The following is a 57,671-nucleotide window of genomic DNA, read 5'->3' on the forward strand; positions in this document are numbered from 1 at the left end:
TGATTCCCGCCAGGGGAGGTCCCGCCGGCAGTAGTTCCCACTGGCAGGAGTCCTCTCGGCACGAGCCCGCCGGCGAAAGCCCACGGGCAGGAACCCGCGGGCGGGAGCCCGCCGGCGGCCTCAGTCGCTCATGCCGCAGGCCAGCGAGAGCGGAGCCCAGGGCTCGATCTCCACGGCCGGCTCGGCCAGCGCCGCCAGCGCCTTGTCGTCGAGGTAGTCCTTCTTGATGATGATCTCGTTGACGAACGAGTCGAACCAGTCGGCGGAGGCGACGTAGAAGCCCTTCTCGCCGTTGTCCTCGCCCCAGCTGTTCTCGATCTTCCAGCGCAACGGCTCGCCGTCGTCGCCAACCTCGACGCCGGTGATCGCCATCGCGTGGTTGCTCGGCGACTCGAAGTACTCGAGCGAATCGGCCTTGTCGAGCGCGAAGTCGGTGCCATACAGCTGGTCGACGCGCACGACGTCCTGGCTGAAGTAGCCTTCCTTGCGCAGCGCGAACTGGTGGCAGTCGCAGCAGAAGTACACCGGATGGCCGGCCTTGAGCTGGTCGACGGCGGCCTTGCGGAACACGTCGAGCGGCAGGTTGAGGAACGTGATGTCCTCGGCGTCGGCGATCGAGCGGCTGTACTTGATCGCGTAGCGCTTGTAGTACGGCGTCGATTCCATCGGGCAGTTGCACAGCTGCACGAAGTCGTGGATGTCGCACGGCACGTACTTCTTGACGAATTCCCGCGGCGCGATGCCGTGCTCGACGAGCTGCTTGCGCTCGTCGGTGCCGTTCTTCGGCGTGCCGAGCGCATCGGCCTCGTCGGCGGCCGCCTTCGCGTTGGCATCGGCACCGTCGGCAGTCGCGTCGGCGGCAGCGCTGGAGTTCGCGCCCGTCCTGGCGGACGAATCGTTCTTCTTGTCGTCGTCCGATCCGTCCTTCACGCGCAGCAGCACGTCGAACTTCTCCGGCGGAATGCCGAGATTGATCGCGACCATGCGCTGCACGACGGTCATGTCGTCGTCCTTCATGCCGCGCAGCACGTCGACGTCGGCGCCGGCGGCGCGCGCCTTGCGCAGCTCGGCCGCGAAGATGTGCAGCTTGCGGCCCAGGTACTGCTTGAACGCGCCCGAATCCATCGAGTTTGCGCACTCCGGGAACGCGTCCTTCGGCATCAGGCCGTACTTCGCAACGAGGTCGGCGAACAGCTGCCACCAGCCGCCGTCGGCGCCCGGCTCCTCGTTGATCGTCTGGAAGACGCGGCTGTCGGACGGTTCGTCGATCGTCTCGATGACATACTCGAGATACATGTTCGCCTTCTCGAGCGTCACCCAGTAGTACAGGTACGTTTCCGAGAACTCGAAGTTGTCGAGATTCCAGGCGTGCATGAGTTCGTAGCTGAGCATGTTCAGGCCGGCGAACATCCAGCAGCGGCCGGACTGCCGCTGGTTGGTGATCGACGCCATCTTCAGCTCGGTGTTGAACGTGCGCGGCAGCGCCCGCTCGCCGGCGAAGCTCGTCGCCGCCTTCAGGCTGCCGTTCGTCGTCGACGCGTTCGCCGCGACGACGTTCGCCCTGTCGTTGCCGAACTCGCCGCCGAGCTCCCTCATCCTCGCGACGTCCAGCGCCCCGGCCTTCCGGTCCGCCGGCTTCGTTTCTTCCGCCATCCGAAACCCCTTTCGCTCCGTCAATTTTTCGCGGTGTTCATACGATTCACACACTACACCGCGCCCGGATGGCGCTCCCCCTGCCGTCCTATCTCCAATCGCCCCCGCCAACTGGAAGGAAAGTCACGGCCACGACCCCTCGGGCGGCACCTCGCTTCCAGCTCACGCACGAAACTGGAAGAAAAGTCACGACCACGGCCCCTCGGACAGCACCTTGCTTCCAGCTCGCGCACGGAACTGGAAGAAAAGTCACGGCCACGGCCCCTCGGGCAGCACCTCGCTTCCAGTTCATGCACGGAACTGGAAGGAAGATACTGTCCGGCAGTCGTCGGGCGGCACCTTTCTTCCAGTTCCGTGCATGAACTGGAACCGACGAACCACGGGGACGCGGGTGCAGCCAAATTGTCATGGGGAGCCACCGGAGAAGCCACCGGAAAAGTCGCCGGAGAAGCCACCGGAAAAACCTCCGGAAGGAGAAGCCGCCGAAGAAAGAGAAAGCCGGCGGTAAGAGGCCGCCGGCTGAGAGAGAGAAGAGAGAAGAAGGGTTCAATTATGGGGTTCCGAAGGGGAACCTCGCCAGCCGTCCTTGAACTGCTGACATGTATTATGAAACTTCTTGACCCTGAAAAAGACGATACTCCTGTCTTAAAAAGCGCTGTTGAAGTTGTAAAGATTGCGTGATGACGGATTTTTTGGCGGTTTTTAGGAAAGAATTCGGCGCCGGAACCGTTGAAATTCAGCCATTTTCGCCGCAGTTTCTCTCTTTCGAACGATTCCCCCGTCCACACCCCCGCGAAATTTTTCATCCGCTACTTGTTATTCTTTGGGCGAAAACCCGCCAAAAAACGGGCAATAAAAACGCCTTCCCATGACATCGCAAACCCGGGCTGGCAGCCCGGGTTTGCGACATCGGAAAGCGGGAACCTGGCCGGTCTCGCCGCGGCCTCACTCGCTGGCGAGCTTGGCCTTTTCGCTGGCGAGTCGTTCGGCTTCGGCCTGCTGGCGGGCGGCGAGCTCGGACTCGAAGCGGGCGAGTTCCTCGTCGACGGCCTCGGCCGGGATCTTCGCGAAGATCGGCGACGGCTTGGCGACCGGCGCACCGACGACGATCGGCTCGCTCTTCCACGGATGGACGTTCTCGCCGAGGACGTAGTCGCCGGTGATGACCGGGTAGTGGAAGCCGGGCTTGTCGAGGTCCTCGACCTCCTCGATGTGCGGCAGCGGCGAGAACGTGCCGGTGCCGCCGAGCGCTTCCCAGACCTTCTGCGCCGAGTGCGGCAGGAACGGCGCGAGCAGGTGGTTGGCGTCGGAGACGGCCTGCGCGGCGACGTGCAGGACGGTGCCGAGGCGCGCCGGGTCGTCCTTGATCTTCCACGGTTCGGTGGCGGAGATGTACTTGTTGATGTCGCCGACAACCTTCATCGCCTCGTTGAGCGCGTTCTTCTGGCGGTGATGCTCGATGGAAGTACCGACGGCGTCGAACGCGGCGGCGGTCTCGGCGAGCAGCGCGCGGTCCTCGTCGGTCATCTTCGATTCGTCGAGCGCCGGGATCTCGCCGAAGTTCTTGTGGATGAGGTTGGCGACGCGGTTGACGAGGTTGCCCCACGACGACGCGAGCTCCTCGTTGTTGTGGCGCACGAACTCCGACCACGTGAAGTCGGAGTCGGAGCTTTCCGGACCGGCGACCGAGATGTAGTAGCGCACGGCGTCCACCGGGTAGCGGTCGAGGATGTCCTTGACGTAGATGACAATGCCGCGCGAGGAGCTGAACTTCTTGCCTTCCATCGTCATGAACTCGGAGGCGACGACCTGCTCCGGCAGGTTGAGCGGGCCGAGCTCGCCGGCCTTGCCGCCCTTCGAGCCGTCGCCGTTGTAGGCGATGATCTCGCTCGGCCAGATCTGGGAGTGGAACGTGATGTTGTCCTTGCCCATGAAGTAGTAGCCGGGGGTGGTCGGGTCGTTCCACCACTTGCGCCACGCATCCGGCTCGCCCTTGCGGCGCGCCCACTCGATCGACGCGGACAGGTAGCCGATGACGGCGTCGAACCAGACGTACAGTCGCTTGTTCGGGTTGTCGATCCAGCCCGGCTCCGGAACCGGAATGCCCCAGTCGATGTCGCGGGTGATCGCGCGCGGCTTGACGTCCTTGAACAGGCCGACGGAGAAGTTCATGACGTTCGTGCGCCAGCCCTCGCGGCTCTTGAGCATCGCGAGGTTCGCGTCGGCGAGCGCCGGCAGGTCGAGGAAGAAGTGTTCGGTCTCCTGGAAGATCGGCGTCTCGCCGTTGATCTTCGAGACGGGGTTGATCAGTTCGTCGGGGTCGAGTTCGTTGCCGCAGTTGTCGCACTGGTCGCCGCGGGCGCCGTCGGCGCCGCAGATCGGACAGGTGCCCTCGATATAACGATCCGGCAGCGTGCGGCCGGTCGACGGGGAGATGGCCACCTGCTGCGTGCCCTTGTAGATGTAGCCGTTCTCGAGGCACTGGCGGAACATCTCCTGGACGACGAGCTCGTGGTTCTTCGTCGTCGTGCGGGTGAACAGGTCGTAGCTCAGGCCGAGGTTGCACAGGTCGTTGGCGATGACGCGGTTGTAGCGGTCGGCGAGCTCCTGCGCGCTGACGCCTTCCTTGTCCGCCTCGACGAGGATCGGGGTGCCGTGCTCGTCGGTGCCGGACACCATCAGGACGTCGTTGCCCTTCATGCGTTCGTACCGCGCATAGACGTCCGACGGGACGCCGAAGCCGGCGACATGACCAATATGACGGGGACCGTTCGCGTACGGCCACGCAACATTCACCAAAACATGACTCATAATGCACGATTATCCGGTTGCATCCGGACTATTCGCCACGGCGTTCCCGTCCCGCCGCCCCGGTTCTTCCCCGCATGTCGCCAACCCGGGCCCCGGGTCCGGGTTGGCAACGCCTTCGCAATCCCCCGGAAGGGGCTCGCCGGGCGGCGCGTCCGCGAAGCGAGGGCCGGCTTGCGGAATGAACTGGCCGGGCTCCGCAAGTCGACCCTCAGCCACCTTCGCCGACAGCCCCCTTCCGGGGAACCTGGTGATGTGGAAAGCGGCACGATTTTCCACATTCCGGCCGCGAGTCTTCACATTGGGGCTGCGGATGCGGGCGAGGCGTCCACTTTTCCACATTCCGCCGGCGCATTCGTTGCCGGGGGCCGGATCGGGTCCTAGCGTGACCTGCCATGACCAAGCACAGGAACCTTCAAGGCGGCGGTCGCGGCAACGGCGCGCGTGGCGACCGCGGGGCGGCTCGCGCCGGCGGCGTCGAGCAGCCGGCGCTGTTCGAGCTGGAGCCGGATCGGGCACGGGCGACGACGTTTCCCGCGGAACTCCGGGCGCCGGATGCGAACGTCGTGCAATTCGGCGCGGCGTCCGGCGCGGGAATCGTGCCCGGTCCGGCGGCGTCCGACGGCGCCGACGGCTGGGCAATCGGCGACGAGCCGGCGGAGCCGAGCGTCGTCGCCGTCGACCGGCTGCCCGGCAAGCTGAGCTACGACTATCTGCGGCGGCACGGCGTGCTGACGCCGCTCGACGGGCACAGCGCGTACGTCGCCGACGACGGCGCGACGCTGTTCGGCCGCGCGGCGATCGTCGCCGACGTCATCGGCACGCGGACGCTGCGCGCCTGCGGCCGGACGGCGGCGTGGGTCTGGAACGGCGGCGAGTTTCCCGACGATCTCGACCTGTGGTCGAACAGCCGGTTTCACGGGTCGATTCACGGCCGGCGGGTTCACTGCACGGAGCGCAGGATTCCCGACGGGCAGTTCGTCGCCATCGGCCGGCTGGTACTGACGTCGCCGGCGCGCACCGTCTGCGACCTCGCGCTGCTGCCGCTCGACGGCGCCGAGGCGGCGTCGGTCGGGCCGGTGCTGTCGGCGCTGATGCGACGGTTCGACGTCGCCGTCGACGAATGCCTGGCGATGCTGCACGCGAACCCGAACGTCCGGCAGGCCGAGCACGCCCGTTCGCTGATCGGCCTCGCCGACGAGGCTCGCCGCGCCGACTTCGCGGAAGGAGCGTGAATGGACGGCGACGATTCCCGCGACCAGTCGCCCGCCGCGGACCGTCACGGCGACCGCGACGGCCTTCGCTGCTCCGGACGCCCGCACGCACGGCGCAGCCGGCGCGGCGGCCGCGGCCGTCACGCCGCCGGCAATCCGGAGGTGGAGGCGCGGCTCAGGGAGGGCCGGCTGACGTCCGGCCACCTCGGCCGGCCATGCGGCGGCGACTTCGACGACGGCCCCGGCGGCACGTCGCCGGCGGCCCGACGGCTCGCCGCCGGACGGCGCGAACTGTCGCCGCCGGCGCCCCCGCTCGTGCCGACGCCGCTGATGGCCTGCGATCCGGCGACCGATCCGTCGCTGCTGTGGCAACTGGCGAGGGACGAGCCGGAACTGCGCCGCTGGATCGTCGCCAATCCGGCCGCGAGCGCCTCGCTGCTCGAGTTCATCTCCCAGGCCGGCGGCCCCGGTGTCAGGGAAGCCCTGACGCTCCTGCTCGACTCGCTTGAGGAGCGGGCGGACTTACTGTCTGGAAAATATACTGGTGAGCATGACTGAGGCGGACATCAACGAACAGAATGACCAGGAACGCGACAGCCGGCAGCAGGGCGCACTCGACGCCACGGCGCAGGGCCGCGCCGACATGGTCGCGATTCCCCGCGGCACGGTGGTGCTCGCGGCGACGCCGATCGGCAACACCGGGGACGCCTCGGCGCGGCTCGTCGCGCTGCTCGAGCACGCGGACATCGTCGCGGCCGAGGACACGCGCCGGCTCTACGCGCTGGCGAACCGGCTCGGCGTGCATGTCGGCGGACGGGTCGTCGCCAATCATGACCACAACGAACGCGAGAAGGCCGACCGGCTGCTCGACGACGTCGCCGCCGGCGCGACGGTGCTCGTCGTCTCCGACGCCGGCATGCCGACGATCAACGATCCCGGCGTCGCGATCGTGCGCCGCGCGATCGAGCGCGACCTGCCGGTCACCTGCGCGCCGGGACCGTCCGCCGTCCTCGACGCCCTCGCGCTGTCCGGCCTGCCGACCGACCGCTTCTGCTACGAGGGGTTCCTGCCGCGCAAGCATTCCGACCGGATCGCCCACCTGCGCTCGTTGCGCGCCGAGCGCCGCACGATGGTGTTCTACGAGACGGTCCACCGCATCGACGACTCGATGGCCGCGCTGCTGGAAGTCTTCGGCCCCGACCGGCCGATGGCGCTGTGCCGCGAGCTGACGAAGGATTACGAGCAGGTGCGCCGCGGCACCGTCGGCAGCGTCGCCGACTCGGTGCGCACCGACCCGCCGCGCGGCGAGATGGTGCTCGTCGTCGCCGGCATCTCCGACGAGGAGCTCGCCGCCGGCACGGCCGCCGCCGGTCTCGACGACGACTGGCAGCCGATCGGCGTCGACGACCTCGCGCACCTCGCCCAGCAGCGCGCGACCGACCGCGGCCTGCGCATCAAGGACGCGATCGCCGAAGTCGTCAGGGAACACCCGCTGCCCGACGGCTCGCTGCACAATAAAAAGGAAATCTACGCCGCCGTGCTGGCGATGAAGTAGGACGATTCGTCCCAGGATTGCGCAGTGCGCGGCAAGGACCCTGGCGCCCTGAAAGGGAGCCCCGATTCGATGCCACGCACCCCGAATGGTCATTCCCCCGCCCTTTTCGGAAATTCCGAGCTTCGGAATAGTATCGTGGTCTTCACGACGACGAGAGGGGTTTCAGCATGCAGCAGAGTACTGCGGCCGGCGGGCGCGTCATGCACGGACAGCACGAGGGCGCACACGAGCGCCACGGCCGTCACGAAGTCCGATCGCACGACTGTTCGCGGGACCACGACATCACCGGCGTCATCGGCGTCGCCGGCCGCCAGCGCGGCGACCGGCACGACGACGAGCCCGATCCGCACCTGACGCAGCCCGGTTTCCGCGGCGCGCTCGCGCGCTTCCATGCGCACTGGGCCGCCCCCTGCCGTTTCCGCTCGAAGTACTCGAACGCGATGGTCTGGCTGTTCACGTTGCTCGTCACGCTCGGCGGCGGTCTGCTGCGCTGGTTCCGGCTCGGCGAGCCGAAGGCCGTCGTCTTCGATGAGACGTACTACGTCAAGGACGCATGGACGATGCTGATGACCGGCGAGGCCCGCAACTGGCCGGACACCGTCTTCCTCAACGGCGCCGAATACAGTGTCAACGACCTGTTCGCGTCCGGCAACACCGACAACTGGCTGCCGAGCGCCGAGTACGTCGTCCATCCGCCGGTCGGCAAGTGGCTGATCGCGCTCGGCCTCAAGCTGTTCGGCGGCGCCGGCAGCACCGTCGCGTGGCGCGCAAGCTGCGCGATCGCCGGCACCGTCGCCATCCTGCTGCTCATCCGCGTCGTGCTGCGGCTGTTCCACAATGTCTCGGTCGCCATGCTCGCCGGCATCCTGATGTCGATCGACGGCGTCGGCATTGTCATGAGCCGCACCGGCATTCTCGATATCTTCATCATGGTGCTGGCGCTCGGCGCGTTCCAGCTGCTGCTGATGCACCGCGACTGGGCGGTGCGCCGCCTGCGGGAACAGTACGCGATCGACAGCCGTCGTCGCGACGCCGAGTGGGTGCCGAATCGTGCGAATCGTTCAAAAAAGAAGAACAGGAAGAACGATTCCCCCCGTCCCTTCCTGCTCCGGGCGAAGGGCCCGCGGCTCTTCTTCTCCTGGTACCGGCTCGCGGCGACGTTCCTGCTCGGCATGGCCACCGGCGTCAAGTGGTCGGGCATCTACTTCTTCGCGGCGTTCGCCGTGCTGTCGGTGCTGTGGGACGCGTGGAACCGCCGCGAGGCCGGCTACTATTCGTGGTTCGGCGCCGGCCTGAAGGAGGGGCTGCTCGCCGCCTGCTACATGCTGCCGCTGTACGTCGCGACCTACGTCGCCGGCTGGGCGAACTGGTTCATGCATTCGGATTCCTATTTGCACGATTGGGCCGCCAAGAACCCGGGCGAGGGCATCACGTGGCTGCCGGAAGGCCTGCGCTCGTTCGTCGAATACCACCGCGAGATGTGGATCTTCCACACGCACCTCGACGTCTACCACGCCTACCGCGCCAACCCGCTGACGTGGCCGCTGCAGATCCGCCCGACCAGCTTCTACTGGGAGAAGGTCCCGACGCAGGGCCTGTGCACGCTGTCGCCGAACACGCAGTGCGTGGCCGCCGTCACGTCGCTCGGCAACCCGATCATCTGGTGGCTCGGCTCGCTGTGCGCGATCATCGCGATCGTCATCGCCATCGTCAAGCGCGGCGACTGGAAGATCTGGGCCGTGCTGATCGGCTTCATCGGCGGCTGGCTGCCGTGGGCGCAGTACCTGAACCGCACGACGTTCACGTTCTACTCGATCGTCATCCTGCCGTGGATGATCCTCTCGATCTGCTACGTCTTCAACGAAATCCGCAAGGCCGCCGACGCCACGCTCTGGAAGTGGGTCTGGGGCATCACCGTCGGCATCTGCGGCCTCGTCTCGCTGTTCTTCTACCCCATCTGGACCGCGATGCCCGTCCCCTACGACTTCTGGCTCGCCCACATGTGGCTCCAGAGCTGGATCTAGCGGCCCTTTTCTTCCAGTTTGTCCCGGCAGCTGGAAGAAAAGTCCTGGCAGCTGGAAGAAAAGTACCGTCAGAACCGGCCAACCCATGACCTTTTTTCCAGCTCACTCGAGGAACTGGAAGGAAAATACCGCCCGTCTCCCAAAACATGACCTCTGTTCCAGCTGGGCTTGGGAACTGGAAGGAAAGTCACGGCCAGGGACCTCCAGCCAGCACCTTCCTTCCAGCTGGCCTCGGGAACTGGAAGAAAAGTCACGGCCAGGAACCTTCGGCCAGCACCTTTCTTCCAGTTCGTGCGCGGAACTGGAAGGAAAGTCACGGTCAGGGACTTCCAGCCAGCACCTTTCTTCCAGCTGGGCTTGGGAACTGGAAGAAAAATACCGCCCGGCATCTGTCAGCCGGCACCTTTCTTCCAGTTGCAATGGGGGACAGCGACCTATAGTTCGTTGTTGGGTCCCGGTGCGAGAATCGTACAAAATTGTACAAATTCAATCGTTGAACAAAGACGTGACGAAAAGGAGCGACGATGCTGTATTTCGAGGAACCGGTCAAGGGCATCGACCATACCGAAGCGACGCTGTTCGGCTACGTGCCGTCGAACAGTCCGGAGATCGACGTCAAGCGCACGCGGCCGACGGTGCTGATCCTGCCCGGCGGCGGCTACGAAATGACGAGCGACCGCGAGGCCGAGCCGATCGCCATCCAGTACCTCGCCGCCGGCTTCAACGCGTTCGTGCTGCACTACTCCTGCAGCCCGTCGACGTACCCGACGCAGCTGCTGGAAGTCGCCGCGGCGATGCGGCTGCTGCACGACAACGCCGTCGAGTGGCACGTCGACGCCGACAGGATCGCCGTCGTCGGCTTCTCCGCCGGCGGCCACCTCGCCGCGAACTTCGCAACGAGCGCCGGCGACGACGTCGAGCGGCAGTACGGCTACGATCCCGACGAACTGCGTCCGGCCGCGTTGCTGCTCGCGTATCCGGTCGTCACGGCCGGCGAGTTCGCGCATCGTGGCAGCTTCGACGCGCTGCTCGGCGACAAGAACAAGAACGATTCGTCCGCCCTCGACGCCGTCTCGATCGAGAAGCACATCGACGCGAAGACGCCGCCGGTCTTCGTCTGGCATACCGTCACCGACGACACGGTGCCGGTCGAGAACACGCTCCAGCTGATCGCCGCCTGCCACGCCGCCGACGTCCCGGTCGAGGCGCACCTCTATCCGCACGGCGGCCACGGCCTGTCCCTCGGCACGATCGAGACCGCCTGGCAAGGCAACCCCGAAGCCGTCGAGCCCTGTGTCCAGAGCTGGTTCTCCCTGAGCATCGACTGGCTGCACCGCACGCTGGACTGACCGGCCTAGTCTACGGGAGAATCGTTCAGGATTTCCGACGGGTCGCGGAAGCCGGCCCACGTGTCTTCCGGGAAGATGAGGTCGGAGAAGTTGAGCCATTCCTCGACCGGGTTGATGCCGTCGTCGGCGAGCCAGCGGGACTGCAGGCCGTCGGCGGCGCTGGTGACGAGCGTGTACAGGTCGTAGAGCCGATCCTCGTCGACCGACGGCGGCAGCAGCCAGTTGATCGAGCCGACGAGCTCCCAGTTGCGGATGTGCCGCGCCGTGAAGAACTGGTGCGCCGGATGCTCCGGATTGAGCGCCTCGCCACTGAGCACGCAGTACAGCTGCGCCATCTCCGGCCGCTGCACGTTGTACAGCAAGGTGTTCAGGCAGTAGCGCGGGAAGAAGTAGATGCGCTGGCCGTCGGGGCCGAGCGTCGACGCGTTGAGCGCGCTGAACTGCGTCGCCTCGGTCGTGTCGTAGTTTTCCGAGAGGACCAGGTTCAGCAGGTCCTCCTTCGAGTCGATGTAGTGGTACAGCGCCGCCTCGCTGATGCCGATCTCGTCGGCGATGTCCTGCAGGCTCAGGCCCCAGTAGCCCTTGACGGAGATGATCTTCGCCGCCGTGCGCAGGATCTGCAGGTGCCGCTCCTCGGTGCTCATCCGCTTGCGTTTCGCCGGCTCGTCGCCGCCGGACGGCCGCGTGCCGTTGAGCACCTGATCGGCCGCCGGACTCGTCGCCGTCAGGAAAGGCTCCCAAGATGCCAACGTCATGCCGAACGATTCCTCCGTTCCTGTCTTGCTACTTCCCCAGCACTTCCGTCGCGAACGCGTAGTAGGCGCCGATCAGGCCGGCGTTGCCGGAGTGACGGCAGCGCTTGACCGACGTGCGGAAGTCCTTCCAGTCCTTGTTCTTCGCGAGCGCCGTCTCGATCATCGGGATCAGCGCCGGCTCGCGGGCGATCGAGCCGCCGATCAGCACGACTTCCGGGTCGACGGTGACGACGACGTTGAAGATGCCGACGGCGATGTAGTCGACCCACCGCTCGACGATGCCCTTCACGACGGGATCGTCCAGGTGCTTGAACAGCGTGCTCGGCAGCACGTTGCCGGACGGCTCGTCGAACGCCTCCGCGTAGTCTTCCGACAGCCGCAGCGTCGAGACGAAGTCGTGCAGCGGCAGCATGCCGGCGACGCCGTAGTTCGTGACCATCATGCCGAATTCGCCGGCGCGCCAGTCCTTGCCGCGGCGGATCTTGCCGTCGAGGAACAGCGCGCCGCCGAGACCGGTGTCGACGGTGAGCAGCACGAAATCGTCGAGTTTCTGCGCGTTGCCGGACATTTTCTCGGCCATCGCCGCGCAGTTCGCGTCGTTCTCGATCCACGACGGAATCTGCTCGTCGTCGGGGCCGCCGGTCACGCCGATCGCCTCGAGCCGCTCGGCGAGCTCCTCGCCGATCCGGTGGCGATACAGCATCGCGAGCGCGCCGGCCGTCACGGCTTCCTGCTTCTTCGTGTCGATGAAGCCCGGCATGCTGAACGTGATGCCGTCGATCTTGCCGCCGGTGCGCGCGAGCGTCGCCGCCTGCTTCTTCGCGACGTCGACGAGCGCGTCGTAGAACGAGTCGACGCTGTCGGTCGGCGTCGCGATCGTCCCGGGGATGCCGATCCTGCCGTTCGTGAACAGCGCGTATCTCGTGAAATTCATGCCGACTTCGAACGCCAGCACATGCTCGCTCGCCGTCGATCCGCCCGTCGCCTTCCTGACCGCCGCCATCGCCGCCCCTTCCGTCAACGAAAATTATCCTTATTGATAACTATATAAATAACTATACCCAGACGATCCCCGCGCCACACCACTCACGCCGTTATATACCCTCTTCCCAACATGCGTCTACTGATATGTCAGAAAGGAGTCCCCGGAGGGGAATTATATGTCCGGATGCCACAAACCCGAGCTGCCAGCTCGGGTTTGCTACATCCGTGAGATCCGGGAGAGAAGCTCTCTGGAAGGGAGCTGTCGGCGAAGCCGACTGAGGGTCGACCGCACGACCGCCGAAGGCGGAGTGCGCGCCGGAACGCGAGGTTGCGTTCCGTAGGTCGATCCCTCGCTTCGCGGCCATGCCGCTCGGCGATCCCCTTCCAGGGGATTTCCGCGTGGCATCCGGGAGAAATTACTCCAGCGACGTTCTCACTTCGAACGGCGCGAAGTCGCCCACCGGCTGGTCGGTGACGTTGATGGCGAACGTGGCCGTGCGACCGTCGGGCAGGTGGCGGCAGCTCACCTCGACGCCGTCGGGAGCCGCTTCGCCGTCGGAGGTTGCCGTGCCGGTGACGCCGGCGTCGGCCATGACCGAGTCGAGGACGGCCTGCATGCCGTCGGCGGCGAGCGCGGTGCCGACGAACGTCACGGCACCGTCGCCAACGACGTTCCTCGTGACGGCCGGCGTGCCGGCATAGAACCGGTCGCCGCCGTAGACGGCCAGCGTCGCCGCGCCTTCGGGCTCGATGATCGACGCGACGATGCCGCCGCTCGTCGCCGGCACGTCGCCGGTCGTCGCCGCGCCGGAGGCATCGTTCGCATGGCACGATTCGCCCGGGCCGACCGGCACCACCGGGATCGCCTCGTCGGGCGCCAGCGCGTCGATTTCCTCCACCCATGCGCCGACGAGCGGACGCAGTTCGCCCGGATAGCCGCCGGGAACGATCAGGTCGTGCTCGTCGTGCAGCCCGGCCATGTAGCCGGTGACGAACCGGCCGCCGCCGCGAACATACTCGCCCAGCGCGGACGCCACTCCCGGCTTGACGACGATCATCGCCGGCGCGACAACAACCCGATATCGAGCCAGCTCGCTCGCCGGCGTCGTGCTCGGGATGAAGTCGACGGCGACGTGGCGCTCCCAGAACGGCTCGTAGAACCGGTGGACTTCGTCGGGATAGCGCAGGCCCTGCGTCGGGCCGACGCAGCCCTCGAGCGACCAGTAGCTGTCCCAGTCGAACATCATCGCGACGTCGGCATGGACGCCGGCGCTCGCGGCGCCAATGTCGGACAGCGCGGCCGCGACGGGGCTATCGGCGAGCGCCGCGCCGAGCTTCGCGACTTCGCGGTACGTCCTCGAGCGGGACGAGTCGTCATGGCCGATGACGGCGCCGTGGAACCGCTCGCAACCGCCGCGCGACTGCCTGAGCTGGAAGAACTGCACCGTCGACGCGCCGTGGGCGACGGCCTGCCAGCTGAGCTTGGCGACCTCGCCCGGCTCCTTGACCTTGCAGTACGGGAACCAGTTCTGCTGGTTCGGCGTCTGCTCCATCAGCATGAACGGCTTGCCGCCGCCGACGCCGCGCATCAGGTCGTGCACCATCGCCGTGAAGCTCGGCGGCGTCGTCATGCCGGGATAGTTGTCCCAGCTCACGACGTCCATTTCGCGACCCCACTGGAAATAGTCGAAATCCTTGAACGTGCCCATCAGGTTCGTCGTGATCGGCCTGGGCTGGCGGGTGGCGACATCGGAGGAAGAATCGTGCACGATTCCTCCGTCGCTGTCGACTACCGGATCGAACCGGCGGATGGCGTCGCGCTCGAGCCGGAAGCAGTCGAGGAACTGGTCGCCCTGGAAGCGGCGATAGTCCATCTGCAGGCCGGAGATCACGCACTTGTCGGGGCCCATCGCGTCGCCGGCGAGGACCGGCGGGACGACGTCGTCCCAATCGTGCAGCGTGTGGCTCCAGAAGTTCATACACCATGCCTCGTTGAGCCGGTCGATCGTGCCGTACTTCTTGCGCAGCCACTCGCGGAACTCGACGGCGCAGCGCTCGCAGTAGCAGTAGCCGCCGCCGTTGCCGTACTCGTTGTTGACATGCCAGGCAACGACGTGCTCGTCGCCGACGTACCGTTCGGCGACGAGCGACGCGAGCCCGGCCGCGAACCGGCGGTAGTCCGGCGACGACGGGCAGAAGTTGTGCCGGCCGCCGAACAGCTGGCGGCGGCCGTCGATGCCGGTGCGCATGACGCCGGGATACTGCCGGGCCATCCATGCCGGGATGGCGGCGGTGCCGGTCGCCATGACGATCGAGAAGCCGTGGCGGTCGAGCAGTTCGACGATCCGGTCGAGCATCGAGAAGTCATACGTCTCCTCGTCCGGCTGCAGCAGCCCCCACGAGAACACGTTGATTGTCGCCTCGTTGACGCCGGCCTGCTCGAGCAGCTCGAGATCATGCTCCCACGTCTCCTCCGGCCACTGCTCCGGATTCCAGTCACCGCCATACAGCATGGTGTTGCTTCCTTTCTATTCTTCGTGCACCAGCGTCACGTTGCCGCCGCTGATGGTGATGGTCATGTCCATCGTGTCCTGATAGCTGTCGGCGGCGTCGACGACCTGGCACAGCACCTTGAACGAGTAGGTGCCGTCGCCGAGGCTGCCGAGGAACGACGGCGTCAGCGTGATCGTGCCGGTCAGCCGGTCGGCCGAGTCGTACCGGACGGCGAACGATTCGCCGTTCTGCAGCCACGGCCACCAGCCCGAATTCGGTCCGACAGTGTTTCCCGAGGAGTCCGTCGCCTGCACGCTCTTGACTTCGTTGCCGCTGAACATCACCGGGATCTCGATGCCGCCGCCGGTCGTGCCGCTCACGCCGCGCCACGACTCGGCATACGCCCAGTCCCAGCGCACGAGGTACTGGTGCCAGTCGGCGCCGTCACTGAACTGGAACGTCAGGTCGGCCAGCCGTCCGGCCTCTCCCTTCGCGTCGTACAGTCCGGCGACGTACGACTTGGCGAGCGTCACGGTGGACGACGCGGCATCGTACGAGTACTCCTTGCCTTCCGTCAGCCCGGCGATGCCGGCGAATTCGTTGCCGTTGAGCGTCAGCGGGATCGCGACGTCGGCGGTCGGCCCGGCATGCCAGTAGACGGTGTCGAGGCCCGTCGCGGTCGAAGAGCGCCCGGTAATCGAGGCTTCCAGCACCGCGCCGACGAGCGGATTGTTCCACGTGAACGACGTGCGGTCGATGCCGGAGCCGTTGTCCCAGAACACGTACGAGTAGCCGCGCTCCCGCATCATGGCGCCGGCGTATTCGTAGTACTTCATCTCCTCGCCGGCCTGCAGCGCGCCGGCGCAATCGTCGGCGTCGAGCGCGTCGTAGGCGGAGGAATCGTACGCGAGCAGGCCGTACTCGCCGACGACGACGCCAATTCCATTGGCCGTGAAGTAGCGGTCCATACGCTCGCAGAACTCGTCGATGCGCGTGCGCGGCGTGGCGCCGTCATGCTCGCCGTTCGCCGTGCCGTCGGCGCTGTCGAACAGCACCTCGTCGAACCCGGTGCGCCCGAGGTTCGCACTGTACACCCAGTCGCCGTAGTAGTGCGTCGACGCGAGGATATTGTTGTCGCCGGCGAGCGCGCCGTCGCCGGTCAGCAGGTCGCGCAGGCCCTCGAGCTTCCACGCCGTCTCGGTGTCGGCGTCGAGCGTCTGCAGGATGATCTTCCGCGTCTCGTTGCCGGCCGTGCCCCGGATGATGTTCACCGCGGCGACGTTGAGTTCGTCCAGCCACGCCTGCTTGTCGGCGTCGCTGCCGCCGTCGAACTGCGGCTCGTTGATTGTCTCGAAGCTCACCCGCTCCGGCTCGTCGGCGAACGTCGCCGCGAGCTGCGTCCAGTAATCGCCGAATCGGCGGTACGATTCGTCCGTCACGTCGCCGTTCCACGCGTTGAGCCAGGCCTTCGAGTCGTGATGGAGGTTGACGATGACGTACAGGCCCTCGTCGACGCACCAGTCGACGACTTCCCTGTAGCGCGCCAGCCAGTCGGCCTCGATAACATGTTTCACGTCGTCATCGCCGGCATTCTCGTTCACGGTCTCGCGATTGGCCACCGTGAACGGCACGCGGATCGTCGTGTATCCCTTCTCGGCCACGGCGCGAATGAGCTCCCGCGTCACTTTCGGATTGCTCCACGATTCCTCGTACAGGTCGGCATTGCCGTCGGTGAAGTAGGCATCGAGCGAATTGCCGAGATTCCAGCCCGCGCCCATGGCCTTCGCGTATTCGACCGAGTCCGTGGGCGTGCTCTCGTCGGACGAATCGTCGCCGTCCTTGTCGACGTCGTCGATCTCCTCCCCGACCGCGACGTCGTCCACCGCCGCTTCCGACGCGTCCGTCGTGCCGCAGCCCGTCAGCGCGCTCATGGCCAGGCAAATCATGACCGCCCCCACGGCCATCGCTATCCGTCGTCCAACCCGAAGTTTCCGTTCCTGCACGTCATTGTGTGGAAAGTTGTCGTTCATGGTCACTCTCTTCCTTGAGGGTTACTGAATGGACATCCCTCCATCATTCCAGATTGCGCCTTCCCGCTTGCCACAATCCTGTGATCCGGTCACCATATGTCAGAAATAGTTGACGGGTGGGAGAGAGAAGGGGGAAGTCGTGCCCGGGACACTCGAGGCCGTTCGGCCAAGCTGACGCCCGGTCACGACTTCCCCCTTCCCTCTCAGGTTTCGTAGTTCTCTTGCGTTTGCTGGTGACATTACAAGAAAAAGAATCATCCGAAAACGCAAGAAAATTACGAGAACTGGAGGGGGAAGGGGACGTCGTACTCGGGCGTAGGCTTGGCCGAACGGCCTCGAGTGTCCCGAGTACGACGTCCCCTTCCCCCTCCCCAACCGCCGAACAGTTTCCCATCCGGCAGGCAGAACTCACTTCACGTTGAGCGGATCGGTTCCCGGACGGACCAGGACGGGCAGCGCGTGGTAGTCGTACTGCTCGGTGTACCAGTGGCCGGGCTCGTATTCGGTGCCGGTGATCAGGTTGCGCCACGTGGAGGTCGGCGCGGCCGGGTCGGCCGGAACGTAGAAGCGGGCGACGCCGTCCTCGCGGAAGATCGGCGCGACGAGGATGTCGGAGCCGAGCATGTACTGCGTGTCCAGGTCCTCGCAGGTCGGATCGTCCTGGAACTCGAGCACCATCGAGCGCATCATCGGCAGGCCGGTCTCGTGCGTCTCGACGGCCATCGACTTGAGGTACGGGACCAGCTTCGCCTTCAGCTCGACGAACTCGCGGCAGACGTCGACGGCCTCGTCGCCGTACAGCCACGGCACCTTGTAGGCCGTGGAGCCGTGGTAGCGGGAGTGCGAGGAGAGCAGGCCGAACTGCGTCCAGCGCTTGTACAGGTCCGGGGTGGCCTCGTCCTCGAAGCCGGCGATGTCGTGGCTCCAGTAGCCGAAGCCGGACATGCCGAACGACAGGCCGGCGCGCAGCGACTCCGCCATCGACGGATAGTTGCTCGAGCAGTCGCCGCCCCAGTGCACCGGGTACTGCTGGCCGCCGACGGTCGCCGAACGGGCGAACAGGATCGCCTCGTCCTCGCCCTTCGTCTCGACGAGCACGTCGTAGACGGCCTTGTTGTACAGCAGCGTGTAGTAGTTGTGCATCAGCTCGGGATCGGAGCCGTCGTAGTAGACGACGTCCTCGGTCGGGATGCGCTCGCCGAAGTCGGTCTTGAAGCAGTCGACGCCCATCGCCACGAGCTTCTTCAGGTAGCCCTGGTACCACTTGACGGCGTCGGGGTTGGTGAAGTCGACGATCGCCATGCCGGCCTGCCACTTGTCCCACTGCCACACCGAGCCGTCGGTGCGCTTGATGAAGTAGCCGTTCTTCGCGCCTTCCTCGAACAGCGGCGACTTCTGACCGACATACGAGTTGATCCACACGCAGTTCTTCAGTCCGCGGTCATGCAGCTTCTTCAGCAGGCCTTCGGGGTCGGGGAACTTGTTCTCGTCCCACGCGAAGTTGCACCACTCGAGTTCCTTCATCCAGCGGCAGTCGAAGTGGAAGACCGACAGCGGAATGTTGCGCTCGGCCATGCCGTCGACGAAGTCGAGGACGGTCTGCTCGTCATAGTCGGTCGTGAACGACGTCGACAGCCACAGGCCGTAGCTCCAGTCCGGCACGAGCGGCGCGCGGCCGGTCAGCGCCGTGTAGGTGCCGAGGATCTCCTTCATCGAGCCGCCGCCGATGACGGAGTACGTCATCTCCTCGCCGGCGACCGAGAACTGCACGCGGCTGACCTTCTCGGAGCCGATCTCGAACTCGACCTTCGCCGGGGTGTCGACGAACAGGCCGTAGTTGCGGTTCGACATGTAGAACGGCACGTTCTTGTACGCCTGCTCGGTGCCGGTGCCGCCGTCCTCGTTGTAGATTTCGACGGACTGGCCGTTCTTCACGAAGTTCGTGAACCGCTCGCCCAGGCCGTAGATCTTCTCGCCGACGCCGAGGTCGAGCTGTTCGGTGACATGCAGCCTGCCGGACGGATCGTTCACCAGTCCCTTCGCCCGCCAGCCGGAGTGGGCGATCTCGGTGCCGTCGAAGAAATACTTGAAGTCGATCGTCTCGTCCTTCGCGATTTCCAGCGTCGTCTTGCCGCTCGTGAACGTCCACTTCTCGTCGTCCTCGGCGATCTCGACGGCCGGGTTCGTCTCGTTGAGCTGGAACTTCGGGCAGTGCGAACGATCCTTCCGGAAGTTGATGAGTCGCGTCGTGATGACGTTCTCGCGCGGCGACGTCACCTCGATCGTCAGGATGCCACCGTCAAGCGTCATGCCGGCGTTGTAGATCGGCGAGCCGAACGGGCAGTACAGCGTCAGCTTGCCGCCGTCGCGGTCGATGTCGGCGTCATAGATGTTCGCCGCGTACTTCACCGAGTAGCCGTCGCGGACAAGCCACCCGCCGTTGAGAAACTTCATGAGATGCTCCTTTGCATGTCCTGGAATTGGACCTTTGTTCCAACAATTGTCATTATTTCGAACGATTCGCCCCTCTTCGAGCCCTTTCGAAGAATTTCGAACCCTTCGATTCCGTTTCGACACTTCTACAAAGCTCCCTGGAAGGGAGCTGCCGAGCGAAGCGAGGCTGAGGGTCGACCGCAGGACGCCGAAGGCGGCCGCGCGCCGGAATGCAGGGATACGCTCCGCAAGTCGACCCCTCGCTTCGCGCTATCGCGCTCAGCGATCCCCTTCCAGGGGATTTATTGGGTGTTGCCTACCGTTCCACCCTCCCCTCGAGACGGATGTCCTGCACCGATTCGCCGACGTGGACGCGGGCGGACGGGGCGAGGGCGAACCAGCCGGCGTCGACGTTCCAGTAACCGAAGGCCTGCTCGTCGGTGACGTCGAGATGGACTTCGCGGCGCTCTCCAGGCTCGAGCCACACCTTCGCGAACGCCTTGAGTTCCTTCGCTGGCCGGTCGGTGCGCCAGGTCGCGTCGTCGAGTTCGCCGTCGCGGGCCGGGTTGCCGCCGCAGTCCTCGAGGCCAAGGTAGAGCTGCGGGACGGCGGCACCGACGACGGCACCGGTATTCTCCACGTGGAACAGGAACCGCAGCCGTCCGTCGGACAGCCGGCGGACGCGCAGGTCCGAATAGTCGAACGTCGTGTAGGACAGGCCGTGACCGAAGCAGAAGGCGACCGGCACGTCGAACGATTCGTAGTAGCGGTAGCCGACGAAGATGTCCTCGTCGTACGAGACATGGCCGGCCTGGCCGAATGTTCCACGTGAGATAGCCGGGCAGTCGGAAAGTTTCACGGGGAACGTTTCCGGCAGGTGGCCGCTCGGCGTCACGCGGCCGAACAATGTCTCGGCGAGCGCGCGGCCGCCTTCGCAGCCGTCGTACCAGTTCCACACCAGCGTCCGGACCCGCGGGCCCCACGGCATCTCGACCGGCGAGCCGGCGACGATGACGACGATCATGTCCGGCGCGATGTCGAGCAGCTCGGCGATCAGGTCGTCCTGTCCGTACGGCAGCGCCATCGACTCGCGGTCGCGCCCCTCGATGTCGAAATCGTGGTCGAGTCCGCCAATGAAGACGATCGGGTCGCCGCTCGCCGCGTAGTCGCGGGCGAGCGCGACAGCCTCGTCGTGCAGCCGCTTCGCCTCGCGCTCGGCGTCGACGACTTCCAGCGCGGAATTCTCGAGGCTCTCCTCCTGCCACGCCGCGTCCTGCTCGACCTGCTTGGCGTAGTATCCCGGCGCGTAGTCGATGTGCACGTTGCCGCCGAGCATGCCGTTGAGCCCGAGGATCGGCGTGATCTCGTGGACGGCCTTGACGACGGCCGAGCCGCCGCCGTTCGAATGCGTCCGGTCGGCATTGGCGCCGACGACGAGCAGCCGCTTCGTGGCCGTTTCGTTCAGCGGCAGCAGATGGTCGTCGTTCTTGAGCAGCACGATCGACTCGCGCGCGACATCGAGCGCCGTCTTCGCGTGCTCGAGCGTCGCGTAGGATCCCGGCTTGCGGGGAGGATACTGGAACGATTCGTCCGTTGGCTCCCGGTCGGGCAGCATGTGCAGCGCGTCCATGACGGCGAGGATGTGCTCGACCTTCGCCGTGACGTCGGCTTCGGGAATCGTGCCGTCCAGCACCGCTTCCCTGAGCGGCCGCGCAAAGTAGTAGTCGTCGAAGTTGTTCGTGACGCCCATGTCGCAGTCGAGACCCACGCGGGCGGATCGTTCCGTATTCTTGACGGCCGACCAGTCCGAAACGACGAAGCCGCGGAAGCCCCACTCGTCGCGCAGGATGTCGTCGAGCAGCTTCGACGACTCGCAGCACTGCGTGCCGTTGACGAGGTTGTAGGCGCCCATGACCGACAGCGTGCCGCCGTCCTCGACGACGGCACGGAACGCCGGCAGGTAGAGTTCCCGCAGCGCGCGTTCGGAGATCGATTCGTCGACGTCGAGCCGGTCCGTTTCCTGGCTGTTCGCCGCGAAGTGCTTCGGGCAGGCGGAGACGTCGGAAGCCTGGACGCCGTCGACGAACGGCACGGCGATCGCGGCCGTCAGCATCGGGTCCTCGCTCATGTATTCGAAGTTGCGGCCGCACAGCGGGGCGCGCTTGATGTTGATCGACGGGCCGAGGATCATGTCCTTGCCGCGTCCGCGCGCTTCCTCGCCGAGCGCCTTGCCTGTTTCACGTGCTAGTTCAGTGTTCCACGTGGAAGCCACCGCCGATCCGCTCGGCAGGTACGTCACGTAGTCGCGGGTGTTGTACAGCGGCGCCCAGTTGTCATTCTCGAGTTCCGCGCGCACGCCCATCGGGCCGTCGTCGAACCGGAACGGCGGAATGCCGAGCCTCGGCACTCCCTCGGTCCTGAAGAGACCGGCGCCGTGGATCATGCCGATTTTCTCGTCGAGCGTCAGCTTCGCCGCAAGCTCCCTCGCCCTGCGCACATTCGCGTCGCTAATCTCAGTCATGTCTTCTCTCCAAGAATCAAGTAGTAGCCAAAAGTGGTGAAGACTCCCTCTTCAGAGGGAGTCAAAAATCGCAAGGCGATTTTTGGTGGGAGTCACACTCCCTCTTCAGGGGGAGTCGAAAATCGCAAGGCGATTTTCAGTGGGAGTAACCAGCTCCCCGTGGTGCTGTTCAGTTCCCGGACTGCCTTGTGGCATCACTGCAGCCGGATCCTGAATCCGACCGGATAGTCGTCCGGCAGGCCGGTCGGCAGCGGGCGGACATGCAGCCCATCGGGATCGCGCGTCCACTCGACGGACGCCGACCGCCCATCAGCTGCCGCGCCGAGCTGCTCGACGGCGATGATCGGCGCGTTGAACGCCGGCTCGTGCTCGCCGTCGAACGCGGCGAACGTCGTGATCGTCAGTTCGCCGCCGTCCGCCATCGCCGGCCCCATGCAGTAGGCGAACAGGTCGCCGTCGCGGCTCGTGAAGCGCCAGTCGCCGGCGGTCCAGGTCGCGCCGCCGAACGGCGTCTGGTCGCTGAACGCGCCGCCCGGCATCGCCGTCGGCCCCTCGCCCGTCATGCGCCACGGGCGCGAGCCGTAGATGCCGTCGCCGTTTGCCGCCAGCCACCGGCCGATGCCATCGAGCACCGCTAGGTCGTCGGAAGCAATCGAGCCGTCCGCGCGGGGCCCGACGTTGAGCAGCAGGTTGCCGTTCTTCGCGACGGCATCGATCAGCGCGATCAGCAGCTCGGGCACCGTCTTGTACTCGAGCGAGTCGGTGTAGCACCACGAGTTGCGCGCGATCGCCGTGTCGGTCTGCCACGGGAACGGCGTCGCCGCCGGGAACCCGCCGCGCTCGACGTCGACGAGGCCGGAGCCCCACGCGCACGCATCGTACTTGTAGCAGACGGACACTTCCCTGCCCCAGCCGGCCGCCTTGTTGTAGTAGAAGGCCAGCAGCTTCCTCAGGTAGGGCTTGAACGCGCGGTGCTGAATCCACCAGTCGAAATACAGCAGGCTCGGGTGGTATTTCTCCACGATCTCGGCGTTGCGCAGCAGCCAGTCGGTCAGGAATTCCTCCGTCGGCGACGGCTCGCTCGCGATGTCGAATTCGTTCGGCTCGGGGGAAATGCTCGGCCAGTACATGCTGGAACGATTCGCGCTTTCGGACCGCACGTCGGAGTCGAACTGCTGCCCGTGGCCGAGGAACCACCAGTGCTCGGCGCGGTGGTTCGACGCGCAGAACGTCAGGCCATCGCGGCCGGCGGCCGCCTCGAGCTCGCCAAGGATGTCCCGGTGCGGGCCGGTCTCGGCGGCGTTCCAGTGCGACAGCTCGCTGGCGTACATCTGGTAGCCGTCGTGGTGTTCCGCCACCGGCATGACATAGCGGGCTCCGGCCCGGCGGAACGTCGCCATCCATTCGTCGGCGTCGAACCTGTCCGCCGTGAACAGCGGGATCAGGTCCTGATAGCCGCGGATGACATCGCCCGCCGGGTTGGTCTTGCCGGCGTACTGCTCGTGGAAGTACTCGTACTCCGGCTTGCCCTGGATGTGCATGTTGCGCGGGAACCACTCGTTGCGGTACTCCGGCACGGTGAACAGTCCCCAGTGCACGAAGATGCCGAACTTGGCGTCCCGGAACCACTCCGGCACCGGATGCTGCGCCAGCGATTCCCAGGAATCGTCATAGGGCCCCTCCGCCACCACGCGGTCGATATCGTCAATGTTCGGCATCGTCGTTCACTTCCTTGGTTCAACCTCCCTCTTCAGAGGGAGTCGGCAAGCGCGAAGCGCGAGCCGGTGGGAGTCAAAAATCGCGAAGCGATTTTTGGTGGGGATCAGCTCGCGGACGAGGAGCTGTCGGAGCTGCTGGAGCTGCTATCGGACGAGGAAGAGCTGCTCGACGAGCTGCTCGAGCTGTCCTTGTTCTTGTACTCCTCAACGATCTCCTCGCGGGCCTTGATCAGCGCGTCGGCGTTATCGGTATCGACCTTGAGGACCTGGTCGTAGCCGAGGCCGTCGAGCTGGTTCTGCATGTCCTTCCAGATCGACTGGAAGTCGGAGTCGCTCGTGGCCACCAGCGCCTGCCAGGAGGCGTTGACGATTTCGGTCTTGATCGAGGAGCGCAGCGTCGAGATCGTCGAGTCCTCCTCGGGCACCGTGTAGGTGGCGCCGGCCGCGACAGCCAGCTGCTTGTTGTTCTCGAGGTACTCGATATCGGTCTTCGCGCCGCCCATGTGCTCGGACCAGTCCTTCTGCAGGGCGGTCTGCTTGTCGAGCTGCGTGGTCCACAACTGCGGGTTGAACGCGGACTTCGTGTTCGGATCGATGTCGTTCTGGTTGACGGACTTGAAGTTCAGGGCCGAGATGCCGTCATTGTAGGAACCGCCGCCCCAGTCATCGGGAACGGTCAGGCCGTCGGAGTCGAACATGGCCTTCTCGCCGAAGTCGGTGAGCTGCGGTTCGTTGTCGTCATTCATCGTCCAGCAGAGCGTCTCCGGGCAGGCGGCGCCGCCGGAGTTCGAGGCGGACGCGTAGATGCCTTCCGGCGAGTACAGCCAGTCGATGAACTTGGCGAGGCGTTCCTTGTTCTTGGCCTTCGAGCCGATCGCGATGATCGTCGAGCCGTCACCATCCGGCGTGAAGCCTTCGGAGTAGACATTCATCGTCTTGAGCGGGGCGAGCATGAAGCCGACCGTCTTCTCGGCGTTCTCGTCGGAGTTCATGCGCGGCTTGCCCAGCCAGGACCAGATCGACATGAGGACCTTGCCGTTGGTGACCTTCGTCGACAGCGAATCCCAGTCCTGCGTGGTGGATTCCGGATCGACGAGGCCCATCTGGTCGGCCTTGTTGAGGAACTCGAGGACCTGCTCGTACTCGGAGTTGGTGTCGGAGGCCGCGACGACATCGGAGCCGTCGGCCTGGACCAGCACAGAGTTCTGCGTCGACCAGCCGAACCACTGGACCATCGCCTGGGCGTTCTGCATCAGGTCGCCGTCCCAGTCCTTGAACAGCGAGATCGCGTAGATGTCGTTCTGGCCGGTGTCCTTGCGGGCCTGGGCCTGCATCTCGGAGAGCACGTTGAGGAAGTCGTCGGTGTCGTTGATCTCCGGGTAGCCGATCTCCTTGTAGTAATCCCAGCGGATGTACGGGGCGGCCTGCGGCTCGATGCCGTCGGAGGTCTCGGTCGGCGACTGCGAGGAGACGTCCTGCGGAATGCCCCAGACACCGTCGGTGCCGGCTTCCTTCGTGACATAGTCGACGGCGGACTGGTAGTTGTCCTTGATCGTCGTCATGTCCTTGTCGTAGTACTCGCTCATGTCGGTGATCAGGCCGGCCTTGACGAGCTTCTGCAGGCGGCCATTGCCGGTCGACGTGATGATCAGGTCGCCGAGGTTGCCGGCGGCGGAACGGGTATCGAAGAGCGTATCGCCACCGCCCGCGACGTTCGGGGCGATGATGTTGAGCTCGATGTTGAACTTGTCCTTGACGATCTTGGCGAACCAGCCCTTCTGAACGCCCTGGTAGTTCGCCAGCGAGTCGAAAACGTCGACGGTCATCAGGCTGCCGTCGTCGGCTTCGTCGCCGGCCGAGTCGCTGCCGCAGGCGGCGACTGACAACATCGTCCCGGCGGCCAGCAGCGCTGCCAGCCCGGTGACGATCTTCTTCTTGATTCCCATCGCGGAAACCTCCTTGTTTCTTGTTCTCTTGCTCCTGTTGAGCAAAAAATCTGTTGTTGGGAACGATTCTTGCGTTTCCCGGTCTCAGCCCTTGACGGCGCCGAGCATCATGCCCTTGACGAAGAAGCGCTGGAAGAACGGGTAGATGAACATGATCGGCAGCACGACGATGACGGAGACCGTCATGCGGATGGCGGTCGGCGTGGCCGTCGAGGCGAGCGCCGTGACGGAGCCGCCGGCCTTGACCGAGTTCGCGATCGAGCTGGCCTGGTTGATGTAGGTGTAGAGCAGGTACTGCAGCGAGTACAGCTTCGAGTCGGTCATGTAGATCAGCGTGTCCTGGAACGAATTCCACTGGTTGACGGCCGAGAAGATCGCGACGGTCGCGAGGATCGGCGTGCACATCGGCAGCACGATCCGCCAGAACACCGTGAACGTGCCGGCGCCGTCGACCTCGGCGGCTTCCTGCAGCGAGGCCGGGATGGACTCGATGTAGGTCTTGACGAGGATGATGTTGAACGGCTGGACGATGGCCGGCAGGATGTAGACCCAGAAGTTGTTGGTCAGGCCGAGGTTCTTCATCGTGATGAACATCGGGATCAGGCCGGCGTTGAAGTACATCGTGATGACGACGAAGCGGTACCAGAACGAGCGGTGCCACATCTTCTGCTGCGTGAACATGAAGCCGAGGTAGGCCGAGGCGAGCACGGTGAGCACGGTGCCGATGACGGTACGGGCGACCGAGATCCACGCGGCCTGTGCCAAACCGTCGAGGCCGAGCACCGTCTTGTAGTTCTCGAGGTGGAAGCCCTGGATCCACCAGTTGACGTCGCCGGCCGCCGACAGCGAGTTGTTCGACAGCGAGTTGATGATGAGGTAGTAGAACGGGTAGGTGCAGATGAAGGCGAACACCGACAGCAGGATGATGTTGACGACGTTGTAGACCTTCTCGCCCCTCGTGCGGCGCATTGCCGGCGGGACGCTCTTCTTGTTCTTGCGTGCCCGGCGCGTCCGGGGTTCCGCGGTTGCTGTGGTCATGGTGGTTGCTCCTGAAAGTCGAAATTCAAACGGTGATCATGTGGTTCGTGACGGGATAAGGACGTGCGAATCGTTCGAGGGAAACCGGAAAGCCGGCCGGTTGCGAAGCCGGCTTGCCGGTCAGACGATGCCGACGCCGCGCGTGCGTTTCGACAGCCAGTTGACGATCAGCAACAGCGCCACCGAGACGAGCGACTTCAGCATCGAGATTGCGGTGCCGAGCGACAGGCTGTTCTGGGCGAGGCCGACGTTGTAGACGTAGAGGTCGAGCACCTGGATGTACTTCATGTTGAAGGCGTTCTGGAAGACGAAGTACTGGTCCATGCCGTTGTTGAGGAAGTTCGAGATGTTGAGCATCAGCAGCACGAAGTAGGTCGGCATCAGCTGCGGGATGGTGACGTGGATGATCTGCTGGAAGCGGTTCGCGCCGTCGACCTGTGCCGCCTCGTAGAGTTCGGGGTCGATGCCGGCGATGCCCGCAAGGTACATGATCGAGCCCCAGCCGAGGCCCTTCCACAGGTTCCACAGCAGCATCTTGAGCCAGACCTGGTCGGGAGAATCGAGGAACTTGATCGGCGTGCTGATGATGTGGAGGTTCATGAGCAGCTCGTTGACCATGCCGGAGGAGGAGAACATGGCGAACGCGATCGAGTAGACGAGGACCCACGAGATGAAGTTCGGCAGCGTCGTCAGCGTCTGGATGAGGTTCTTGAACCACTTCGCGCGGATCTCGTTGAGCATGATGGCGAAGATGACCGGCAGGAACGACGTCAGGATGTTCAGCATCGACATCGCGAACGTGTTCATCAGGACCTGGCCGATCTGCTGGAGCTGGGCCGGGTTCTGCACGAGCATCTCGAACCACTGCAGGCCGACGAACTTGCTCTGCGAGAGCGGGATCGGCGGCTCGTAATCGAAGAACGCGTAGGACCAGCCGAACAGCGGCAGGTAGCTGAACAGGACGACGAGGACCAGCAGCGGCGCGACCATCAGGAACAGCCGGACGGCATGCTTCTTGTCAATCGTGTGGGCGGCGAGCTCCTTGGCCGCCTGCTTGCGGGCGCGCTTCTCGGCGCGCGTCAGGCGGTGCTTCCTATGGCCACTGCCGCCTTCCTCGGTGAGCTCGGCGGCGACGGTCTCGCGGCCGATGACCGCTTCGGCGCCACCGGTCATGCCGATGGTCTCGTCGGTCTCCGTACTCGTTGACGTCTGCATGTCCTTCTCCTTTGAGTACTGCAGGTGAGTGGGGCAGCCGGGAAGCTGCCGGCGAGCGATTCCGCACCGTGGCGGAGTGAAGTCCGTGCCGCGCTGCGCTGCGCGGGCTTCGGTTGAGTCTCTCGCTCTCGTTATTTAGAAGTTTATAAATAGTACCTACTTTTGTCAAATCAACTTACTTTTGTACTAACTCCCCCGTTTTTCTGTTGAAATCGCTTGGTTTTCGACGAATTTCGCTTCATTGCGACACGCCGAGCCGTTATGTTCTTGCGCCCATTTTCCAACAGAAACGCCGATCGTGACAATTTCCGCCCGCTAGACGGAACGCACTGTTATTTATATACTTATTAATTAGTTCAGTCCAATTCACTGGCGGGTCGAAACGCGACCGGGTGGCGAGGCGGAAACGAAAGGCTTCGCTCCTCCGCCGGCGACGACACCGGTCCGCTCCTCCCCCGCGCACGACCGTGCGCACGGCTTCGGACACGGACTGCGACTGGACGGAAGAATCGTTCGGCAGCACACGAGGAAGTGGCAGGATGAAATTCAATATCGACGGCCCGTTCTGGCGATTCATGGGCACGCTGGTGCGATTCGTCGCGCTCAACATCGTCTACCTGATCACGCTGATTCCGATCGTGACGTACGGGCCGGCGCAGGCGGCGCTGTACGGCACGCTGTTCGCCTACGACCAGCACGACGACGTGCGGCTGGTGCGCGAATACCTGCGCCGGTTCAAGCGCGAATTCAAGCAGGGCATCGTCTCCGGACTCTTGCTGCTCGTGCTGATCCTCGCCGTCATCTTCGGCCTGAGCTTCTGGAACGCCTGGGACGCCGATTCGGCGTACGTGCCGCTCGTGCTGATGCTGTGCGGCGCCGTCGTCACCGTGATGATCTACGAATTCCTGTTCCCGATCCAGGCCCGCTTCGTCAACCCGATCCGCCGCCAGTGGGTTCTCGCCGCGACGTTCCCGTGGCGCGCCTTCCCGTGCGCGCTGCTGCTCGTCGGCATCGACGTCGTCGCGCTGGCCCTGACCTACTTCGTCCCGTTCGTCCGCGTGATGATGCTGCTGTTCGGCTTCTGCTGGGTCGCCTACGCCAAGTCCCTGCTTCTCCTCTGGGGCTTCAGGAAGTATGGTGGCTACGGCGAAATCGAACACCCCACCTACGTCAACGCCAACTCGGGACTCTAAGGAGGCGGCCTTTTCACATACAGCGTGCCCGCGAGACTCCTTGCTCGCGAGCCCCATTCACTTCATATTCTTTCCTTTTCCTCAAACCCAAAAGCCGCGGCTCACCCCCGCGGCTTTTCTTGTCCCGGATGTCACGAACCCGGGCTGTCGTCCGGGTTTGCGCCATGAAGGCAGAAGCTCCCTGGAAGGGAGCTGCCGAGCGTAGCGAGGCTGAGGGTCGACCGCCGATGCCGCTGAAGGCGGCGAGAGCGCGCTGGAACGAAACCTTCCCCGCCCACCCCTTGGATGACAAACCCGAGCTCGCAGCCCGGGTTCGTGACATCCAGAAGGCAGCAGGAAGAATCAGTCGTCGACGGGTTCGCGGAGGGTTAGGGACTCCTCCAGTTCCTTGAGTTCGGCGACTTCTTCCTTGAGGACGCCGCTCGAGTGGCGGACCTGGCCGTCACGATGGATGGTCGCGGCCGGCTTGCTGGCGGCGGAATCGGCATCGGCGGAGGAATCGTTCATGACGGCAGAATCGTTCGAAATTTCCGACGATTCCGCCGGCTTCTTCTTGCCGAATTTCGCCTTGAACAGGCCGACGCCGGTCGGAATGAACGAGATGACGAGAATGCCGACGATGACGAGCTCGAAGTTGTCCTGGACGACGGGAATGTTGCCGAAGAAGTAGCCGAGCAGCGTGAACAGGCTCGACCAGCAGACGCCGCCGAGGACCGAGAACGGCGTGAAGCGCGACCAGCGCATGCCCGAGATGCCGGAAATGAACGGCATGAAGGTGCGAATGAACGGGAAGAAGCGGCCGAGGAAGACGGCCAGCGGACCCCACTTGTCGATCATGCCTTCCGTCTTCGCCATGCGTTCCGGTGTCAGCGCCTTGACCTTGCCGCTCTCGATGATCTTGCGGCCGAAGAAGTGGCCGATGAAGTAGTTGCACTGGTCGCCGACGACCGGCGCGAGCCAGACGACCGGCAGCAGCGCGGCGAGCGGCAGCGCCGACTGGCCGGTGACGCTGTCCGGCGCGGCGAAGAAGCCGGCCGCGAACAGCAGCGAGTCGCCGGGCAGGAACGGGAAGAAGACGACGCCGGTCTCGATGAAGACGATCAGGAAGATGAACCCGAGCGTCGGCGCCACGCCCATCGCGATCCAGCTGGCGATGGCGGTGCGCGGATCCTGCAGAAGCTTGACGAAGAAGTTGACGATGCCCATAGGTTCCCGAATAGTCCTTAGTCCCGATTCGTCACGATATTCGGAAGAAAATCGTACCAGCAGGGGGTAGATGAACGAAAAGAGCCGCCCCGGGTGCGGGACGGCTCTCCTGGTTGCATGAGGAAAGGATCGAAAACGATTCGTAACGTCTCTAGGCGGCTCCTTCCCCGACTTACTTGACCGCGCCGGCGGTCACGCCGCGGGACAGCGTGCGCTGGAAGATCAGGTAGAAGACCAGCGTCGGCAGGATGGAGATCAGCGAGGCCGCGGCCGTCGTCGTGACGTCCATCAGGCGGTCGCCGGACAGCGAGCTGACGGCGATCGGGATCGTCTGCGACGAGTTGTCGACGAGGAAGGCCAGCGGGATCATGTACTCGTTCCAGGTCCAGATGAAGAAGAAGACCATCAGGACGCTCAGCGTCGGCTTCGAGATCGGGAAGACGATGTCCTTGAAGATCTTCCAGCGGCTCGCGCCGTCGATCGTCGCGGCCTCGAGGATCGACTTCGGGAACGTGTCGAGGACCGACGACAGCAGATAGGTGCCGAACGCGCTCTGGATGACGGTGAAGATGATGACGATGGCCCACGGATTGTTGTACAGGCCGATCGCCTTGAACATCGTGTACAGCGGGTACAGCAGCGCTTCCTGCGGCAGCATGTTGGCGAGCATGATCAGCAGGATGATCCAGCGGCGACCCTTGACGCGGCCGATGCCGAGCGCGAACGCGTTGAACATCGACAGGATCACGGCGAACAGCGCCACGAGGCCCGACGTCCAGACGCTGTTCCACAGCTTCTGCGGGAAGTTGACGCGGTTCCAGAACGTCTCGAGGCCGGAGAAGCTCAGCGAGCTCGGCCAGGACAGCGGGCCAGTCGAGTTGTAGTCGGCCGTCGTCTTGAACGCGTTGAGCAGCAGGACAATGAACGGGAACAGCATGATCAGGCCGCCGAGAATCAGCAGCGCGATGATGACCCAGTCGCCGACCGTGCGGTTCTTCTTGACGTGGGCGATCTTCTTGTATTCGTCGGGAGTCATCGAGTAGCCGGCGTCCTTGCGCGGCGTCGTGGAGTTTCCTTCGGGCAGGGCGATTCCCCCGCCGGTGACGCCACCCGCGACGTCGGGGACATCCATCGAATTGACGATTGCTGTGCTCATGGTCTCACTCCTCGTTGTCCACGGCGATGCGTTCCTGCGCGTGCGTGAACAGGATCGCGACGATGATGATGACGACGGTCAGGGCCGTGGCGATCGCGGCGCCGTAGCCGACCTGCTGCGACTGGAAGAACTGCTGGTACGAGTAGTACGACGGCACGATCGTGCTGGTGCCCGGACCGCCCCTGGTCAGCATCTGGACCGGCGCGAAGACCTTGAGCGCGGCGATCGTGCAGGTCAGCGCGACGACGAAGATTTCCGGCTTGATGCTCGGCAGCGTGATCGCCTTGAAGCGCTGCCACCAGTTGGCGCCGTCAAGACTCGCGGCTTCGTAGAGCTCGGGATCCACGCGCTGCAGTCCGGACATGAAGATGACCAGCGGATAGCCGACCTGGATCCAGATCATGATGAGCATCAGGAAGATCAGCGCGGTGTCCGGCTTGCCGAGCCAGTCGTGCTGCAGCGAGCCGAGGCCGATGTCGGCGAGCAGCGTGTTGAGCGCGCCGTTGTCGGAGCGGAAGATCCAGCCCATGACGAGCGAGCCGACGGCAATCGGGATCAGCTGCGGGAAGTAGTAGATCGCGCGCATCGTCGACGCGGTCTTCGCGCCGAACTTCTTCTGGACGACGTCGAAGATCAGCGACGAGAGGACCAGGCCGATCAGGATCGGGATGACGACCATGGCGATGATCATCCAGATCGAGTTGCGGAAGCTCATCCAGAACGTCGAGTCCTGCATCAGTTTCGCCCAGTTCTTCAGGCCCACCCACGTCGGCGGCTTGATGCCGCGGTAGCTCGTGAAGCTCAGGTAGATGTTCCAGACGGCCGGCACGACGATGATCCACAGCAGCAACAGGATGCCGGGGATCAGGTACAGCCAGTACCTGATGGACGGATCTCCCGGAATGCGCGACATCGCGCGCTTCTTGCGCTTGCGTCCGTCGGCGACGCTGCCGTCGGCATTGATCCTCACGACGGTGCCGTCGGCTGTCACGTCGGTGACGATATGCTTGGTTTTCGCTCCCATGATTGCCTCTCCTCAAGCGGAATTCAGGATCGAACTGAATGCCGGAACCGGATTCCGGCGGGAGAATCGTTCCGTCAGAACAAACTTGAACGATTCTTCCGAAAAGAATTGAATGCGCGAGTGGCGCCTGCCGCCCGCGCCGCCCGGCGGCGGCGTGGCGGGAAGGGCGCCGGCGGGCGAAACCGCCTGCCCGCCGGCGGTGCGGAGCCGGTCACGACCCGGGAGATTCCCGGCGATACCGTGACTCCTGATTACCTGACAGTTCCCGCGGAACCGTCAATCCTTGTAGCCGGAGTCCTCGACTCCCTTGTTGTAGTTGTCCTGAAGTTCGGTGATGACCTGATCGACGCTCGAGGTGCCGTTGACGAGTTCCTGCAGCGAGGCGTTGAGCTCGTCGTAGAAGGTCGACGTCGGCCAGTCGGGATAGAAGCCGAGCATGTTGTTCTTGAGGACGTTGTCGAACGACTCGATGAACTCCTTGTCGGAGGCGTTCGTGATCTTGTCGGCGTCCGCGGCGATCGGCAGGCCGCCGTCGTTGCCCATCGTGTCCTGGACTTCCTGGCTGAGCGTGATGTTGATGAACTTGGCGGCAAGATCCTTCTTCTTCGAGTTCTCCGGGATGACCCAGATGTTACCCGAGGAACCGACGACCTTGTCCGCATCCGGGAACGTCGAGAACGTGACGTTCGTGCCCTCCATCTCGGAGGTGAAGCGGCTCCACCACCAGCTGCCGGAGAAGAACATCGGATAGGTGCCGTTGATGAAGTTCTGGCCCGCATCCTCGGCCTTCAGACCGGTCGAATCCTTGGAAATGTAGCCCTTGTCGACCCAGTCCTTGATCGTCTTCGTGGCGTACTCGATCGGCTCGCTCGTCCAGTCGACGTCGCCGTCGTACATCTCGTAGGCCTTGATGAAGTCGTCATCGGCCTTCATCAGCACCAGCTGCCACCACAGGTGCTGCAGCGGGTATTCGGCGACGCCCTCGGACAGCGGCGTGACGCCGGCGGCGACGAACTTGCCCATCGCGTCGGTCAGTTCGTCGAGCGTGGTCGGGATGGCGATGCCGTACTTGTCGAACATGTCCTTGTTGTAGTACATCACGCAGTCTTCGCCATAGTTCGTGATGCCGTACCAGCTGCCGGAGCCCATGACGCCCTTGTCGTTGTACTTGCCGGTGTCGGCAAGCGTGCCGGTGATGATCTTGTCCCAGCCGTACTGGCTGACGTAGTCGTCGAGGTTCGTCAGCAGGCCCTGGCTGGCGAGCAGGCCGGCCGTCGCGTTGCCCTTGTTGTACTCCATGACGTCGGGCGCCTCGTCGGAGTTGAGGATCTGCGACGCGTTCTGGCGGATCTGCTCGAACGACTTCTGTTCGAACTCCACCTTGACGCCCGTCTCCTTCTCGAACGTGTCGATGGCCTGGCTCCAGGCCTTGCCGAGGGCGCTGTCGTTCTCCTCGTAGTACCAGATCTTGATCGAACTCGGGTTCTCTTCCTGATCGGAGCTGCTGCTGCCGCATCCGGCGAGACCGATCGTTCCCAGCAGCGTCGCGGCCGTGAGGCCGGCTGCGACGAGTTTGCGAATTGCCATATTCTTCTCCTTAACCGCACCGGCATCGTTGCCGGGTTTTCCTCGGTGTCGCGGTGGTCGGTTCGCACTGTTGAGCCGTACCGCTATCGACTACGGTAAATCATTTAACAAAGTGACCAAAAATCGTTTCGAAGGATTTCGACGACGCTTCGACCAAATGCTTACACTTTCACATGTGAACATTTCGGGGGCACCCCTTTCCTGCATGTCACCAACCCGAGCTGCCAACTCGAGCTGGTGACACGAGGGAAGAAAAAAGGCTTTCACGCTTCCCGCTTGACCATCGTGCCGTGGGCGCGATAGTCGAACGGCAGCAGCTCCACCGAGCCGACATTGCGACGCTTGCCCTCGACGACCTGCATCATCGTCTCGACGGCGCGACGGCACACGGCGTTCGGATTCATCGGCAGCTCGTCAATGGCGTGCGCCATCTGCGACGCACTGCCGGCCGCGCCCATCGCCAGCAGCATCGACATGTCCCCCGGCACGGACAGGCCCCGCCGGCTCAACGCCACGTACAGCGCCCCGGCGAACGGCGGACAGGCCGCACAGACGATGGCGCTGATGTCGGGATCTTCCGCGAGCGCCGTGTCCAGCGTCAGTACCGCGTCGTCGACGCCCTGGCCGGCAGTCATGATCTCGGTGACGGCCAGCCCGAGTTCGTCGGCCCGCTTGTGAAAGCCGTCGACAAACCGGCTCAGGAAGTTCGATCCTTCCCTCAATGCCTGTTCGACAGCCCCGGTCAGCAGCACGTGATCGCGGCCGAGCATCTTCGCCTTCTCCGCAGCTTCGCGGCCCATTCCGCCGAAGTCGCTGTCGACGGCGTAGACGGCGTCGCCGTTGCCGGGCCATCCGACGCTGACGACCGGCACCGAGAGTCGGGCGGCGGTTTCGGCGCGAGAATCGTTCATCTCGACATCGAGCAGGAAGATGCCGTCGACCATGCCCTCGCGCACGACGCGCACGAGTTCCTGGTCGGCGTCCTCGTCCATGAGCAGCAGGATGTCGTAGCCGTGTTTCTTGGCGGCCGTGGCGAGCGCGAAGAAGAAGACCGCGTAATTCGAGACGTCGGTATGGTTGCGCACCGGCGCGCTGATCGCGAAGACATTCGTCTTGGCGCTGCGGCGCCCGCTCGGCGTGACCGACTTCGGAATGTAGCCGAGCTCGTCGGCGACTTTCTTGACCCGCTCCTGCGTCGCCGGCGCAATGCTGCGCTTGCCGCTCATCACGTACGACACCGTGCTGATGGACACGCCGGCTTCCCGCGCGACATCCTTGATTCCCGCCGCCATAACGATCCTCCACGCCTGCTTTCACGGTCTGCTTCAGGGGCTCGTTATCGAGGCCTTCTTCATGACCGTTTCATGACCTGTTCATGACCTGCTTATCGGTACCGACCGCCCCGCCGGACCATCCGGCAACGGCGCCGGCCCGGCCGAACCACGCTGTTCGCGCGATCAAGACCCATATTCACGCGTCATTATCATTCTGCCCGCACTTTTTCGTCAACCATTGTCGAAATTTCGACTAACGGTCGAAACCTCTCCACCGCAAAAACGGGACTCCGGAGGGCGAAACCATCCCTACCACCGCAAGCACGTATTTACCATCGGGAAACGGAAACCACGGGTCATCAGAAAACCACGGGCTTATGGAGGCCACCCCAGTCCCAACCACTACAACCCCGCGCCAGCCGCACTTCTCCGGCGCAACACGCCGTGGACGAAACGCCGGACGGCTCAAATTGCATTTTTCGGATCGTCGCACTACACTCGGTTGAGTTGCCGTGCACACGGCTTGGCTGTGGCAAGACAACGTCCAAGGGGCTGTAGCTCAGTTGGTAGAGCGCTTCGTTCGCATCGAAGAGGTCGTGGTTTCGATTACCATCAGCTCCACTTGGGCCCGCTGCATTCATTCCACCGCGGCGGGCCCTTTTCTTTTGCTTCCGGCTGGCTTCCGCACGGCTTCCGACCGGCTTCCTCCAGCCATATCTTTCTGGATCTTTCTGACCGCCAGTCGCCCATGATTCCCGCCATTCGGTCACGCCAACCCCTTTTGGTCTGTTTTTTGGTCTGAAAAGCCACCGGGTAATTCGACGGTCATGCGCCGGTAACAAACAATTCTTAGCTTGCCTTCCAACACCCCCGATCACGGTTGCCGCGCATTCGCCCTGCGCAGCACCCGGGCAACCATCACCCATGAATATCACCGGGAGGCAAGATGTCGGCCAAGACCACCATTCTCGACATGAATCGATTCGACCCGTCGACAGCATCCTCGCTCGACGAGCACAAGCGCGACATGGTCCGCCGCCGCGCGGCTCTCGGCAACGGCTACCGCCTGTTCTACCGCGATCCCGTCGAGATCGTCCGCGGCACCGGCTCGCACGTCTTCGACGAGCAGGGCAACGACTATCTGGATGCCTATAACAATGTCGTCTCGGTCGGCCACTGCCATCCGCACGTCGTCGAGGCCATCAGCCGTCAGGCGGCCCTGCTCAACACCCACACACGCTACCTGCACGAGACCATCCTCGACTACTCGGAACGCCTGCTCGCCAAGCTCCCCGAGGACATCGACCGCATCACCTACCAGTGCACCGGCTCCGAAGCGAATGATCTCGCCATCCGCATCGCGCGCAACTACACCGGTGGCCGCGGCATCATCGTGACGAACGAGGCTTATCACGGCAACACCGATCTCGTTTCCGGTTTCTCCCCTTCCATCGGCATGGGCCAGGAACTCTCGCCGGACTGCGGCCTGCTGCCCACGCCGGACACTCACCTGCACGGCGACGAGGCGATCGGCGACTACATGGCGGCGAAGCTGAACGAGCAGATCGCGCTGATGGAAGCACGCGGCGTCAAGTTCGCCGGTCTGCTCGTCGATTCGATCTTCTCGTCGGACGGCATCTTCCCCGGCAAGCCCGGCTGGCTGAAGAAAGTCGCCGACGCCGCGCACGCGGCCGGCGGCCTGTACATCGCCGACGAAGTACAGCCCGGCTTCTGCCGCACCGGCGATGCCTTCTGGGGTTTCGAACGTCACGGTTTCGTTCCCGACATCGTGACAATGGGCAAGCCGATGGCCAACGGCATCGCCTGCTCGGCGACCGCGGTCCGTCACGACATTCTCGACGCGTTCACCGCCCGGATTCCGTATTTCAACACGTTCGCCGGCAATCCGGTGGCGATGGCGGCGGCGAGCGCCACGCTCGACGTCATGGAGAACGAGGATCTTATGGGTAACGCCCGCCGGATCGGCGCGATGTTCGTCTCGCAGCTCGAGGGACTCGCCGTCGAGCATCCGTGCATCGCCGACATCCGCGGCGCGGGCCTGTACATCGGCGTCGATTTCGACGACCCGGCGACCGGCGACCCGATGAGCGTCGAAACGCTCGAGCTCATCGAGCACATGCGCCGCCGCCGCGTGCTCACGTCGAACTGCGGATCGTTCGGCAACATTCTCAAGATCCGCACGCCGCTCGTCTTCAGCGCCGCCGACGTCGACCGGTACATGACGGCACTGGCAGACTCGCTCGACGCACTCGGCCTGTGAAATTGGCACGATTCTTCCGTTTTCATCCCCATCCCGCTTCATGACAAGGAACTTCCCATGACCACTCTCAACAACAAGGTCGCCGTCGTCACCGGCGCCTCGAAGGGCATCGGCGCGGGCATCGCACGCGTCTTCGCGCGACAGGGAGCGAGCGTCGTGCTCGCGGCGCGGGGCGCCGACGTGCTCGACCTCGCCGCCGAGCTGCGCGCCGAGGGTTGCGAGGCGACCGGCGTGCAGTGCGACGTCACGGACCCGCGAGACTGCAAGCGCCTGGCGCGCACCGCCGTCGAATCGTACGGCCGCATCGACATTCTCGACTGCAACGCCGGGATCTGCCGGCTCGGCAATTTTCTCGACGAGAACGATTCGTGGCGAGATGCCCACGTCAACGTCAATATCAATGGCGTGTGGAACGCCTGCAAGAGCGTCATTCCCGAGATTGTCCGCGCCGGCGGCGGCGCCGTCGTCATCACGTCGTCGGTGACCGGCGACTTGGTCGCCGATCCGGGCGAGGCGGCCTACGCGATGACGAAGGCCGCGCTGGTCGGCCTGACGAAGGCGCTGGCCCGCGAGTTTGCCGACCGGAACGTGCGCGTTAACTGCATCTGTCCCGGCTACATCCGCACGCCGCTCGTGGAGGGCATGGCGGAGCAGTCCGATCCGGACAACCCCGAGCGAGCCATTGACGAGATCGCCCGCGCCGTGCCGCTCGGCCGGCTGGGCACGCCGGAGGAATGCGGCCAGCTGTGCGCGTTCCTCGCCTCGGATGACGCCAGCTATATCACCGGCGCGCAGGTCGTCATCGACGGCGGCTCCACGCTTCCCGAGACCACATCGATGGGCCAGTAGTCCCGCCACAAGGAAGAGAGGATGACATGTCTGTTTTCGAGGACACGAGCATTTTCGACGATGTCGCCAACGAGGCCATCCGCGCCTATCCGCTGGGTGACCAGGCCCATGCGCGGCTGCTGCAACTGTCGGAAAACGCCACCTACCTGGTGGAGGACGCCGACGGACTGCCCGAGGGCATCCTGCGCGTCGGCCGCCCCGGCTATCACACACTCGAGGAGTACCGCAGCGAAATGGCGTGGCTGCGCCAGATCAACGACTACACGCCGCTTGTCGTCGCCAATCCGCTGCCCGCCAGCGACGGCACCGACATCCAGGTCGTGCGGGCGAGCGACGGCAACGAGTATTTCTGCGTCATGACCGAGTTCCTCGAGGGCACCGCGCCGGACGAGAACGACGAGGCGGCCGCGGTCCGTCAGTTCCGCGCACTGGGCAAGACGACTGCCTATCTGCACCGGCAGACGGAAATCTGGAACGGCACGACCAGCCTCGACCGCTGGCACTGGACCTACGAGACGATTCTCGGCGACAGTGCCATCTGGGGCGACTGGCGGGCAATGCCGGGCCTGAGTGCCGCGAACGTCGAGCAGTTCTCGCGCTGCTGCGACGTCATTCGCCGGCGTCTGGAACGCTACGGCCGCAACGAGCACAACTACGGGCTCATTCACGCCGACCTGCGCGTGGCCAACCTGCTCGTCGAGGGCGAGCAAATCAAGGTCATCGACTTCGACGACTGCGGCTTCGGCTGGTACCTGCACGACCTGGCGAGCGCGCTGTCGTTCATCGAGACGAAACCGGTCGTGCCCGATCTCGTCAACGCGTGGCTTGACGGCTACCGCGAGGTCATGCCGTTCACCGACACCGACTTCATGGAAATCGACACGTTCATCATGATGCGCCGGCTGCAACTGATGGCCTGGATTGGCAGTCATCTCGACTCCGACCCGGTCAGGGAGCTCGCCGACGGCTTCATCGACGGCACCGTCGAGCTGGCCGACCGCTATCTCAAGCTGTTCGGCTAGGTTCCGGTACCACGCCACTCCGGACGAATCGTTCATCACTATTCATTTCGACCACTACAGACTTCCAATTCCATGACCTGACCATTTGAATCACCCAAGCCACCCCACAGCGGGTGCGGAAGGAGAGACCATGTCCGCGACCAAATCCTCCACGCCGGTTCCGGCAAGCGCCACCGGCGGCAATGTCCCCGCGAGCGGCCTCAAGAAAAGCCTGCGACTGCTGTTCGTCTACACGCTGGCCACCGGCGCCATCTTCACGTTCGTCTGCTACTGGGACGGCATTTTCCTGTCCTACTGCGGCCCGGGCACCTGCCTCGGCTTCATGCTGATGACGGCCATGGTGCTGCCGATCGGCTTTGTCTACGCCGAGCTGTCCTCGATGCTGCCGAGTACCGGATCGTGTCTGGTGTTCAACACCGTCGGCATGAACAAGCATGCGGGATTCTGGTCAGCATGGCTCATCATGTGCGCGTGGCTTGCCGTGCCGGCGGCCGGCGTGCTCGGCATTCTCGAATGGCTCAACTACCAGTTCCTCGGCAATAGTCTCAACGGCACGCATGCCGTGATCATCGGCGCCGCCATGCTGTGCGTGTGGTGCGTGATCAGCCTGTGCAAGAACGTCGTCGCCGGCAGCCTGCAGACCGCCATGCTGTTCATCGCCATCGGTGGCCTGCTGGTCACGGCCGCGATGTTCTTCTTCTCCGGTCACTGGAGCATCTCCAACTTCGCGTCGTTCTTCGCGAACGCCAACGCCGGCGACTACGGCATCGGACTGGGCTGGATCATCGGCTGCGCGTTCCTGATCACGCCGTACTTCGGTTTCGAGACGGTGCCGGCGATGGTCGAGGAGGGCACGTTCCCGATCAAGGACCAGAAGAAGGCCATCCTCGGATCCGTGCTTACCTGCGGCATCATCTATGCAATCTTCTACTTCGCCGAGGCCGGCTGCATTGACTGGAACGCCTACGCCTTCGACGGTTCCCCGTTCGTCACGTTCGAGACGCTCAAGCTCGTGTTCGGCGGCGCCGGCTGGATGAGCTGGTTCGTCATCGCGCTCGGCATCTTCGGCGTCGTCTTCCCGATCGGCACGTCGGTGCTCGGCTTCTGGTACTCGGCGGTGCGCATGCTCTTCGCAATGGGTCGCCAGAACTTCCTGCCGAAGTCGTTCGCCAAGTGCAACCGCTACGGCCAGCCGATCGTGCCGAACCTGCTCATCCTCGTCATCAGCATCGGCTTCCTGGCCATGCAGTCCATCACGGCATTCTTCGACCTGATGGCCTTCGCCTGCGCCATCTGCTACGCGATGAGCAGCATCTCCGCCATCCTGCTCGACATCCGTCATCCCGAGTGGGAACGACCCTACCGCGCTCCCGGCGGCATGGCCATGAAGATCGCCTCCCTGGTCATCTCGGTGACGGTCGCCTTCTTCTGCTGCATTGGCATCGGCGTGGAAACGTGGGTCGGCTTCGCCGGCTACATGGGCGTCGGTCTGGTGCTGTGGGCGAGCATGCTCGTCAAGTGGCGCGTCAAGGGCGAGAACTCCACCGTCTGGATGCGCACGCCGGCCGGCGTCCTCGAATACTGAGCTTCGGTGTCCACCTCCGCAAAACCGAACACACTGACCCCCGAATAATGACCGGGCGCCGAGGACCTGCCCTGAGCCTTCGGCGCCCACTTACGCTTTTCATTCACCACAGGAGCGATCATGAAGGAATTGGAATTCATCATCAACGGCGAAAAGCTCGAGGCGCTCAAGAACGTACTCGACCAGTTCAGCAACCGCGGCATCACGCTCACGTCGGCCATGGGCTACGGCCACCAGCACGGGCTGCGGCAGGTGTATACGCGCGACGACCGGCAGGGCGTGGCATTGCTGCCGAAGATCAGCGTGCGCACCGTCGTTCCGGATGACGAGGTCGACAGTCTCGTCGATGCCGTCGTCAACCGGCTGGGCACGTCGAGCTTCGGCGATGGCAAGATCTTCGTGCGCAACATCGAACAGGCCATCCGCATCCGCACCAACGAACGCGACGACGACGCACTATAGGTCGCTTCTCCGCGCCGTCCAGTCACACTCCATCCCCGTCCCGCACTTCCTCTTGTGGGATCGTGAGTCCAAGAAAAGCGAACGACATCAGGCAGCTCAGGTTTGTGACATCCACAGGACACATTGTCCCGTTACGATACCGGATAATCCAACCCACCCTTCATCTGGAAACGGGACACGGCAACAGGAGGGCGGCAATCATGGCGACGGAAACGGGAGCGCGATCGGCGGCAGCGGCGCGCGCGGTGCATGACATTCACGTGCTCGCGGACGTCGATGGCCTCGGCATCGGCAGCCGGCTGCCGTCGGAACGCGAGCTCGCCGAGCGTCTCCACGTCTCGCGATCCACGGTCCGGCTCGCGCTCGACATCATGCGCGCGCACGGGGAAATCGTCACGAGGGCCGGCCGCGCCGGCACCGTCATCGCCAGCGACATCGCCCATCACGCTGCGCCGTCCCGCATCGACATCAACGCGAAATCGGCAAGAATCATCGACCGACGCACGGCGAGCACGTCCGGCATTCCGCACATGCTCGCCTCCCAGGGCATGGACTGCGCGACGACGGTGATCGACGCGGCCGTGCGCGAGTGTCCGCCGGAAATCTGCCGCGCGTTTCAGGTTCCCGCGTTGCAGCAGCTCATCTGCGTCGAACGCGTCCGGTCCGTCGACGGCCAGCCCTTCTCCCACGAACGCACTTACCTGCATCCGCACGACTATCCCGATTTCCTCGAGTGCGACCTGACGCAGTCGATCTACCAGACCTTGCAATTCCAGTACGGCACCGTGCTGCGCGCCGTCGACGAGACGATCGAGATGGTGCCGGCATTCGGCAGCATCGCGCGCCAGCTTCGCGTGCCTAGTGGCACCCCGCTGCTGGCCGCCTGTTCGCGCGCCACCGACACGCTCGGCCACACCGTCGTCGTCTCCATCGACGCCTACGTCGCCGCCCAGGTCCGCCTGACCACCTCCCGCACGTTGGAGTGAGCCCCTCGGCTCCCGGCCCTTCGGCATTTGATGTCACCAAGACGGCACCGGCAACAAGCCCCTCATGCTCGCATGACGTTGTACGTCCGGTGCAGGAATGCGGCCATGTCCTGACGGATCACCTCGTTCATGCCGCGAAACGTGCGCGTGCCATTCTTCTCCTCCCAGCCGGTCGTGATTCCTACCGATGCGCACCACCAGATTTCCCTGGCATGGTCCGTATTGTCGTCAACGTCAGCGAAGTATGCCTCGTCCGCGGCACTTGGCGTGTACGCCGGCGATCCCGCCAGCCGGTACAGGAATGCCGCCATGTCCTGTCGCACGATGGCATTGCCGGGCCGGAACTCGCGCACGCTGACAGTCTGCGTCCCGGAACCGTAGACCTCATTCTCGGTACTGTCCGTGGCGGAAGAATCGTTCCCATTACCAATATCGCCAACGGTTGCCTTGACAAGCCAGCCCTCGGTGATGCCGGTCGCCTCGGCCGGCTGCTTCTCCCCACCCGCAGCCAACACCGCCGACCCCATTGTCGGCGTTCTCTTCCAACCGTGTCGCCATTGTATGCGGTCGCTTCATGGCCAAGTTCGAATTTCCCATATCAGGGCCCCATGAGGCATCCGCCAGATCAAAATTGTCAGCCGCCTCACGCCTGCAACCGGCTTTCATGTCCCTCTCGCCAGAAGGCACACGAAATTGTCAGGCACCTCACGCTTATGACTACGTAGCGTGTATCTGCCGCCAGACAGCCTCCAGAATTGGCAGACACCTCACGCTTCGTTCCCCTGCGCATGAGCCCGCCGTCAGAACGGCCAGAAAATTGGCAGACGCCTCATGCTTCGCCTTCCCGCCCATGAGTCTGCCGCCAGAGTGACCGGAAAATTGGCACTCGCCTCATCCTTGCCACACCCCACGCGTGAGCTTGTTGCCAAATTGCCCGGCATGGTGTCGGGCGCCTCACGCTGGGCGGCCCAAGCATGAGGCGGCCGCCATATCCGCCAGCATTTTGTCCTCGCAACAACGCAGAAACCCGCGCCCCAAGTCGTTTCGTGTCGGGAAACGGATGAGGTCGCGGGTTCCGCGGTATATGGTCGCGCCGGTCGCGCCGGTCGCGCTGGTCGCGCTGTTCGCGCAAGTCATGGGTGCTGCACCAGCCAATCGGACGAGCCGGTCGGCAGCGCAGGCCGGTACAGTTGCAGCCGGCGCAGAAACAAGCTCAGCTCTCGAGCACCATCTGCTCGGCGTGCTTCCAGCGGGAAATGCAGCGCTCGACGCGCTTGTAGCCGATGATCTTCGGGTCGAGGCCGGCCTCGCGGAAGATGACGGCCGGGGATTCGCCGGCATTGTACCGGCGCATGCATTCGTCACGGAAAGCCGACGAGTAGGAAATGCGAGTCTGCGTCACGGAATCGACGGCGTCAAGAGACCACAGGTACTTGCGGGTCTTGGCGGTAAAGGCACCACCAGCCACTTTTGCGCTCCTTGGGTTGGGTCTGCACGGCCGGCAGCCCGGGGCGAATCGGGCACGACGGCGGTCAGACAGAATCGGTTGTTTTGTTCTTTCGTGTATTGGGGTAGCGAAAAGACACGGAGCCGCCGTGGCGCTCTCCGCAGGGTCTCTCGTCTCTCAAACCAGATATAGAAATGTACCACCAGGGGCTGAATTTTCTCTCTCGGCGCAATTCGGGGGTGTCTGTACGGGGGCATGACTGAATCGCTTCATTTATTGAAAAATAATAGGAACGATTCGCCCGTGTTCAGCCCGAACGCTACCGTGGAGGGAAGTACACAGCACAACAGCGCCAGTGACCTGGCGGGAGGATCGTGGCCATGACCAACGAACACAATTCCGGGCAATCTGTCGAACAGCCGGCGAGCGCCGCCGCGGCCGCGAACGCCGCCGTCAGCGCCAACCTGCGCGCCGTGTTCTGGGACATGGACGGCACGCTGATCGATTCGGAGCCGCTGTGGCATGCCGGCGAGCTGGAAATCGCCCGCGAGCACGGCGGCTACTGGGATCTCGAGCTCGCGCGCGCCGGCAGCGGCACGCCGGTCCCCGATGTCGCCCGGCGCATGCAGGAGCGCGGCTGCCCGCTGTCCATCGAGGAAATCGGCGAGGCGATGATCAACTACGTGACCGAGAAGGAGCTCGAATCGTTGCCGTGGATGCCCGGCGTGACGGAAGTGCTCGCGGCACTGCGCGACGCCGGCGTCCCGTCGATCCTCGTGACGACGTCGCCGCGGCACATGGCCGAGAACCTAATCGCGCAGGCGCCGGCCAACAGCTTCGCCGGCTACGTCTGCGGCGACGACAGCGTCGAGAAGAAGCCGAGCCCCGAACCGTACCTGCGCGCGATGGAGCTCGTCGGCATCGACGGTCTCGCCCATCCGGTCGCCGCCGCTCACTGCGTCGCGATCGAGGATTCGGAAAGCGGCCTGACCGCCGCGACGGCCTCCGGCGCGACGACGCTGTGCCAGGCCGGTTTCCTGCCCGACGGCAAGCCCGTCCCCTCCCCCGAATTCGGCTGCCTGTACGGCTACGATTCCTCCACCCTCGCCACGATCGGCGACTTCGTCGACCGGCGCCTCGCCGACCTCAAGTCGGTCTGACGGTGCGCATGCAAAGGGCATGCATACGAAAGATGTCACGACCCCGGACCCGGGTTCGTGACATCAACATGACGGGCCAGATCACGCCGCGCGAATCGTCCTACTTCTTGGCGTCCATCACGGCGTCGACGGCCTTCTTCAGGCTCGCGTAGTGGGTGTTGTACCAGTCGGTGTTCTCGTTGAGCTGCGACGTCTCGCTTTCGTAACCGGACGTCGAGTCGGCCTTGCAGACGACGTTCGCCGGCGTCTCGGCATCCATTGCGTCGCTGAGCGCGGTCAGCACGGCCGGATCGCTGACGTCGTCGCTGCCGATCTGGGCGGCCGTCGTCGCGTCGCCGACGTAGAGGCTGTTGTACTGGTTCGCGGCCACGCGCGCGGCGTCGGCGGCCTCCAGGCACGTCGACTTCGCTTCGGCGACCTGATCGGAGTTGTCGCTCGCCTCGTAAATCCCCCAGGACATGACGAGCACGACGGCGACGGCGGCGCCGGCAATCGCCAGCCGCCGCTGCGTCCACCAGCGCTTCCGCTCGCCCTGTTCCTTCTCGCCGGCCATTTCCGGCCCCCTTTCAACCTTGTACGATTCCTCCATCATAGGTTCCGCGCCGCCAAGTTCTTCCGCCCGGAAAACCATTTCCCCGAAGGGGGTACCCCGAAACTGCCGGATTCATGAAAAAATGTCACAAGCCCGGGCCGGGAGCCCGGGCTTGTGACATCAAGGAGTACGCCGGAAGAGAGAGCGGCCTTACCGATCCATCCGGTCGAGGCCACCGCCCTCGACGCCGTCACGGGTGTCGCGCCACAGGACGACGGCGCGGGAGGCGGCGTCGGCCGGCGGCGTCTGCTCGTGGCTGCTGCCCGCCGGCAGGGCGCGCCGGTTAACGCGGATCTGGTGTCGCCACTGGCGCATGTGCTGCGAACGGCGCACCTCGACGATGTCGCCGCCGGCGTCGGCCGTGAAGACGCTCGCGCCGGACGGCTTGCGCAGCCGATCGTTCTGGCGGCGCAGTTCGCGGTTTTCCTCCTCGAGCCGCAGGATGCGCGTGATGCCGCTCAAGTTGATGCCCTCGTCCTGGCTGAGTCGCTGGGCCTGGGCCAGCCGGTCGATGTCGCGCAGCGAGTAGCGCCGGGCGCCGCCTCCGGTGCGCTGCGGCACGACGATCCCCAACCTGTCGTACTGCCGCAGCGTCTGCGGATGGACACCGGCCAGTTCCGCCGCGCGGCCGACCGTGAAGATCGGCAGCTCGACGTCGAAGCCGGCGCCGGCGGCCCCGTCGAGGTCGCCGCGTCCGGACACGATGGCCATGGCGCACATCTCATACAGCTTCTTCATCTGCTGTGCCATGCGCGCCATGATTCCTACGCCTCCCCGCCGGCGCTACCGGAGCCGGCCGAACCGGAACCGGCCGAACCGGAGCCGCCCTGCGACTCGGCGAGCTGCGTGGCGAACGCCGTGCCGCACTCCTCGTCGAAGGCCTTCGCGGCCTTCTTGACGGCGCCAGACGGCTTCTTCGGCACGCGGATCTCGACGATGCCGACGAGATCGCCCTTCTTGTGCTTCGTGTGGACGCCCTTGCCGTGCACGTGGACGCGTTCGCCGCTCGACGTGCCGGCCGGGACCTTGAACGTGACGGGTTCGCCGTCAAGATCGCGCGAATCGATCTTCGCCCCGTCGACGGCCTGGCCGACCGAGACCGGCAGCGTCATGACGATGTCGAGACCGTCCATCGAAAACACCGGATCCCCGGCGACGGTGACGTTGAGATACAGGTCGCCCGGCTTGCCGCCGTTCTTGCCCGGCTTGCCCTTGCCGGCGAGCCGGATCTTCTGGCCGTCCCTGACGCCGGCCGGCAGGTGCGTCTTGAATTTCTTGCCGTCGGCCGACAGCGAGACCGTCGCGCCCTTGGCCGCCTGCTTGAAGCTCAGCGTGATCTTCGACGTGCGGTCGGCGCCGTCTTCCGGCCTCGGCGTCGGCCGGTAGCCCTGATAGGCGCCCTCGCCGTAGTCGTCGTAGCCACCGCCGGCATAGCTGCCGCCGTACGGCGAGCCGCCGCCGAACATCGAGCCGAACAGGTCGTTGATGTTCGTGCCGCCGCCGTTCGTCGAGAAGCGGATGTGGGAGTTGCCGGAGCCGGAGCCGCCGCCGAACATCGAGCCGAAGATGTCCTCGAAGCCGGACGCGTCGAAGCCGCCGGAGCCGGAGCCGCCGGCGAAGCGCGCGCCGCCCATGCCGAACTGGCGGATCGCGTCGTACTTCTCGCGCGATTCCTTGTCCTTGAGGACTTCGTAGGCCTCGGAGATGTCCTTGAACTTCTCCTCGCCTTCCTTCGTCTTGTTGATGTCGGGATGGTACTTGCGCGCCAGCTTGCGGTACGCCTTCGTGATCTCGCTATCCGTGGCGTCCTTGGAGACACCGAGGATCTTGTAGAAGTCCTTGTTCAGCCAGTCATTCTCGGCCATGCCGTGCCTCCTTTCCAGAGGTTGTGTTCATGAAATACGTGTGATACCGGGAATCCCGCGGCTTTCCGCGGGATTCCCGAAATGATTCATGCCGTGCAGGTCACGACTGCGGCGACGCGACGACCACGCGGGCCGGGCGGACGACGCGGTCGCCGATGCGGTAGCCCGCCTCGACGACGGTGTCGACCATCGGCTTGTCGACGTCGGAATCCGGCTTGTGCAGGATCGCGTCGTGCTTCGTCGGGTCGAACTCCTCGCCCTTCAGGCCGAACTTCTCGACGCCGAACTTCTCGAACGTCTTGTCGATCTTGGCCGCGACGGCCTTGAACGAGTCGGACATCTCGCCGTCGTGCTCGCGGATGCGGTCGACGTCGTCGAGCGCCGGCAGCATGGCGTTGAGCACGTCGATGATGCCCTGCTGGCGCGCGCGGTCCATGTCGCGCTGCGTGCGGTTGCGGTAGTTGATGAACTCGGCACGCTCGCGCTGCAGCGCCTCGAGATACTCGGCGGCTTCCTTCTTCGCCTGGCCGAGCGGCGTCAGTCCGCCGTCGGCATTCGTGTCGGCGTCGGCGCCGCCCTCGGCAGCTGCCGCCGCTTCGGCCGTCTCGCCGGCGGACTCTGCAGACTCTGCCGTCTCGGCACTCGCCGCGTCGGCGGCAGCCTCGTCGGCCGCTTCGGCCGCCTTCGCGGCATCGTCGGCTGCGGCCTCGGCGTCGGCGGCGGCCTTCGCCGCGGCCTCGGCGGCCCTGGACGCCGCCGTCTCGAAGGACTGCGCTTCGGAGGAAGAATCGTTCATCTTTTCACCCTTCCTGTCAGCCGGGGACGATTCCCGCGACCCGTCCGCCGGCCCGGCGGCCATGAAGTCCGCCGGGTCCGGCAGGTCGTTGAGATAGTCGTCCTTGTCGAAGGCGGACATCACTTGTTGTCCTTGTCATCGTCGTCGACGATCTCGGCGTCCACGACGTCGTCATCGTCGGAAGACGACGAGGCGGAACCGGCGCCGGCGGCCGCACCGTCGGCGGCACCCTCGGCGCCCTGCTGGGCGTAGAGCGCCTGGCCGATCTTCTGCGCGGCGGTCATCAGCTCTTCCTGGGCCGACTTGACCTTGTCGATGTCGTCGCCCTTCAGGGCTTCCTTCAGCGCGTTGACCTTGTCGGTGACTTCCTTGGCGACGTCGTCGGACAGCTTGTCCTTGTTGTCGGCGACGAGCTTCTCGGTCTGGTAGGCGAACGACTCGGCCTGGTTGCGGGTCTCGGCGTCGTCCTTGCGCTTCTTGTCCTCGGCCTCGTGAGCCTCGGCGTCGCGGACCATGCGGTCGATCTCGTCCTTCGGCAGGGCCGAGCCGCCAGTGATCGTCATCGACTGCTCCTTGCCGGTGCCCTTGTCCTTCGCGGAGACGTGGACGATGCCGTTGGCGTCGATGTCGAACGTGACCTCGATCTGCGGGATGCCGCGCGGGGCCGGCGCGATGCCGGTCAGCTCGAACGTGCCCAGCGGCTTGTTGTCGCGGGCGAACTCGCGCTCGCCCTGGTAGACCTGGATGAGCACGGACGGCTGGTTGTCCTCGGCGGTCGAGAAGATCTCGGAGCGCTTGGCCGGGATGGCGGTGTTGCGGTCGATGAGCTTGGTCATGATGCCGCCCTTGGTCTCGATGCCCAGCGACAGCGGCGTCACGTCGATCAGCAGGACGTCCTTGCGGTCGCCCTTGATGACGCCGGACTGCACGGCGGCGCCGATGGCGACGACCTCGTCCGGGTTGACCGACTGGTTCGGTTCCTTGCCGCCGTCGAGCTCCTTGACCAGGTCCTTGACGGCCGGCATGCGGGTGGAGCCGCCGACCAGGACCACGTGGTCGATCTGGGAGACGGAGATGCCGGCGTCGGCCAGCACGTTGTTGAACGGGGCGCGGCAGCGGTTGAGCAGGTCGGCCGTCATTTCCTCGAAGTGGGCGCGGGTCAGCTTCTCGTCGAGGTGGACCGGCGTGCCGTCGGGGGTCATGGCCAGGTACTGCATCGAGATCGTCGTCGACATCGAGGAGGACAGTTCCTTCTTCGCCTGCTCGGCGGCTTCCTTCAGGCGCTGCAGGGCGATCTTGTCCTTGGACAGGTCGACGCCGTACTTGTTCTTCACTTCGCCGACGAGCCAGTCGATGATCTTCTGGTCCCAGTCGTCGCCACCGAGGTGGTTGTCGCCCGAGGTGGCCTGGACCTGGATGGTCGAGAAGCCGTCCTCGTCCTTGCCGATCTCCAGCAGCGAGACATCGAAGGTGCCGCCGCCGAGGTCGAAGACGAGGATGCGCTCGTCTTCCTTGCCCTTCTCGAGGCCGTAGGCCAGCGCGGCCGCGGTCGGCTCGTTGATGATGCGCAGGACGTTCAGGCCGGCGATCGTGCCGGCGTCCTTGGTGGCCTGGCGCTGGGCGTCGTTGAAGTACGCCGGGCAGGTGATGACGGCGTCGGTGACCGGCTCGCCGAGGTAGGCTTCGGCATCGCGCTTCAGCTTCATCAGGATCTGCGCGGAGATCTCCTGCGGCGTCCACTTCTTGCCGTCGATGTCGACGGTCCAGTCGGTGCCCATGTGGCGCTTGACCGAGCTGATCGTGCGGTCGACGTTGGTGACGGCCTGGCGCTTGGCGACTTCGCCGACGAGGATCTCGCCGGACTTGCTGAAGGCGACGACGGACGGCGTCGTGCGCGAGCCCTCGGCGTTCACGATGACGGTCGGCTGACCGCCTTCCAGAGTGGCGATGCAGGAGTTCGTAGTACCCAGATCAATGCCAACTGCGCGTCCCATAACTGTTCTCCTTTGTTCGGTTCGCTTGAATCGTTACGTTTGTCAAAGCTCTTGAGTTATCTGTCGGGCTCCGCAGCAGTCCGCCGGAGACCACCATGTTGACGGTTGGTCCAGTGGGCCGCTTCTGAGCCGTATTGAAACTTGAGCCTATCGCACTCAACATTTGAAGTCAAACATTATTCCCACCGTGGAAGAGAACTGGGAAAAATTCGCCGGCATACCCCCGTGGACATGTTGCCCACGGAAAAACAGCTATTTCAGGATGAACTCCAGCAGCCCCCGGTAATCCGCCCCGGCGAAGCTCGCGACGGCACCGTCGTAGGGGCCGTGGCCGAACGTGTCGAGGAAGGCGCCGTCGATCCCGGCGCCGCGCGCGCCGTCGATGTCGGCATGCTCGTCGTTGCCGACCATCAGCACGGAGGACGGATCGTCCACGCCGGCGAGCACCATCGCGTGCCGGAAGATCGCCGGATCGGGCTTCTTGCGGCCGAAATCGCTCGAGATGACGATGTCGTCGAACTCGTCGGCGAGGTCGAACTGCTCGAGTTCCGGCATCGTGTACGGCAGCTGGGCGTTCGAGACGAGCACGACGCGCAGTCCCGCCCGCCGCAGCTTCTCGAGCAGATCGTGCGCGCCGTCATAGGGCCTGAGGCGCAGCTCGCTCGCCCGGCGGAACGCCCACGCCGCGTTCGCCGCCGCCTCGCTGATTTCCCGCCCGGTCAGCGTCATCGCGCCAGCCACCGCCGCGCCACCGCCCACAGTCTCGTGGCCGGCTTCCGTCGCGCGAATCGTGCCAATGTCGTCGGCGGCCGCGCCGGTCGTCACGCGCACGAGCCGCTCGTAGACCTTCTGGTAATCGGGCTCGAACAGCGGGTCGCCGCCGCCGACCGCGAACTCCGGCGCGGCGACCTGCGCGAACGTCCGCCGCAGCTCGTCGAGCGAGCCGACCTCGCCGCCGGCCTCCGCGAGCGCGTCGGCGAGCGCCGCCCACGCCGCGTCGGCGTCCTCGTCGGTGTGAATGTCGAACAGCGTGCCGTAAAGATCGAAGAAAATCGTCGAATAGCGCATCGTCGCTCCATTTCCAGTGTCCTGAACGATTCTTCCGTCACTGTACTCTGGTCCGCGCGTCTTGCACATGTTTCGCCGGCCCCTCGGTGTCACGATCCCGTGATCCGGTCACGGAATCGTGACATCTAAAGGCAAAGAGAGGCAATCACTGCATCGCGACGGCGCCGGTGCCCTCGCGCAGGATGAAGTCGAGCAGTTCGTGGTAGTCGCTGCCGTCGAACGACGTGATCTTCGCCGTGCGCGGCGCCGCACCATGGCCGGTTTCCGGATCATGGCCGCCCGCGGCGCCGCGGCCGGTCACGGACTTCGCGGCCGCCGTGCCCGGACGCTTCGAGGCGGCGGCGAACTCGCCGCGGTCGGCGTCGAGCGCGGCCTCGTCGGCGGCGTCGGCCAGCCGGGCTTCCAGCGTCAGCTTCGCGACGGCGTCGAACGCCTCGCGGTGCGTCGCGTGCGCCTCCACCGAGTGACCATTGCCGGCGCCAACGGCGCAGCCGGCACCGGCGTCACGACCGGCACCGACGGAAGAGTCGCCGGGGGAACCGGTGCCGCCCACCGTCGCGTCGCGCGCCTCGCCGCGCTCCACGTGCCGCTCGATCCTGCCGGCCAGGTCGGCGTCGAGCAGGATCGCGTCGATGCCGGCCTCGCGGGCGCCGCGCACGTCGCACGTCTCGTCGTTGCTGACCATCAGCACGTCGGACGCCGGCATGCCGAGTCGTTCCAGGACGCGTTCGTAGATCTCGCCCGACGACGTGCTGACGCCCTCGTCGCTGGCGATGATGATGTCGTCGAAGATGTCGTCGAGGCCGAGAGCGCGCAGCTCGGGCCGCGTGTAGCAGGCCTGCGAGTTGCTCAGCAGCACCACGCGGCGGCCGGAGCGCTTGAGCGCGCGCAGCATGTCGAGGGCGCCGGGCACGAGTTCCAGCCGGTTCGTCGCGGCCTTGCGGAACGTCCACGCGACCTTGCGGGACAGTTCGATGTCGGTCTCGATCCACAGTTCGTCGAACAGCGCCTCGTAGGCGCCGAGCAGGTCGGGAGCATAGTCGTCACCGGCGTCGTCGAGCCGGCTCAGCTTGCGCTTGGCACGGCGGAACTGCTCGCGCAGCCGCTCGTTCGTCACGTAGTCGGCGCCCTCGTCGTACAGCGCGGCCCTGAGCGCCGTCCATGCGGACTCCTGCGTCTCGTCGACGTTCGAGTCGACGAGCGTGCCGTATAGATTGAAAATGACTGCCCGGTACTTCTTGTCGGACGATTCATCCGTCTGCATGTTCCCACCTTCTTCCTCGCCGGCCCCATCGCGAAGCGCAAGTCCATCCTCGTCTCCAGTACCGAATCTACCGAGTCCGGCCCCGGAACTTAAGCATGTTGGGCGACTCTGCCCGGTCTTGCACAATTCTCCCACAACCGTTTCAGCCCACGGCCCAGCTCCCGGACAGGGACAGGATTCCTACATCGCGACGAGCATGCCGAACAGCAGCATCGCCGGATAGACGACGTAGCCGAGGTAGTGCGTCCAGCGGTGCTTCGGCCGGTCGATGACGTCGTTCTCGCGGCGGAAGTGCAGCAGCACGATGCCAACGGCCGGCACGGCGAGGAACATCGCGGAGAACACGCCGGCGGTGCCCATCATCAGGTTCTCGCGGCCGTCGAGGTAGTAGAAGATCATCGTCGTGCCGAGCACGAGCAGGCCGGTCATCATCAGCGACTCGGTGACGCCGACCTTGAACACCATCGTCCAGACGACGGCGACGAGCAGCACGATGACGGTCAGGCAGATCTCGACCGGCCTCGAGTACTGGCGGAACGAGTGGACGAGGATCAGCGCGGACAGCGCGATGACGAGCGCCCAGACGGGATTCTGCGACTGCCAGTCGATCGGCTGGCCGTAGTTGATCATGTCGTACGGCACTTCGCAGATGACGGCCAGCAGCACCAGCCGCAGCCAGTAGTACAACACGTTGTGCGTGTACTTGAAGCCGGAGTAGAGGAACCAGGCGAACATCGGGATCGCCACCCAGCCGATCGCCGTGCAGACGACCGACATCGTCAGCGCGCTGAAATTGTCCTCGGTCGGCTGGCCGAACAGCGCCGGCACCAGCGTGTTGGAGGCGACGCCGATGCCGAGCAGCACGTAGGCGATCGCCTTGAGTTTCGTATGCGACCAGCCTCGCCGGCCGGTGCACGCGGCGTCGGCCTTGCGCCGCGCCTTCTCCTCGAGTGACCGGGTGTATTCGTCCATCCTGCTTGGCTCCTTCGGGGGTTGGTGAGTCGGAAAACACTGTAAATAAATATGTCACAATCCCGTGGCGCAGCCACGGGATTGTGACATCATGTTGCCGCGGGAATCGTGCAAATTATTCGATATTTCGAACGATTCGCACGATTCTTCCCTCGCAACTCAGCCCTTGACGGAGCCGGCCATCGACTCCTGGTAGAAGCGCTGCGTGACGATGAACAGGATGGCGATCGGGATCGAGATGATCACGGCGCCGGCGGCGAAGCGGGCGAACCAGGACTGGATGTATTCCTTCTGGAGCATCTGGTACAGGCCCAGCGAGGCCGTGTAGTTCGTCTGCGTGCGGCAGATGACCTTGGCCATGACGAAGTCGAGCCACGGGGTCAGGAAGCCGGTGATCGTCTGGTACACGATCATCGGGCGGCACACCGGCAGGATGATCTTCGTGAAGACCTGCAGGCGGGTGCAGCCGTCGAGCATCGCGGCCTCGTCGAGGGACTTCGGGATGGTGTCCATGAAGCCCTTCATGACGTAGAAGTTGACGCCCGAGCCGGCCGAGTAGACGAGGATCAGCGCGAGGATCGTGAAGCCGTCCGACGTCAGGTCGATCGCCTTCAGGATGAAGTAGATGGCGACGACCGACATGATGCCCGGGAACATGCCGAGGATCAGGACGACGTTCATGAAGCCCTTGCGGCCGCGGAAGCGCAGGCGGCTCATGCAGTACGCGACCGAGAGCACGAAGAACAGCGAGATCAGGCACACGAAGATGGCGATGATCAGCGTGTTCAGGAACATGCGCGGGAAGTCGAGCACGTTGCGCTCGGTGAACAGCTTGACGAAGTTGTCGAACGTGTACTCCGTCGGGAAGAACGTGTTCTGGTACGGGGCGGGGTTCTTGTTGAACGACTCGAGGAACACCCACACGATCGGGATGATCCAGATGATGGCCAGGATGGCGAGGAACACGTGCGCGACGATGTCGCCGGCGATGCGGCGCTTGCGCTGGTCGTGCATGAAGCCGTGGCTCTCCACGTCGGCCGTGGCGGCGGAAGCGGACTGGACTTGCGAACTCACTGGAATCCCTCCTCATTCTTGTACGAGCCGGTGGAGCGGTAGGTCACCAGGGACACCACGGCAAGGACGATGAACGTCATGATGCCGATGACGGCACCGAGGTTGTAGTCGTTCTTGTCGACCGTCAGCTTGTACAGCCAGGTGATGAGCAGATCGGTCTTGCCGGCGGAATCGCCGACCGGGGTCGGAGCGCCCTGCGTCAACAGGTAGATGACGTTGAAGTTGTTGACGTTGCCGGTGAACGTCGTGATCAGGTACGGCGTCAGCACGAAGAAGATGTACGGCATCGTGATCTTGATGAACGTCTGCCACCAGTTCGCGCCGTCGATCTTCGCGGCCTCGTAGAGCTCGGCCGGGATGTTCTGCAGGATGCCGGTGATCTGCATGATCGTGTACGGGATGCCGATCCACAGGTTGACGATGATGACGGTCACGCGGGCCCACGTCGCGTCGGTCAGGAACGGCAGCGGGCTGTCGATCCATCCCCACGACTGCAACAGTCGGTTGATGGCGCCCTGCTGCTGCAGCATCTGGCTCATGACCAGCAGCGAGACGAACTGCGGGACGGCGATCGACATCGAGAAGATCGCGCGCCAGAAGCCCTTGCCGTGCGTGGTCTTGCGGTTGATGATCATCGCGAGGAACATGCCCAGGAAGAAGTTCAGGAACGTCGCGAAGACGGCCCAGACCAGCGTCCAGCCGAGGACCGACAGGAACAGGCGCGCCGAGACGGTGCTGCCGGAGTTCGAGAAGACCTGCTTGAACGCGTCGAACCCGGTCCAGTCGAACAGGACGAGGTGGTTATGGTCGTAGTCGGTGAACGCCATCGAGATCATGAAGATCAGCGGCAGCACCGTGAAGACCAGGATGCCGAGAACCGGCAGGAACATCAGCGTCACCCACGCGCGCTGGTTGGCCAGCTCGTGGATGTCGTCGACGAACGAGTTGGCGCGGCCGTTGTTGGCCTGCGCCTCGCACTGCGCCTTGTAGGCGGAGCGGATGGACATGTACCACCACAGCACGAAGACGATGCAGAAGACGATCGTCGCCACGCCGTAGAGCAGGATGACGACCGAGTTGTCGCCGGCCGTGTAGTGCCAGAAGCCGTCGGCGTCCTGCACCTGGCCCTGCACCTGGTCGCCCAGGCCGGGCAGCTTGGACAGGTTCTTGGCGCCGCTGAAGATCATGAAGCAAATGAAGCCGATTTCGCCGGCCAGCAGCAGCAGACCCTTGACGATCTGCTTGTGCACGAGGTTGCCCAGGCCGAAGACGACGATGGACAGCTTGGTCCAGATGTCGCCGTTGGCCAGCGCAGCCCTGAGCGTGTACGGAGACGGCGCAATGTAGTCCGCGCCGTACTTCTTGCGCGGCTTCCTGTGCCTCGTCCGCGGGGAAAGGGTCGCTGTACTCATGGAACCCCTACCACCTCTCTGTGTTTTCGAAATTTCTAGGGCCAGTTTTCCCGCAACAACATCGCTTCGGACGTCGTTATTTCTGCTGGCTGACAAAAAATCCGGATTATCGAGTCTCCGGCGGGGATCGAACGTCGGTCGGCAGAAGAAAAATTCGAAGCAATTCTTCCGGCATTCGGTCGGCAAATGGTTGAATTTTTTCACGATTCAACCCGGCAAATCTTGTCGCGGCCGAGAGGAAGAAAACGTTTGCTGAAAAACAAAAACCCGGGAGGTCGAAGAAGTCCTTCGAACCTCTCCGGGACAGGTGTGAGCGCGGGGTGGTGCAGGCGGATGCGGGCACTGGCCTCCGCGCGTCAAGAACGCGACGTTCGGAAAACCGTGCGGTTTCCCGGGCGCCGCGTCCCGTGACAGTTCATGCCGCCAGGGCGGCAAGGGGAGCTAGCGGGCTCAGCTCTCGGAGCTGGTCTGGTAGCTCTTCAGGGCGGAATCGATCTGGTTCTGCCAATCGGTGGTCTTCTGGGCCGCGTTGGACAGCGTGACATCGCCGTTGACGATGCCGTCGCCCATGGACTTGCACGGATCCCACCAGACGTTCATCGCGGCGATCGTCGGCTGGACGATCGACGTGTTGTTGATCGTGTCGATCTGCGCCTGGACGGCCGGATCGTCGGCCATGCCGTCGAGGTTGGTCAGCGTCTTGTCGGTCGGGATGATCTGGCGGTCTTCCCAGTGGGCCTTCTGGGCCTCGGTGGAGCCGAGGAAGGCGGCGAACTCGGCCGCGGCCTTCGTGTTCTTGGCGTTCGGGTTGTAGGCGATGGCCTTGGAGCCGGCGAAGGCTTCCATCTGCTTGGACTCGCCGTTCAGCGTGAACGTCGGCAGCTGGGCGGCGCCGTAGTTGTCGCCGAGGGCGGTCTTGACGTCGGCGGAGTTCCAGGTGCCCGAGAAGTAGACATCGGCGTCGCCGGACTTGAGCAGGGCCAGGCCGGAGGTGTCGTCGTCGTTGGTGAAGTTGGCGTTGTTCTCGAGGTTGACGAGATACTCGGTGACGGCGTCGGCGTCGGAGCCGAGCGAGATGCCGTCGGAGACGTCGGTACCGGTGGAGCCGAAGAACGTGGCGCCGGCGCCGGCGTAGAAGGCCGGCATGTACCACGAGTTCGTGATCGGGAACGTGACCTTGCCCTTCTCGAGCAGCGAGTCGAGCGACTTGATGTCGCTATCCGAGAACTTGGACTTGTTGTAGTACATGAACCAGGTGTTGCCGGTGTACGGAACGCCGTAGAGCTTGCCGTCGGTCGACGTGACGGAGTCGATCATCGACTGGGAGTTCTGCTCCTTGACCTGCTTCTCGGCGTCGGTCGACAGCTGGCCGATGGCGCCCAGGTCGATCAGCGTGCCGAGCTGGTCGTTCGCGAACATGTAGACGTCGGCGGCGGCCGACGGGTCGGTCTTGACCTGCGTGGCGGCATCGCCTTCGGAGACGACGTCGTTCTTCCACGTGATCTTGTACTCCGGGTGGGCCTTCTCGAAGGCCGTCTCCATGGCGCCGAGCCAGTTGCCGTTGTCGGAGGACTGGTCTTCCGAAGGAGCCCAGACCGTCAGCGTGACGTCGGTGGTGCCGCTGCTGGAAGAAGACGAATCGCTACCGCAGGCCGCGAGCGGGACG

Annotated in this window: 44 protein-coding genes and 1 tRNA gene (1 of these 45 only partly in view); 15 read left to right on the forward strand and 30 right to left on the reverse strand. The window is 64.4% G+C overall.

Features of this window, described 5'->3' with window-relative positions:
• Positions 1 to 120 precede the first annotated feature (120 nt).
• Positions 121 to 1,653, reverse strand: a complete 1,533-nt coding sequence (locus F6S87_RS07870; protein ID WP_407925120.1) for a C1 family peptidase — start codon at positions 1,651 to 1,653, stop codon at positions 121 to 123.
• 680 nt (positions 1,654 to 2,333) lie between these two features.
• Here F6S87_RS07870 and F6S87_RS07875 point away from each other — a divergent pair.
• Positions 2,334 to 2,525, forward strand: a complete 192-nt coding sequence (locus tag F6S87_RS07875; RefSeq protein WP_163228113.1) for a hypothetical protein — start codon at positions 2,334 to 2,336, stop codon at positions 2,523 to 2,525.
• A gap of 73 nt (positions 2,526 to 2,598) precedes the next feature.
• Here the strand turns inward: F6S87_RS07875 and metG are convergent, their stop codons facing one another.
• Positions 2,599 to 4,464, reverse strand: coding sequence for a methionine--tRNA ligase (gene metG / locus F6S87_RS07880; RefSeq protein WP_163228114.1), 1,866 nt, complete (start codon positions 4,462 to 4,464; stop codon positions 2,599 to 2,601).
• A gap of 392 nt (positions 4,465 to 4,856) precedes the next feature.
• Between metG and F6S87_RS07885 the strand changes: the two genes are divergently transcribed.
• The 5 genes from F6S87_RS07885 (at position 4,857) to F6S87_RS07905 (ending at position 10,603) form a co-directional block, all read left to right on the forward strand.
• Positions 4,857 to 5,696 carry a hypothetical protein gene (locus F6S87_RS07885; RefSeq protein ID WP_163228115.1) on the forward strand — a complete coding sequence of 280 codons (840 nt, stop codon included), beginning with the start codon at positions 4,857 to 4,859 and terminating at the stop codon, positions 5,694 to 5,696.
• On the forward strand, positions 5,697 to 6,233 hold the full coding sequence (locus F6S87_RS08805) for a variant leucine-rich repeat-containing protein (protein ID WP_231129452.1): 537 nt from the start codon (positions 5,697 to 5,699) through the stop codon (positions 6,231 to 6,233).
• Entirely contained in the window at positions 6,226 to 7,230 is a 1,005-nt protein-coding gene (rsmI, locus tag F6S87_RS07895; protein WP_163228116.1) for a 16S rRNA (cytidine(1402)-2'-O)-methyltransferase, read from the forward strand. The genes F6S87_RS08805 and rsmI overlap by 8 nt, the downstream gene beginning before the upstream one ends.
• A gap of 440 nt (positions 7,231 to 7,670) precedes the next feature.
• On the forward strand, positions 7,671 to 9,254 hold the full coding sequence (locus F6S87_RS07900; RefSeq protein WP_163228164.1) for a dolichyl-phosphate-mannose--protein mannosyltransferase: 1,584 nt from the start codon (positions 7,671 to 7,673) through the stop codon (positions 9,252 to 9,254).
• Positions 9,255 to 9,778: 524 nt separating this feature from the next.
• Positions 9,779 to 10,603: an alpha/beta hydrolase gene (locus tag F6S87_RS07905; RefSeq protein ID WP_163228117.1), complete on the forward strand. Its 825-nt coding sequence runs from the start codon at positions 9,779 to 9,781 to the stop codon at positions 10,601 to 10,603.
• Between the two features lie 5 nt (positions 10,604 to 10,608).
• Here F6S87_RS07905 and F6S87_RS07910 read toward each other — a convergent pair whose 3' ends face one another.
• From F6S87_RS07910 to F6S87_RS07955, 10 genes are all read right to left on the reverse strand, one after another.
• Complete coding sequence (locus tag F6S87_RS07910; RefSeq protein WP_163228118.1) at positions 10,609 to 11,358, reverse strand: TetR/AcrR family transcriptional regulator; 750 nt, start codon at positions 11,356 to 11,358, stop codon at positions 10,609 to 10,611.
• 28 nt (positions 11,359 to 11,386) lie between these two features.
• A complete protein-coding gene (locus F6S87_RS07915; protein WP_163228119.1) occupies positions 11,387 to 12,361 on the reverse strand; it encodes an ROK family protein in 975 nt (324 codons plus the stop codon).
• Positions 12,362 to 12,758: 397 nt separating this feature from the next.
• Positions 12,759 to 14,855 (reverse strand): beta-galactosidase, encoded by a 2,097-nt coding sequence (locus F6S87_RS07920; protein WP_163228120.1) that lies wholly within the window; start codon positions 14,853 to 14,855, stop codon positions 12,759 to 12,761.
• Between the two features lie 15 nt (positions 14,856 to 14,870).
• Positions 14,871 to 16,781 (reverse strand): cellulase family glycosylhydrolase, encoded by a 1,911-nt coding sequence (locus F6S87_RS07925; RefSeq protein ID WP_163228121.1) that lies wholly within the window; start codon positions 16,779 to 16,781, stop codon positions 14,871 to 14,873.
• Between the two features lie 492 nt (positions 16,782 to 17,273).
• Positions 17,274 to 19,319: an alpha-xylosidase gene (gene yicI / locus F6S87_RS07930; RefSeq protein WP_163228122.1), complete on the reverse strand. Its 2,046-nt coding sequence runs from the start codon at positions 19,317 to 19,319 to the stop codon at positions 17,274 to 17,276.
• Positions 19,320 to 19,614: 295 nt separating this feature from the next.
• Positions 19,615 to 21,819 carry a beta-glucosidase gene (locus F6S87_RS07935; RefSeq protein WP_163228123.1) on the reverse strand — a complete coding sequence of 735 codons (2,205 nt, stop codon included), beginning with the start codon at positions 21,817 to 21,819 and terminating at the stop codon, positions 19,615 to 19,617.
• A 194-nt stretch (positions 21,820 to 22,013) separates the two neighbouring features.
• The gene (locus tag F6S87_RS07940; protein WP_163228124.1) at positions 22,014 to 23,537 is read right to left on the reverse strand and encodes an alpha-L-fucosidase; all 1,524 of its coding nucleotides are present in this window, start codon (positions 23,535 to 23,537) and stop codon (positions 22,014 to 22,016) included.
• Positions 23,538 to 23,641: 104 nt separating this feature from the next.
• The gene (locus F6S87_RS07945; RefSeq protein WP_163228125.1) at positions 23,642 to 25,483 is read right to left on the reverse strand and encodes an ABC transporter substrate-binding protein; all 1,842 of its coding nucleotides are present in this window, start codon (positions 25,481 to 25,483) and stop codon (positions 23,642 to 23,644) included.
• Between the two features lie 84 nt (positions 25,484 to 25,567).
• Positions 25,568 to 26,521 carry a carbohydrate ABC transporter permease gene (locus F6S87_RS07950; RefSeq protein WP_231129453.1) on the reverse strand — a complete coding sequence of 318 codons (954 nt, stop codon included), beginning with the start codon at positions 26,519 to 26,521 and terminating at the stop codon, positions 25,568 to 25,570.
• A 120-nt stretch (positions 26,522 to 26,641) separates the two neighbouring features.
• Positions 26,642 to 27,736: an ABC transporter permease gene (locus F6S87_RS07955; RefSeq protein WP_231129454.1), complete on the reverse strand. Its 1,095-nt coding sequence runs from the start codon at positions 27,734 to 27,736 to the stop codon at positions 26,642 to 26,644.
• A gap of 539 nt (positions 27,737 to 28,275) precedes the next feature.
• Here F6S87_RS07955 and F6S87_RS07960 point away from each other — a divergent pair.
• Positions 28,276 to 28,929 (forward strand): DUF624 domain-containing protein, encoded by a 654-nt coding sequence (locus F6S87_RS07960; protein ID WP_163228126.1) that lies wholly within the window; start codon positions 28,276 to 28,278, stop codon positions 28,927 to 28,929.
• A 342-nt stretch (positions 28,930 to 29,271) separates the two neighbouring features.
• Here F6S87_RS07960 and F6S87_RS07965 read toward each other — a convergent pair whose 3' ends face one another.
• From F6S87_RS07965 to F6S87_RS07985, 5 genes are all read right to left on the reverse strand, one after another.
• Positions 29,272 to 30,135 (reverse strand): DedA family protein, encoded by an 864-nt coding sequence (locus tag F6S87_RS07965; protein ID WP_163228127.1) that lies wholly within the window; start codon positions 30,133 to 30,135, stop codon positions 29,272 to 29,274.
• Positions 30,136 to 30,307: 172 nt separating this feature from the next.
• Entirely contained in the window at positions 30,308 to 31,171 is an 864-nt protein-coding gene (locus F6S87_RS07970) for a carbohydrate ABC transporter permease (RefSeq protein ID WP_163228167.1), read from the reverse strand.
• 124 nt (positions 31,172 to 31,295) lie between these two features.
• On the reverse strand, positions 31,296 to 32,204 hold the full coding sequence (locus F6S87_RS07975; protein ID WP_196779175.1) for a carbohydrate ABC transporter permease: 909 nt from the start codon (positions 32,202 to 32,204) through the stop codon (positions 31,296 to 31,298).
• Between the two features lie 387 nt (positions 32,205 to 32,591).
• Positions 32,592 to 33,902 carry an ABC transporter substrate-binding protein gene (locus tag F6S87_RS07980; RefSeq protein ID WP_163228129.1) on the reverse strand — a complete coding sequence of 437 codons (1,311 nt, stop codon included), beginning with the start codon at positions 33,900 to 33,902 and terminating at the stop codon, positions 32,592 to 32,594.
• Between the two features lie 263 nt (positions 33,903 to 34,165).
• Positions 34,166 to 35,194 carry a LacI family DNA-binding transcriptional regulator gene (locus tag F6S87_RS07985; protein ID WP_163228130.1) on the reverse strand — a complete coding sequence of 343 codons (1,029 nt, stop codon included), beginning with the start codon at positions 35,192 to 35,194 and terminating at the stop codon, positions 34,166 to 34,168.
• Between the two features lie 530 nt (positions 35,195 to 35,724).
• On the opposite strand from F6S87_RS07985, the gene F6S87_RS07990 reads away from it, so the two are divergent.
• From F6S87_RS07990 to F6S87_RS08020, 7 genes are all read left to right on the forward strand, one after another.
• Positions 35,725 to 35,797, forward strand: a tRNA-Ala gene (locus tag F6S87_RS07990).
• A 325-nt stretch (positions 35,798 to 36,122) separates the two neighbouring features.
• Complete coding sequence (locus F6S87_RS07995; protein WP_163228131.1) at positions 36,123 to 37,457, forward strand: aspartate aminotransferase family protein; 1,335 nt, start codon at positions 36,123 to 36,125, stop codon at positions 37,455 to 37,457.
• A gap of 57 nt (positions 37,458 to 37,514) precedes the next feature.
• Positions 37,515 to 38,306 carry an SDR family oxidoreductase UcpA gene (gene ucpA, locus F6S87_RS08000; protein WP_163228132.1) on the forward strand — a complete coding sequence of 264 codons (792 nt, stop codon included), beginning with the start codon at positions 37,515 to 37,517 and terminating at the stop codon, positions 38,304 to 38,306.
• 26 nt (positions 38,307 to 38,332) lie between these two features.
• Positions 38,333 to 39,328, forward strand: coding sequence for a phosphotransferase enzyme family protein (locus F6S87_RS08005; RefSeq protein WP_163228133.1), 996 nt, complete (start codon positions 38,333 to 38,335; stop codon positions 39,326 to 39,328).
• 130 nt (positions 39,329 to 39,458) lie between these two features.
• Positions 39,459 to 40,913, forward strand: a complete 1,455-nt coding sequence (locus F6S87_RS08010) for an APC family permease (protein ID WP_163228134.1) — start codon at positions 39,459 to 39,461, stop codon at positions 40,911 to 40,913.
• Between the two features lie 120 nt (positions 40,914 to 41,033).
• The gene (locus F6S87_RS08015) at positions 41,034 to 41,375 is read left to right on the forward strand and encodes a P-II family nitrogen regulator (RefSeq protein ID WP_163228135.1); all 342 of its coding nucleotides are present in this window, start codon (positions 41,034 to 41,036) and stop codon (positions 41,373 to 41,375) included.
• A gap of 200 nt (positions 41,376 to 41,575) precedes the next feature.
• Positions 41,576 to 42,361, forward strand: coding sequence for a GntR family transcriptional regulator (locus F6S87_RS08020; protein ID WP_163228136.1), 786 nt, complete (start codon positions 41,576 to 41,578; stop codon positions 42,359 to 42,361).
• Between the two features lie 62 nt (positions 42,362 to 42,423).
• Here the strand turns inward: F6S87_RS08020 and F6S87_RS08025 are convergent, their stop codons facing one another.
• Together F6S87_RS08025 and F6S87_RS08030 are read right to left on the reverse strand one after the other, a co-directional pair.
• Positions 42,424 to 42,888, reverse strand: coding sequence for a hypothetical protein (locus F6S87_RS08025; RefSeq protein ID WP_163228137.1), 465 nt, complete (start codon positions 42,886 to 42,888; stop codon positions 42,424 to 42,426).
• Between the two features lie 686 nt (positions 42,889 to 43,574).
• Positions 43,575 to 43,829 carry a hypothetical protein gene (locus F6S87_RS08030; RefSeq protein WP_163228138.1) on the reverse strand — a complete coding sequence of 85 codons (255 nt, stop codon included), beginning with the start codon at positions 43,827 to 43,829 and terminating at the stop codon, positions 43,575 to 43,577.
• Between the two features lie 359 nt (positions 43,830 to 44,188).
• Between F6S87_RS08030 and F6S87_RS08035 the strand changes: the two genes are divergently transcribed.
• Entirely contained in the window at positions 44,189 to 44,968 is a 780-nt protein-coding gene (locus F6S87_RS08035; RefSeq protein ID WP_163228139.1) for an HAD family hydrolase, read from the forward strand.
• A 100-nt stretch (positions 44,969 to 45,068) separates the two neighbouring features.
• On the opposite strand, the gene F6S87_RS08040 is transcribed toward F6S87_RS08035, so the two are convergent.
• From F6S87_RS08040 to F6S87_RS08090, 11 genes are all read right to left on the reverse strand, one after another.
• On the reverse strand, positions 45,069 to 45,521 hold the full coding sequence (locus tag F6S87_RS08040; RefSeq protein ID WP_163228140.1) for a hypothetical protein: 453 nt from the start codon (positions 45,519 to 45,521) through the stop codon (positions 45,069 to 45,071).
• 189 nt (positions 45,522 to 45,710) lie between these two features.
• A complete protein-coding gene (locus tag F6S87_RS08045; RefSeq protein ID WP_163228141.1) occupies positions 45,711 to 46,319 on the reverse strand; it encodes a heat shock protein transcriptional repressor HspR in 609 nt (202 codons plus the stop codon).
• Positions 46,320 to 46,324: 5 nt separating this feature from the next.
• Positions 46,325 to 47,425 (reverse strand): DnaJ C-terminal domain-containing protein, encoded by a 1,101-nt coding sequence (locus F6S87_RS08050; RefSeq protein ID WP_163228142.1) that lies wholly within the window; start codon positions 47,423 to 47,425, stop codon positions 46,325 to 46,327.
• A 100-nt stretch (positions 47,426 to 47,525) separates the two neighbouring features.
• Complete coding sequence (gene grpE / locus F6S87_RS08055; RefSeq protein WP_163228143.1) at positions 47,526 to 48,341, reverse strand: nucleotide exchange factor GrpE; 816 nt, start codon at positions 48,339 to 48,341, stop codon at positions 47,526 to 47,528.
• Entirely contained in the window at positions 48,341 to 50,215 is a 1,875-nt protein-coding gene (dnaK, locus tag F6S87_RS08060) for a molecular chaperone DnaK (RefSeq protein WP_163228144.1), read from the reverse strand. The genes grpE and dnaK overlap by 1 nt, the downstream gene beginning before the upstream one ends.
• Before the next feature lie 252 nt (positions 50,216 to 50,467).
• Positions 50,468 to 51,283 (reverse strand): HAD family hydrolase, encoded by an 816-nt coding sequence (locus F6S87_RS08065; RefSeq protein WP_163228145.1) that lies wholly within the window; start codon positions 51,281 to 51,283, stop codon positions 50,468 to 50,470.
• A gap of 145 nt (positions 51,284 to 51,428) precedes the next feature.
• Positions 51,429 to 52,547: an HAD family hydrolase gene (locus F6S87_RS08070; RefSeq protein WP_163228146.1), complete on the reverse strand. Its 1,119-nt coding sequence runs from the start codon at positions 52,545 to 52,547 to the stop codon at positions 51,429 to 51,431.
• A gap of 180 nt (positions 52,548 to 52,727) precedes the next feature.
• Complete coding sequence (locus tag F6S87_RS08075) at positions 52,728 to 53,519, reverse strand: TraX family protein (protein ID WP_163228147.1); 792 nt, start codon at positions 53,517 to 53,519, stop codon at positions 52,728 to 52,730.
• A 159-nt stretch (positions 53,520 to 53,678) separates the two neighbouring features.
• Complete coding sequence (locus F6S87_RS08080; protein ID WP_163228168.1) at positions 53,679 to 54,533, reverse strand: sugar ABC transporter permease; 855 nt, start codon at positions 54,531 to 54,533, stop codon at positions 53,679 to 53,681.
• 56 nt (positions 54,534 to 54,589) lie between these two features.
• Positions 54,590 to 56,005: a carbohydrate ABC transporter permease gene (locus tag F6S87_RS08085; RefSeq protein WP_163228148.1), complete on the reverse strand. Its 1,416-nt coding sequence runs from the start codon at positions 56,003 to 56,005 to the stop codon at positions 54,590 to 54,592.
• Between the two features lie 450 nt (positions 56,006 to 56,455).
• On the reverse strand, positions 56,456 to 57,671 hold the 3' portion of the coding sequence (locus F6S87_RS08090) for an extracellular solute-binding protein (protein WP_163228149.1). It continues 50 nt past the right edge of the window; 1,216 of the gene's 1,266 nt are visible here — the last part of the coding sequence; its start codon lies off the right edge, out of view; its stop codon occupies positions 56,456 to 56,458.

Source organism: Bifidobacterium choloepi (assembly GCF_010667615.1).
Taxonomy (GTDB): domain Bacteria; phylum Actinomycetota; class Actinomycetes; order Actinomycetales; family Bifidobacteriaceae; genus Bifidobacterium; species Bifidobacterium choloepi.

Excerpts from the sequence above, each read along its gene's own strand:
- F6S87_RS07960 (WP_163228126.1), top strand. The coding sequence starts at position 28,276 with ATGAAATTCAATATCGACGGCCCGTTCTGGCGATTCATGGGCACGCTG.
- rsmI (WP_163228116.1), top strand. The coding sequence starts at position 6,226 with ATGACTGAGGCGGACATCAACGAACAGAATGACCAGGAACGCGACAGC.
- F6S87_RS07995 (WP_163228131.1), top strand. The coding sequence starts at position 36,123 with ATGTCGGCCAAGACCACCATTCTCGACATGAATCGATTCGACCCGTCG.
- F6S87_RS07875 (WP_163228113.1), top strand. The coding sequence starts at position 2,334 with ATGACGGATTTTTTGGCGGTTTTTAGGAAAGAATTCGGCGCCGGAACC.
- F6S87_RS07985 (WP_163228130.1), bottom strand. The coding sequence starts at position 35,194 with ATGGCGGCGGGAATCAAGGATGTCGCGCGGGAAGCCGGCGTGTCCATC.
- F6S87_RS07915 (WP_163228119.1), bottom strand. The coding sequence starts at position 12,361 with ATGGCGGCGGTCAGGAAGGCGACGGGCGGATCGACGGCGAGCGAGCAT.
- yicI (WP_163228122.1), bottom strand. The coding sequence starts at position 19,319 with ATGAAGTTTCTCAACGGCGGGTGGCTTGTCCGCGACGGCTACTCGGTG.
- F6S87_RS08010 (WP_163228134.1), top strand. The coding sequence starts at position 39,459 with ATGTCCGCGACCAAATCCTCCACGCCGGTTCCGGCAAGCGCCACCGGC.
- F6S87_RS07935 (WP_163228123.1), bottom strand. The coding sequence starts at position 21,819 with ATGACTGAGATTAGCGACGCGAATGTGCGCAGGGCGAGGGAGCTTGCG.
- F6S87_RS08085 (WP_163228148.1), bottom strand. The coding sequence starts at position 56,005 with ATGAGTACAGCGACCCTTTCCCCGCGGACGAGGCACAGGAAGCCGCGC.
- F6S87_RS07970 (WP_163228167.1), bottom strand. The coding sequence starts at position 31,171 with ATGACTCCCGACGAATACAAGAAGATCGCCCACGTCAAGAAGAACCGC.
- F6S87_RS07950 (WP_231129453.1), bottom strand. The coding sequence starts at position 26,521 with ATGACCACAGCAACCGCGGAACCCCGGACGCGCCGGGCACGCAAGAAC.
- F6S87_RS07920 (WP_163228120.1), bottom strand. The coding sequence starts at position 14,855 with ATGCTGTATGGCGGTGACTGGAATCCGGAGCAGTGGCCGGAGGAGACG.
- F6S87_RS07885 (WP_163228115.1), top strand. The coding sequence starts at position 4,857 with ATGACCAAGCACAGGAACCTTCAAGGCGGCGGTCGCGGCAACGGCGCG.
- F6S87_RS07965 (WP_163228127.1), bottom strand. The coding sequence starts at position 30,135 with ATGGGCATCGTCAACTTCTTCGTCAAGCTTCTGCAGGATCCGCGCACC.
- metG (WP_163228114.1), bottom strand. The coding sequence starts at position 4,464 with ATGAGTCATGTTTTGGTGAATGTTGCGTGGCCGTACGCGAACGGTCCC.
- F6S87_RS08015 (WP_163228135.1), top strand. The coding sequence starts at position 41,034 with ATGAAGGAATTGGAATTCATCATCAACGGCGAAAAGCTCGAGGCGCTC.
- F6S87_RS07925 (WP_163228121.1), bottom strand. The coding sequence starts at position 16,781 with ATGATTTGCCTGGCCATGAGCGCGCTGACGGGCTGCGGCACGACGGAC.
- F6S87_RS08040 (WP_163228140.1), bottom strand. The coding sequence starts at position 45,521 with ATGGCCGGCGAGAAGGAACAGGGCGAGCGGAAGCGCTGGTGGACGCAG.
- F6S87_RS07900 (WP_163228164.1), top strand. The coding sequence starts at position 7,671 with ATGGTCTGGCTGTTCACGTTGCTCGTCACGCTCGGCGGCGGTCTGCTG.
- ucpA (WP_163228132.1), top strand. The coding sequence starts at position 37,515 with ATGACCACTCTCAACAACAAGGTCGCCGTCGTCACCGGCGCCTCGAAG.
- dnaK (WP_163228144.1), bottom strand. The coding sequence starts at position 50,215 with ATGGGACGCGCAGTTGGCATTGATCTGGGTACTACGAACTCCTGCATC.
- F6S87_RS07980 (WP_163228129.1), bottom strand. The coding sequence starts at position 33,902 with ATGGCAATTCGCAAACTCGTCGCAGCCGGCCTCACGGCCGCGACGCTG.
- F6S87_RS07910 (WP_163228118.1), bottom strand. The coding sequence starts at position 11,358 with ATGACGTTGGCATCTTGGGAGCCTTTCCTGACGGCGACGAGTCCGGCG.
- F6S87_RS08050 (WP_163228142.1), bottom strand. The coding sequence starts at position 47,425 with ATGGCCGAGAATGACTGGCTGAACAAGGACTTCTACAAGATCCTCGGT.
- F6S87_RS07955 (WP_231129454.1), bottom strand. The coding sequence starts at position 27,736 with ATGCAGACGTCAACGAGTACGGAGACCGACGAGACCATCGGCATGACC.
- F6S87_RS07870 (WP_407925120.1), bottom strand. The coding sequence starts at position 1,653 with ATGGCGGAAGAAACGAAGCCGGCGGACCGGAAGGCCGGGGCGCTGGAC.
- F6S87_RS07945 (WP_163228125.1), bottom strand. The coding sequence starts at position 25,483 with ATGGGAATCAAGAAGAAGATCGTCACCGGGCTGGCAGCGCTGCTGGCC.
- F6S87_RS08065 (WP_163228145.1), bottom strand. The coding sequence starts at position 51,283 with ATGCGCTATTCGACGATTTTCTTCGATCTTTACGGCACGCTGTTCGAC.
- F6S87_RS07905 (WP_163228117.1), top strand. The coding sequence starts at position 9,779 with ATGCTGTATTTCGAGGAACCGGTCAAGGGCATCGACCATACCGAAGCG.
- grpE (WP_163228143.1), bottom strand. The coding sequence starts at position 48,341 with ATGTCCGCCTTCGACAAGGACGACTATCTCAACGACCTGCCGGACCCG.
- F6S87_RS08035 (WP_163228139.1), top strand. The coding sequence starts at position 44,189 with ATGACCAACGAACACAATTCCGGGCAATCTGTCGAACAGCCGGCGAGC.
- F6S87_RS07940 (WP_163228124.1), bottom strand. The coding sequence starts at position 23,537 with ATGCCGAACATTGACGATATCGACCGCGTGGTGGCGGAGGGGCCCTAT.
- F6S87_RS08005 (WP_163228133.1), top strand. The coding sequence starts at position 38,333 with ATGTCTGTTTTCGAGGACACGAGCATTTTCGACGATGTCGCCAACGAG.
- F6S87_RS08045 (WP_163228141.1), bottom strand. The coding sequence starts at position 46,319 with ATGGCGCGCATGGCACAGCAGATGAAGAAGCTGTATGAGATGTGCGCC.
- F6S87_RS08020 (WP_163228136.1), top strand. The coding sequence starts at position 41,576 with ATGGCGACGGAAACGGGAGCGCGATCGGCGGCAGCGGCGCGCGCGGTG.
- F6S87_RS08075 (WP_163228147.1), bottom strand. The coding sequence starts at position 53,519 with ATGGACGAATACACCCGGTCACTCGAGGAGAAGGCGCGGCGCAAGGCC.
- F6S87_RS08080 (WP_163228168.1), bottom strand. The coding sequence starts at position 54,533 with ATGCACGACCAGCGCAAGCGCCGCATCGCCGGCGACATCGTCGCGCAC.
- F6S87_RS08070 (WP_163228146.1), bottom strand. The coding sequence starts at position 52,547 with ATGCAGACGGATGAATCGTCCGACAAGAAGTACCGGGCAGTCATTTTC.
- F6S87_RS08805 (WP_231129452.1), top strand. The coding sequence starts at position 5,697 with ATGGACGGCGACGATTCCCGCGACCAGTCGCCCGCCGCGGACCGTCAC.
- F6S87_RS08025 (WP_163228137.1), bottom strand. The coding sequence starts at position 42,888 with ATGGGGTCGGCGGTGTTGGCTGCGGGTGGGGAGAAGCAGCCGGCCGAG.
- F6S87_RS07975 (WP_196779175.1), bottom strand. The coding sequence starts at position 32,204 with ATGTCGCGCATTCCGGGAGATCCGTCCATCAGGTACTGGCTGTACCTG.